This is a genomic window from Nocardia sp. NBC_01329 (assembly GCF_035956715.1).
Taxonomy (GTDB): domain Bacteria; phylum Actinomycetota; class Actinomycetes; order Mycobacteriales; family Mycobacteriaceae; genus Nocardia.
The window spans coordinates 4,894,735-4,952,405 of sequence record NZ_CP108381.1 but is presented as its reverse complement, the minus strand read 5'-3'; the positions used below and the strand labels follow the sequence as shown (position 1 = coordinate 4,952,405).

53 protein-coding genes and 1 pseudogene are annotated in these 57,671 nt (G+C 67.0%); 42 read left to right on the top strand and 12 right to left on the bottom strand.

Features of this window, described 5'->3' with window-relative positions; genetic code table 11:
* Window positions 1-175: 175 nt before the first annotated feature.
* From rpsJ to OG405_RS22380, 14 genes are all read left to right on the top strand, one after another.
* Entirely contained in the window at window positions 176-481 is a 306-nt protein-coding gene (rpsJ, locus tag OG405_RS22445; RefSeq protein ID WP_003938093.1) for a 30S ribosomal protein S10, read from the top strand.
* 14 nt (window positions 482-495) lie between these two features.
* On the top strand, window positions 496-1,191 hold the full coding sequence (gene rplC / locus OG405_RS22440) for a 50S ribosomal protein L3 (RefSeq protein ID WP_327148432.1): 696 nt from the start codon (window positions 496-498) through the stop codon (window positions 1,189-1,191).
* Window positions 1,188-1,892: a 50S ribosomal protein L4 gene (gene rplD, locus OG405_RS22435; protein ID WP_327148431.1), complete on the top strand. Its 705-nt coding sequence runs from the start codon at window positions 1,188-1,190 to the stop codon at window positions 1,890-1,892. The genes rplC and rplD overlap by 4 nt, the downstream gene beginning before the upstream one ends.
* On the top strand, window positions 1,889-2,194 hold the full coding sequence (gene rplW, locus OG405_RS22430; protein ID WP_019045018.1) for a 50S ribosomal protein L23: 306 nt from the start codon (window positions 1,889-1,891) through the stop codon (window positions 2,192-2,194). Before rplD ends, rplW begins: the two co-directional genes overlap by 4 nt.
* A gap of 33 nt (window positions 2,195-2,227) precedes the next feature.
* On the top strand, window positions 2,228-3,067 hold the full coding sequence (gene rplB, locus OG405_RS22425) for a 50S ribosomal protein L2 (protein ID WP_327148430.1): 840 nt from the start codon (window positions 2,228-2,230) through the stop codon (window positions 3,065-3,067).
* 14 nt (window positions 3,068-3,081) lie between these two features.
* Window positions 3,082-3,363: a 30S ribosomal protein S19 gene (rpsS, locus tag OG405_RS22420; RefSeq protein ID WP_062999056.1), complete on the top strand. Its 282-nt coding sequence runs from the start codon at window positions 3,082-3,084 to the stop codon at window positions 3,361-3,363.
* Window positions 3,360-3,785, top strand: a complete 426-nt coding sequence (gene rplV / locus OG405_RS22415; protein ID WP_442790592.1) for a 50S ribosomal protein L22 — start codon at window positions 3,360-3,362, stop codon at window positions 3,783-3,785. Before rpsS ends, rplV begins: the two co-directional genes overlap by 4 nt.
* Entirely contained in the window at window positions 3,786-4,613 is an 828-nt protein-coding gene (rpsC, locus tag OG405_RS22410) for a 30S ribosomal protein S3 (RefSeq protein WP_327148429.1), read from the top strand.
* A 3-nt stretch (window positions 4,614-4,616) separates the two neighbouring features.
* Entirely contained in the window at window positions 4,617-5,033 is a 417-nt protein-coding gene (gene rplP / locus OG405_RS22405) for a 50S ribosomal protein L16 (RefSeq protein WP_327148428.1), read from the top strand.
* Complete coding sequence (gene rpmC / locus OG405_RS22400; RefSeq protein WP_327148427.1) at window positions 5,033-5,272, top strand: 50S ribosomal protein L29; 240 nt, start codon at window positions 5,033-5,035, stop codon at window positions 5,270-5,272. The genes rplP and rpmC overlap by 1 nt, the downstream gene beginning before the upstream one ends.
* Before the next feature lie 70 nt (window positions 5,273-5,342).
* A complete protein-coding gene (gene rpsQ / locus OG405_RS22395) occupies window positions 5,343-5,615 on the top strand; it encodes a 30S ribosomal protein S17 (RefSeq protein WP_327148426.1) in 273 nt (90 codons plus the stop codon).
* Window positions 5,616-5,757: 142 nt separating this feature from the next.
* Window positions 5,758-6,000: a CopG family transcriptional regulator gene (locus tag OG405_RS22390; RefSeq protein WP_327148425.1), complete on the top strand. Its 243-nt coding sequence runs from the start codon at window positions 5,758-5,760 to the stop codon at window positions 5,998-6,000.
* The gene (locus tag OG405_RS22385; protein ID WP_327148424.1) at window positions 5,997-6,431 is read left to right on the top strand and encodes a type II toxin-antitoxin system VapC family toxin; all 435 of its coding nucleotides are present in this window, start codon (window positions 5,997-5,999) and stop codon (window positions 6,429-6,431) included. The genes OG405_RS22390 and OG405_RS22385 overlap by 4 nt, the downstream gene beginning before the upstream one ends.
* A 207-nt stretch (window positions 6,432-6,638) precedes the next feature.
* The gene (locus tag OG405_RS22380) at window positions 6,639-7,226 is read left to right on the top strand and encodes a hypothetical protein (RefSeq protein WP_327148423.1); all 588 of its coding nucleotides are present in this window, start codon (window positions 6,639-6,641) and stop codon (window positions 7,224-7,226) included.
* A 60-nt stretch (window positions 7,227-7,286) separates the two neighbouring features.
* On the opposite strand, the gene OG405_RS22375 is transcribed toward OG405_RS22380, so the two are convergent.
* Both OG405_RS22375 and OG405_RS22370 read right to left on the bottom strand, forming a co-directional pair.
* Window positions 7,287-8,030: a CPBP family intramembrane glutamic endopeptidase gene (locus OG405_RS22375; RefSeq protein WP_327148422.1), complete on the bottom strand. Its 744-nt coding sequence runs from the start codon at window positions 8,028-8,030 to the stop codon at window positions 7,287-7,289.
* A 64-nt stretch (window positions 8,031-8,094) separates the two neighbouring features.
* Complete coding sequence (locus OG405_RS22370; RefSeq protein ID WP_327148421.1) at window positions 8,095-9,048, bottom strand: RluA family pseudouridine synthase; 954 nt, start codon at window positions 9,046-9,048, stop codon at window positions 8,095-8,097.
* Window positions 9,049-9,403: 355 nt separating this feature from the next.
* On the opposite strand from OG405_RS22370, the gene OG405_RS22365 reads away from it, so the two are divergent.
* The 10 genes from OG405_RS22365 (at window position 9,404) to OG405_RS22315 (ending at window position 26,759) form a co-directional block, all read left to right on the top strand.
* Entirely contained in the window at window positions 9,404-13,474 is a 4,071-nt protein-coding gene (locus OG405_RS22365) for an amino acid adenylation domain-containing protein (RefSeq protein ID WP_442790591.1), read from the top strand.
* Entirely contained in the window at window positions 13,471-15,288 is a 1,818-nt protein-coding gene (locus tag OG405_RS22355) for an IucA/IucC family protein (RefSeq protein ID WP_327148420.1), read from the top strand. Before OG405_RS22365 ends, OG405_RS22355 begins: the two co-directional genes overlap by 4 nt.
* Window positions 15,285-17,672, top strand: a complete 2,388-nt coding sequence (locus OG405_RS22350) for a penicillin acylase family protein (RefSeq protein WP_327148419.1) — start codon at window positions 15,285-15,287, stop codon at window positions 17,670-17,672. Before OG405_RS22355 ends, OG405_RS22350 begins: the two co-directional genes overlap by 4 nt.
* Window positions 17,669-19,156: a condensation domain-containing protein gene (locus OG405_RS22345; RefSeq protein WP_327148418.1), complete on the top strand. Its 1,488-nt coding sequence runs from the start codon at window positions 17,669-17,671 to the stop codon at window positions 19,154-19,156. The genes OG405_RS22350 and OG405_RS22345 overlap by 4 nt, the downstream gene beginning before the upstream one ends.
* Before the next feature lie 242 nt (window positions 19,157-19,398).
* Window positions 19,399-20,940 (top strand): pyridoxal phosphate-dependent decarboxylase family protein, encoded by a 1,542-nt coding sequence (locus OG405_RS22340; RefSeq protein ID WP_327148417.1) that lies wholly within the window; start codon window positions 19,399-19,401, stop codon window positions 20,938-20,940.
* Window positions 20,933-22,246, top strand: coding sequence for a lysine N(6)-hydroxylase/L-ornithine N(5)-oxygenase family protein (locus OG405_RS22335; protein WP_327148416.1), 1,314 nt, complete (start codon window positions 20,933-20,935; stop codon window positions 22,244-22,246). The genes OG405_RS22340 and OG405_RS22335 overlap by 8 nt, the downstream gene beginning before the upstream one ends.
* Before the next feature lie 115 nt (window positions 22,247-22,361).
* Window positions 22,362-22,613, top strand: a complete 252-nt coding sequence (locus OG405_RS22330; RefSeq protein WP_327148415.1) for an acyl carrier protein — start codon at window positions 22,362-22,364, stop codon at window positions 22,611-22,613.
* Window positions 22,610-23,776 (top strand): acyl-CoA dehydrogenase family protein, encoded by a 1,167-nt coding sequence (locus OG405_RS22325; protein WP_327148414.1) that lies wholly within the window; start codon window positions 22,610-22,612, stop codon window positions 23,774-23,776. Before OG405_RS22330 ends, OG405_RS22325 begins: the two co-directional genes overlap by 4 nt.
* Window positions 23,773-25,113, top strand: coding sequence for a wax ester/triacylglycerol synthase domain-containing protein (locus OG405_RS22320; RefSeq protein WP_327148413.1), 1,341 nt, complete (start codon window positions 23,773-23,775; stop codon window positions 25,111-25,113). The genes OG405_RS22325 and OG405_RS22320 overlap by 4 nt, the downstream gene beginning before the upstream one ends.
* An 8-nt stretch (window positions 25,114-25,121) precedes the next feature.
* Entirely contained in the window at window positions 25,122-26,759 is a 1,638-nt protein-coding gene (locus tag OG405_RS22315) for a long-chain-fatty-acid--CoA ligase (RefSeq protein ID WP_327148412.1), read from the top strand.
* A 58-nt stretch (window positions 26,760-26,817) separates the two neighbouring features.
* On the opposite strand, the gene OG405_RS22310 is transcribed toward OG405_RS22315, so the two are convergent.
* The 4 genes from OG405_RS22310 to OG405_RS22295 form a co-directional block, all read right to left on the bottom strand.
* Complete coding sequence (locus tag OG405_RS22310) at window positions 26,818-27,630, bottom strand: ABC transporter permease (protein ID WP_327148411.1); 813 nt, start codon at window positions 27,628-27,630, stop codon at window positions 26,818-26,820.
* The gene (locus OG405_RS22305; protein WP_327148410.1) at window positions 27,627-28,457 is read right to left on the bottom strand and encodes an ABC transporter permease; all 831 of its coding nucleotides are present in this window, start codon (window positions 28,455-28,457) and stop codon (window positions 27,627-27,629) included. The genes OG405_RS22310 and OG405_RS22305 overlap by 4 nt, the downstream gene beginning before the upstream one ends.
* Window positions 28,454-29,440 (bottom strand): ATP-binding cassette domain-containing protein, encoded by a 987-nt coding sequence (locus tag OG405_RS22300; protein ID WP_327148409.1) that lies wholly within the window; start codon window positions 29,438-29,440, stop codon window positions 28,454-28,456. Before OG405_RS22300 ends, OG405_RS22305 begins: the two co-directional genes overlap by 4 nt.
* A 285-nt stretch (window positions 29,441-29,725) precedes the next feature.
* Window positions 29,726-30,433, bottom strand: a complete 708-nt coding sequence (locus tag OG405_RS22295) for a siderophore-interacting protein (protein ID WP_327148408.1) — start codon at window positions 30,431-30,433, stop codon at window positions 29,726-29,728.
* A gap of 161 nt (window positions 30,434-30,594) precedes the next feature.
* Between OG405_RS22295 and OG405_RS22290 the strand changes: the two genes are divergently transcribed.
* The 6 genes from OG405_RS22290 (at window position 30,595) to OG405_RS22265 (ending at window position 42,611) form a co-directional block, all read left to right on the top strand.
* Entirely contained in the window at window positions 30,595-32,451 is a 1,857-nt protein-coding gene (locus tag OG405_RS22290) for an ABC transporter ATP-binding protein (RefSeq protein WP_327148407.1), read from the top strand.
* A complete protein-coding gene (locus tag OG405_RS22285) occupies window positions 32,448-34,184 on the top strand; it encodes an ABC transporter ATP-binding protein (RefSeq protein WP_327148406.1) in 1,737 nt (578 codons plus the stop codon). Before OG405_RS22290 ends, OG405_RS22285 begins: the two co-directional genes overlap by 4 nt.
* Before the next feature lie 301 nt (window positions 34,185-34,485).
* Window positions 34,486-35,538, top strand: a complete 1,053-nt coding sequence (locus OG405_RS22280; RefSeq protein ID WP_327148405.1) for a hypothetical protein — start codon at window positions 34,486-34,488, stop codon at window positions 35,536-35,538.
* A gap of 270 nt (window positions 35,539-35,808) precedes the next feature.
* The gene (locus OG405_RS22275) at window positions 35,809-37,074 is read left to right on the top strand and encodes a SidA/IucD/PvdA family monooxygenase (RefSeq protein ID WP_442790779.1); all 1,266 of its coding nucleotides are present in this window, start codon (window positions 35,809-35,811) and stop codon (window positions 37,072-37,074) included.
* Window positions 37,075-37,139: 65 nt separating this feature from the next.
* Window positions 37,140-38,081 carry a methionyl-tRNA formyltransferase gene (locus tag OG405_RS22270; RefSeq protein ID WP_327148403.1) on the top strand — a complete coding sequence of 314 codons (942 nt, stop codon included), beginning with the start codon at window positions 37,140-37,142 and terminating at the stop codon, window positions 38,079-38,081.
* Window positions 38,082-38,147: 66 nt separating this feature from the next.
* Complete coding sequence (locus tag OG405_RS22265) at window positions 38,148-42,611, top strand: amino acid adenylation domain-containing protein (RefSeq protein ID WP_327148402.1); 4,464 nt, start codon at window positions 38,148-38,150, stop codon at window positions 42,609-42,611.
* A 44-nt stretch (window positions 42,612-42,655) separates the two neighbouring features.
* Here OG405_RS22265 and OG405_RS22260 read toward each other — a convergent pair whose 3' ends face one another.
* On the bottom strand, window positions 42,656-44,671 hold the full coding sequence (locus OG405_RS22260) for a M13 family metallopeptidase (protein WP_327148401.1): 2,016 nt from the start codon (window positions 44,669-44,671) through the stop codon (window positions 42,656-42,658).
* Window positions 44,672-45,012: 341 nt separating this feature from the next.
* On the opposite strand from OG405_RS22260, the gene rplN reads away from it, so the two are divergent.
* From rplN to OG405_RS22235, 5 genes are all read left to right on the top strand, one after another.
* Window positions 45,013-45,381, top strand: coding sequence for a 50S ribosomal protein L14 (rplN, locus tag OG405_RS22255; RefSeq protein WP_058857048.1), 369 nt, complete (start codon window positions 45,013-45,015; stop codon window positions 45,379-45,381).
* 1 nt (window position 45,382) lies between these two features.
* Entirely contained in the window at window positions 45,383-45,700 is a 318-nt protein-coding gene (gene rplX / locus OG405_RS22250; RefSeq protein WP_327148400.1) for a 50S ribosomal protein L24, read from the top strand.
* A 1-nt stretch (window position 45,701) separates the two neighbouring features.
* A complete protein-coding gene (rplE, locus tag OG405_RS22245; protein WP_327148399.1) occupies window positions 45,702-46,265 on the top strand; it encodes a 50S ribosomal protein L5 in 564 nt (187 codons plus the stop codon).
* A gap of 3 nt (window positions 46,266-46,268) precedes the next feature.
* Window positions 46,269-46,454: a type Z 30S ribosomal protein S14 gene (locus OG405_RS22240; RefSeq protein WP_014349101.1), complete on the top strand. Its 186-nt coding sequence runs from the start codon at window positions 46,269-46,271 to the stop codon at window positions 46,452-46,454.
* Window positions 46,455-46,728: 274 nt separating this feature from the next.
* The gene (locus OG405_RS22235; RefSeq protein ID WP_327148398.1) at window positions 46,729-46,956 is read left to right on the top strand and encodes a hypothetical protein; all 228 of its coding nucleotides are present in this window, start codon (window positions 46,729-46,731) and stop codon (window positions 46,954-46,956) included.
* A 3-nt stretch (window positions 46,957-46,959) separates the two neighbouring features.
* Here the strand turns inward: OG405_RS22235 and OG405_RS22230 are convergent, their stop codons facing one another.
* Window positions 46,960-47,268 (bottom strand): putative quinol monooxygenase, encoded by a 309-nt coding sequence (locus tag OG405_RS22230; RefSeq protein WP_327148397.1) that lies wholly within the window; start codon window positions 47,266-47,268, stop codon window positions 46,960-46,962.
* 53 nt (window positions 47,269-47,321) lie between these two features.
* Here OG405_RS22230 and OG405_RS22225 point away from each other — a divergent pair.
* A pseudogene (locus tag OG405_RS22225) lies at window positions 47,322-47,405 on the top strand (50S ribosomal protein L5); the annotation flags it as partial.
* A 23-nt stretch (window positions 47,406-47,428) separates the two neighbouring features.
* Here OG405_RS22225 and OG405_RS22220 read toward each other — a convergent pair.
* Window positions 47,429-48,058 carry an NAD(P)H-dependent oxidoreductase gene (locus tag OG405_RS22220; RefSeq protein WP_327148396.1) on the bottom strand — a complete coding sequence of 210 codons (630 nt, stop codon included), beginning with the start codon at window positions 48,056-48,058 and terminating at the stop codon, window positions 47,429-47,431.
* Between the two features lie 53 nt (window positions 48,059-48,111).
* Here OG405_RS22220 and OG405_RS22215 point away from each other — a divergent pair, with 53 nt between their 5' ends.
* From OG405_RS22215 to OG405_RS22200, 4 genes are all read left to right on the top strand, one after another.
* A complete protein-coding gene (locus OG405_RS22215) occupies window positions 48,112-48,489 on the top strand; it encodes a MerR family transcriptional regulator (protein ID WP_327148395.1) in 378 nt (125 codons plus the stop codon).
* 222 nt (window positions 48,490-48,711) lie between these two features.
* Window positions 48,712-49,131, top strand: a complete 420-nt coding sequence (locus OG405_RS22210; RefSeq protein WP_327148394.1) for a hypothetical protein — start codon at window positions 48,712-48,714, stop codon at window positions 49,129-49,131.
* A gap of 233 nt (window positions 49,132-49,364) precedes the next feature.
* Complete coding sequence (locus tag OG405_RS22205; RefSeq protein WP_327148393.1) at window positions 49,365-49,700, top strand: hypothetical protein; 336 nt, start codon at window positions 49,365-49,367, stop codon at window positions 49,698-49,700.
* Between the two features lie 284 nt (window positions 49,701-49,984).
* A complete protein-coding gene (locus OG405_RS22200) occupies window positions 49,985-50,341 on the top strand; it encodes a hypothetical protein (protein WP_327148392.1) in 357 nt (118 codons plus the stop codon).
* A gap of 606 nt (window positions 50,342-50,947) precedes the next feature.
* On the opposite strand, the gene OG405_RS22195 is transcribed toward OG405_RS22200, so the two are convergent.
* Both OG405_RS22195 and OG405_RS22190 read right to left on the bottom strand, forming a co-directional pair.
* Entirely contained in the window at window positions 50,948-51,889 is a 942-nt protein-coding gene (locus OG405_RS22195) for a sigma-70 family RNA polymerase sigma factor (RefSeq protein WP_327148391.1), read from the bottom strand.
* Window positions 51,890-51,899: 10 nt separating this feature from the next.
* Window positions 51,900-53,105: an NAD(P)/FAD-dependent oxidoreductase gene (locus OG405_RS22190; RefSeq protein WP_327148390.1), complete on the bottom strand. Its 1,206-nt coding sequence runs from the start codon at window positions 53,103-53,105 to the stop codon at window positions 51,900-51,902.
* 81 nt (window positions 53,106-53,186) lie between these two features.
* Between OG405_RS22190 and OG405_RS22185 the strand changes: the two genes are divergently transcribed.
* Complete coding sequence (locus OG405_RS22185; protein ID WP_327148389.1) at window positions 53,187-55,163, top strand: TPM domain-containing protein; 1,977 nt, start codon at window positions 53,187-53,189, stop codon at window positions 55,161-55,163.
* Between the two features lie 65 nt (window positions 55,164-55,228).
* Complete coding sequence (locus OG405_RS22180; protein ID WP_327148388.1) at window positions 55,229-56,479, top strand: MFS transporter; 1,251 nt, start codon at window positions 55,229-55,231, stop codon at window positions 56,477-56,479.
* A gap of 54 nt (window positions 56,480-56,533) precedes the next feature.
* On the opposite strand, the gene OG405_RS22175 is transcribed toward OG405_RS22180, so the two are convergent.
* Complete coding sequence (locus OG405_RS22175; RefSeq protein WP_327148387.1) at window positions 56,534-57,664, bottom strand: alkaline phosphatase family protein; 1,131 nt, start codon at window positions 57,662-57,664, stop codon at window positions 56,534-56,536.
* Between the last annotated feature and the right edge of the window lie 7 nt (window positions 57,665-57,671).

The following is a 57,671-nucleotide window of genomic DNA, read 5'->3' as shown; positions in this document are numbered from 1 at the left end:
TGTGCCGGATTTTGCCCGGGCGAAGGCCCTGCGTAGTTACGCGGGCTGCCTCCTCCGGGCCTGATTCGCCCAGGCTGAGACGTCATCGTGTGTTCGGGCTGTGCAAATGAAGGTGGTACGGACGCCCTAGCCGGTATCCGGATCACGGACGAAAGCGGAGAAAAGGACACTTAGCGTGGCGGGACAGAAGATCCGCATCAGGCTCAAGGCCTATGACCACGAGGCGATCGATGCGTCTGCGCGCAAGATCGTCGAAACGGTGACCCGCACCGGGGCCCGGGTCGTCGGGCCGGTGCCGTTGCCGACCGAGAAGAACGTGTACTGCGTCATCCGTTCGCCGCACAAGTACAAGGACTCGCGCGAGCACTTCGAGATGCGTACGCACAAGCGGCTTATCGACATCCTCGACCCGACGCCGAAGACGGTGGATGCGCTCATGCGCATCGACCTGCCGGCCAGCGTCGACGTCAATATCCAGTGACGGGGACTCGAGCTATGACTGACAACAAGAATCAGCGGACGGCCGGCAGCGATGCCAAGAGCCGGCCTGCGGCCGGCATCCTGGGCACCAAACTGGGCATGACCCAGGTGTTCGACGACAAGAACCGGGTCGTCCCGGTCACCGTCGTCAAGGCCGGACCGAATGTGGTCACCCAGATCCGCACCGTCGAGCGCGACGGCTACAGCGCCGTACAGGTCGCCTTCGGTGCCATCGACCCCCGCAAGGTGAACAAGCCGGAGTCCGGTCAGTTCGCCAAAGCTGGTGTCACCCCGCGCCGGCACGTCGCGGAGATCCGCATCGCCGACGCGTCGACCTTCGAGGTCGGCCAGGAGATCTCGGCGGAGGCCTTCGAAGAGGGCGCCTACGTCGATGTGACCGGCACCAGCAAGGGCAAGGGCTTCGCGGGCACCATGAAGCGTCACGGCTTCAGTGGCCAGGGCGCCTCCCACGGTGCGCAGGCTGTGCACCGTCGCCCGGGTTCCATCGGTGGCTGCGCCACCCCCGGCCGCGTGTTCAAGGGCATGCGCATGTCGGGCCGGATGGGTAACGACCGCGTCACCACGCAGAACCTGTCGGTTCACAAGGTGGACGCCGAGAACGGCCTGCTGCTGATCAAGGGTGCGATCCCGGGTCGCAAGGGCGGCGTCGTGATCGTCAAGAGCGCCGTGAAGGGTGGTGCGCACGCATGAGCAGCTCCGCTGTGAGTACGAAAAAGGCGAGTACCGAGAAGGAATCCGCCGTCCTCACCGTGCCGGTGAAGGAACTGGGTGGTAAGACCAACGGCACCGTCGATCTCCCCGCCGAGATCTTCGACGTGACCGCCAATATCGCGCTGATGCACCAGGTGGTCGTGGCCCAGCAGGCCGCCGCTCGCCAGGGCACGCATTCCACCAAGACCCGCGGTGAAGTCCGCGGCGGTGGTAAGAAGCCGTACCGGCAGAAGGGCACCGGCCGCGCCCGCCAGGGATCGACCCGCGCCCCGCAGTTCGCCGGTGGTGGCATCGTGCACGGCCCCAAGCCGCGCGACTACAGCCAGCGCACCCCCAAGAAGATGATCCAGGCCGCCCTGCGTGGTGCGCTGTCGGATCGGGCGCGTAACGAGCGGATCCACGTGATCAGCGAACTCGTCGCGGGCCAGGACCCCTCGACCAAGACCGCGAAGACCTTCCTGTCCGAGCTCTCGGATCGTAAGAAGTTCCTCCTGGTCGTCGGCCGCGACGACGTCGCCGCCTGGAAGAGTGCCCGCAACCTGGAATACGTGCACACCATCGCACCGGACCAGCTGAACACCTACGACGTTCTGGACAGCGACGAAGTCGTGTTCAGCGTCGAGGCGCTCAACGCCTTCGTGCACGGCCCGGCAGAGGCTGCACAGGAGGAGAGCAAGTGAGCACCATCGCCGATCCGCGCGACATCCTGCTGGCGCCGGTCATCTCGGAGAAGTCCTACGGCCTGATCGAGGAAGGCACCTACACCTTCCTGGTTCACCCGGACTCCAACAAGACCCAGATCAAGATCGCGGTCGAGAAGGTCTTCGGGGTGAAGGTCACCAGCGTCAATACCGCCAACCGTCAGGGCAAGCGCAAGCGGACCCGCTTCGGTTACGGCAAGCGCAAGGACACCAAGCGCGCGCTCGTGACCATCTCGGCCGACAGCAAGCCCATCGAGATCTTCGGAGGCCCGGTCGCGTAGGCGGCGGGGAATCCAGAAAGCAGAGAAGAACTCATGGCAATCCGTAAGTACAAGCCGACTACCCCGGGCCGCCGCGGGTCGTCCGTCTCGGACTTCGCCGAGATCACCCGGACGACCCCCGAGAAGTCGCTCGTCCGCCCGCTGACCAAGAGCGGTGGCCGTAACGGCCACGGCCGGATCACCACCCGGCATCGCGGTGGCGGTCACAAGCGCGCCTACCGGCTGATCGATTTCCGCCGGCTGGACAAGGACGGCGTGCCGGCCAAGGTCGCTCATATCGAGTACGACCCCAACCGCACCGCCAATATCGCACTGCTGCACTACCTGGACGGCGAGAAGCGCTACATCATCGCGCCCAAGGGCATCGCCCAGGGCACGAAGATCGAGTCCGGTCCGACCGCGGATATCAAGCCCGGCAACAACCTGCCGCTGCGCAATATCCCGACCGGTACCACCATCCACGCGGTGGAGCTGCGCCCCGGTGGCGGGGCCAAGATGGCTCGCTCGGCCGGTGCCAGCATTCAGCTGCTGGGTAAGGAAGGCCCCTACGCCACGCTGCGTATGCCCTCCGGTGAGATCCGCCGCGTCGACGTGCGCTGCCGCGCCACCGTCGGCGAGGTCGGCAATGCCGAACAGTCGAACATCAACTGGGGCAAGGCCGGTCGTATGCGCTGGAAGGGTCGCCGTCCCACGGTCCGTGGTGTCGTCATGAACCCGGTCGACCACCCGCACGGCGGTGGTGAGGGCAAGACCTCCGGTGGTCGCCACCCGGTCTCGCCGTGGGGCCAGCCGGAAGGCCGTACCCGTAAGCCGAACCGTCCGAGTGACAAGCTCATCGTCCGTCGCCGTCGCACCGGCAAGAACAAGCGCTAAGGAGGAGGTAAGAAATGCCACGCAGCCTCAAGAAGGGCCCGTTCGTCGACGACCACCTCCAGGCGAAGGTGGACGTGCAGAACGAGAAGGGCAGCAAGCAGGTCATCAAGACCTGGTCGCGTCGTTCGACCATCACCCCCGATTTCATCGGCCACACCTTCGCCGTCCACGACGGTCGCAAGCACGTGCCGGTGTTCGTCTCGGAGAACATGGTCGGGCACAAGCTCGGTGAGTTCGCGCCGACGAGGACGTTCCGCAGCCACGTCAAGGAAGATCGGAAGAGCAAGCGGCGATGAGCGAAGCGAAGAGCCAACAAGCACTGTTGAGCGCCGAATCGAATCCGACCGCGCGCGCGACCGCCAAGCACGTGCGCGTGACCCCGATGAAGGCCCGCCGAGTGGTGGACCTGGTCCGCGGTAAGCGCGTCTCCGACGCGCTCGACCTGCTGCGCTTCGCCCCGCAGGCCGCCAGCGAACCGGTCGCCAAGGTCGTGGCCAGTGCCGCGGCGAACGCCGAGAACAACCTCGGCCTCAACCCCGACACCTTGGTCATCTCGACGGCGTATGTCGACGAGGGCGCGACCATGAAGCGTTTCCAGCCGCGGGCCCAGGGTCGCGCGTTCCGGATCCGCAAGCGCACCAGCCACATCACCATCGAGGTCGAGAGCGTCCCCACCGTCGGTGGCACTCGTGGCCGCCGGAAGGGAGGGGCAAAGTAAATGGGACAGAAAATCAACCCCCACGGCTTCCGCCTCGGTATCACCACCGACTGGAAGTCCCGTTGGTACGCCGATAAGCAGTACGCGGAGTACGTCAAGGAAGACGTCGCCATCCGCAAATTGCTGGCGAGTCCGATCCCGGTGCCGAAGGAACGTCCGGTCGAGTTGGACCGGGCCGGTATCGCGAAAGTGGAGATCGAGCGTACTCGTGACCGGGTCCGGGTCGATATCTTCACCGCGCGTCCGGGCATCGTCATCGGTCGTCGCGGCGCTTCGGCCGACCGTATTCGCTCGGAGCTGGAGAAGCTCACCGGCAAGCAGGTCCAGCTGAACATCCTCGAGGTCAAGAACCCCGAATCGGATGCCCAGCTGGTCGCCCAGGGTGTGGCCGAGCAGCTGTCCAACCGGGTGGCGTTCCGTCGTGCGATGCGTAAGGCCATCCAGTCGGCCATGCGTTCGCCGAACGTCAAGGGCATCCGCGTGCAGTGCTCGGGCCGCCTCGGTGGCGCCGAGATGTCGCGCTCGGAGTTCTACCGCGAGGGCCGTGTCCCGCTGCACACCCTGCGTGCCGATATCGATTACGGCCTGTACGAGGCCAAGACCACCTTCGGTCGTATCGGTGTCAAGGTCTGGATCTACAAGGGCGATATCGTCGGTGGCAAGCGTGAGCTGGCCGCCCCGAGCGCGCCGGCCGGGGATCGCCCGCGCCGGGAGCGCCCGAACCGCCCGCGTCGTTCCGGTTCCTCCGGCACCACCGCGACCAGCACCGAGGCCGGGCGCGCCGCTACCGCGGTGGCCGAGCCCCCGGCAGAAAAGCAGGAGGGCTGACCAATGCTGATGCCCCGCAAGGTCAAGTTCCGCAAGCAGCATCACCCGAGCCGCAGCGGTCTCGCCAAGGGCGGCACCTCGGTGACGTTCGGTGAGTTCGGTCTCCAGGCGCTGGAGCCGGCGTACGTGACCAACCGGCAGATCGAGTCGGCGCGTATCGCGATGACCCGCCACATCAAGCGTGGCGGCAAGATCTGGATCAACATCTACCCGGATCGCCCGCTCACCAAGAAGCCGGCCGAAACCCGCATGGGTTCCGGTAAGGGTTCGCCCGAGTGGTGGATCGCGAACGTCAAGCCGGGCCGCGTGATGTTCGAGATGAGTTACCCGAACGAGGAGATCGCTCGCGAGGCCCTGCGCCGCGCGATGCACAAGCTCCCGATGAAGTGCAGGATCGTGACGAGGGAGGAGCAGTTCTGATGGCAACCGGTACCCCTGCCGCAGAGCTCCGCGAGCTGACCGAAGAGGAGCTCGTCTCCCGTCTGCGCGAATCGAAGGAAGAGCTGTTCAACCTGCGCTTCCAGATGGCGACCGGTCAGCTGACCAACAATCGCCGGCTGCGTGTGGTGCGTCACGAGATCGCGCGTGTCTACACGGTCATGCGTGAGCGCGAGCTCGGTTTGGCCACCGCCCCCGCTGACAAAGGGGACGCGGCGTGATCGGTCAGCGCCTGGAGGCGGCAGCTTGCGTAACCACGGAAGGCGCCCGAGCACGCCTTAAGGAGACAGCATGAGTGAAAAGGTGGAGGAGCAGCGCAGCACCCGCAAGGTGCGGACCGGCTACGTTGTTTCCGACAAGATGCAGAAGACGATCGTCGTCGAGCTGGAAGACCGTCACCGGCACAAGCTCTACGGCAAGATCATCCGCACCACCTCCAAGGTGAAGGCGCACGACGAGAACGAGACCGCCGGTGTCGGCGATCGCGTGCAGCTGATGGAGACCCGGCCCACGTCGGCCACCAAGCGGTGGCGGCTGGTCGAGGTCCTGGAGAAGGCCAAGTAAGGTCGCTCTTCGGCTGCGAAGGTCGTAAACGTAAGGCCCGCTTCCCGGTTCGGGAAGCGGGCCTTCGTCGTTTCGGGGTTCGTTCGGTGGAGGGGTTGTTCGAGCAGCGATCCGAGCACACGTGGCTGGTACCATATATGGCATGATAAAGACGACCGTCTACCTCCCCGAGGAATTGGAGGTCCGGCTCGATGCGGAGGCCGCGGCCACCGGGGTGAGCAAGGCGGAACTCATCCGCCGCAGTATCGCGATGCTGCTGGACGCCTCCGAACGTCCACGCGACAGCGCACCACTGCCGGTCTTTCACAGCGGGCGTTCACGTGGCGTCGACGAGATGCGCGACGATATCTACCGCCAGATCAAGCAGCGGTCGGCGCGTCGGTGATCATCGTCGCCGACACCTCGGCACTGTTCGCCGCATTCGATGCCGACCAGGAGGAACACCAGCAAGCACTGTCGGTGATGGAGCACGAGACGCTGATCATCTCGCCGCTGGTGCTGACCGAGCTGGACCACCTGACTCGTCGCGATCTCGGCTTCCCCGCGGCGATGAAGATTACCGATGCGTTGCTGGCGCGAACGATCGACGGAAGTTACCGGCTCGCCGAACTGAAACACGTCGATCTGTCCACGGCGCAATCGGTCCGCGCCAAATATGAAGGGTTGCAGCTCGACCTTGCCGATGCGGTGGGTGTCGCGCTCGCCGACAAGTACAGAACCGACTGCGTCTTCACCCTCGACCAACGCGATTTCCGTGCGATCGAACCACTGACACCTGGTCTCCGCTCATTCCGGATCCTGCCCGCTGACAAGTAGTGCGCTACGTCCAGAAGTCGCGTGTGGTCGCCTTTGGGCCCGCGTCGGCCACTGAGCGATGGCGGTCAACGGTGGATCGGTCACTACCTTCTCGGCTGCCCAGCCACTCTTTCGTCCGATCTTCGTGGTGTGTCGGGGTACCCGAAATGTGATATACGGGAGGGCGGTTGACCGACCGGGGGGTACCGACGCTACGGTGTACGAGCTATGAGCGACGCTGCGACAACGATTTCGGGGGCCTGGCAGATCGAGGACGGCACAGCGGTAACCTTCCGCGATGCCGCGGTGGCCTGGGCAATGGCTGCTTACGAGGTGCTGGGCGAGACCGCGACCGAGTACGGATATTACGTCACCGTGCAGGAATTGGCCGAACGGGTGCAGGAGATGTCGGGGGTGCGTACCGACGCCCCGACCCGCACCTGGATGGACGCGATTCTGCGTAAGGTGGCGCGGCGCTGCCACAATGCGGGTGAGCCGCCGCTGACGGCGCTGTGCGTCAAACGCAATCTGAAGGTCGGCGACAGCTACAGATATGTGCTCGAACTGGCCGCGTTGCCGATTCCGGCCGATATCGAGACCCACGCCGCCTACGCCCGATGGGCCTGCTACGCGGCCTATGGCGCGGATGTCCCGGCCGACGGCGGCACGCCGCCGTTGATTCCGCGTGGCGGGAGCGCTCGGCAGGCAGCGGCCGCCCGGCAGGCAGCGGCCGAATCAAATCCCGGGGCGCGCACCGTGGTGTGTTCCAGTTGTTTCATCCAGTTGCCGGCTACCGGGGTCTGCGAGCACTGCTGACCTCGGGCCGCGTGCTCGGGCCCGTGTGGCCGGCCCGAGTACGCCGCTCACCCACCTGCTTCACGCCAGCGTCGTATGCCAGAGCAGCGCGGCGGTGAGCGCGCCGGCCCCGTTGACCGCCCAATGCAGGGCGATGGGAGCCAGCAGGCTGCCGCTGCGGTGGCGCAGCCAGGTGAATACGACGGCTGCGGCCGCGGTGGCGGCGACAGCGATCAGCACGCCGATGAACTGCCCGAGCGTCCCGCCACCGATCAGGCCGGACAGGCCGCGGTTCCCGGCGGTGAGTCCCAGGGACGAAGCGATATGCCAGAGTCCGAACAGCAGTGACCCGGCTACGAATACGCCCCGGGCGCCCCACGCCCGGTCCAGGGTGCCGTGCAGAACCCCGCGGAACGCGAGTTCCTCCGGGATCACGGTCTGCAGCGGGATCACGATCATCGAGGCGATGAGTGCGCCGGAGACGGTGGCGTAGCGGTCGGCCAGGAAGAACGGGCGGGTCAGCGGTAGCGCGGCTCCGATTATCACCGCTGCGAGCACTACCCCGATCGCGGCGAGGGCGTATTTGGTTCCGGTCCGCCAGTGCCGTGGCGAGAGGCCCAGCTCCGACCAGTGCAGGCCGCGCCGGCGCATGAGCCCGAGCAGCACCAGGGCGGCGATCGGCACGCTCACGATATTCGCCCACACGGTGGTGAAGTGGGCGATCAGGTTGGTGCAGGTGAGCACGAGTACCACGACCGCCACATCGGCGTAGGCGTGGACTCGGGGTCGCGGAGCAGCTGTTTCCTCGGTAACCGGGTAGAGCATTCGGCCCAGTGTACGGATGGGTCGAGTGGCTTCCGGACGAGCACGGAGCCGGCCCGCGGGTGTCTCAGCGAGCCGGCGCGGGCTCCCGGCCGGCGGCCCAGCCACCCGGGTCGGTCCATGCCTGGAGGGTGCGAGTGCTGTCGAAGCGCCTGTTCGCACCGGTCACCGGGTCGGTGAACTCGAGGGCGGCGGCCAGTAGTTGCAGCGGGCGGGTGAAGTCGTGGACGGACTTATCGGTGATCACCGGATAGAAATCGTCGCCGAGAATGGGGATACCCAGCGAGTTCATATGTAGTCGCAACTGGTGGGTGCGGCCGGTCGTGGGATACAGCCGGTAGCGGCCGATGTCGCCGCGCCGCTCGACCAGTTCCATCCGGGTGCGGGCGTTGGGCGGGCCGGGCACCTCCTGGGCGGCCAGGATGTTCTTCTCCTTGATGATGCGGCTCTCGAGTGCGAGCGGGAAGAGCAGGCCGCTTCGGTAACCGGCGACGGCTTCGTATTCCTTGCGCACGAGCTGCCGCTGGAACAGGGTCTGGTAGGCGCCGCGGCGGGCCGGGTCGACGATGAACAGAACCAGTCCGGCGGTGGCGCGGTCGAGGCGATGCGCGGGGACCAGGTCCGGCAGGTCGAGCTCACGCCGCAACCGCACCAGTGCGGTCTGCAGGATATGACTGCCGCGGGGAATGGTGGCCAGGAAGTGTGGTTTGTCGACGACCAGGATGGTGTCGTCGCGGTAGACGACCGGCAGGTCGAAGGGCACCGGTTTCTCGTCGGGCAGATCGCGATGGAACCAGATCGCGCCGCCGGGAACATAGGGAGCGTCCGGTGTGAGCGGTCCGTCGAGGTCGACGATCTCACCCGCGCGCAGCATTTCGTCGATCCGCGCGGGCGCGACGCGGGGAAGCCGGTGGACCAGATGGTCGCGTACGGTCGCCCAGTCGCCTTCCTCGGGCAGCCGCAATCGGGCCGGGTCCAGCCCGAACCGTTTCGGCAGCGGAGGCTGCTGCCTTCTTCTCACCGGTCGAAGCATAGTCCGCGTGCTGCGGGTGATCCGAGTGCGCGGGTGGATGCGCGGGGACGGATCGGCAGTGCGGACGTCACTGTCAGGGCTGGGAACACGCCGCCGATCGGATTTTCGCGCCGCGGCAATTCTGTTGCCGCTGCGATGAACTGCGCGTCGTCCGGCAGTGCCGGACCGACTACCTCGGTTTTCAGTTAGAGCGGATCTGTGAAGAAGCGGCGTTTCTCACAGTCCGTCCCGCTGGTCCTCGTCTCTGTGGCGGCTACGCTCTTCTTGACTTAGCCTAGCCTAAATTAACTTTGGTTAGAGTACCCTAAGTCGTCGAGGGTCCCGGTTTGCGAGAGGCGTTCTCATGGTGGTTACTCGTCCAGAGGCGAGTACTGAAATCGATGTCCGAGCGGAGGTCGGATCGGTACTGGGGATCTCACCGGAGGCTCTCGAACCCGATGCCGACCTGGTCGGACACGGCCTCGATTCGCTGCGGATGATGCGGCTGGCGGGTCAGTGGCGTAAACGAGGACGTGACGTCGACTTCGCCCGGCTCACCGCCGCGCCCACGATCCGCGCCTGGAGGGCGCTCGTCGCCGGGCCGGTCGCCGCCGCGTCCGGGGAACAAGCGCCCGGTTCCGAAACTGCCGGTGATGAAGCGATATTCGATCTCGGTACCGAGTTTCCGCTCGCGCCGATGCAGCACGCCTATTGGATCGGGCGGTCGAACAGTCACGCGTTCGGCGGTGTGGCGGCACACCTGTACATCGAATTCGACGGCGGGGAGATCGACCCGCACCGCTTCCGGTCGGCCGTGGCCGCTCTGCTGCGACGTCATCCGATGCTGCGGGTCCGGATCCTGCCCGACGGGACACAGCTCATCGGTGCCCCGCACTCGGAGGCCATCGCGGTTCACGATCTGCGTCACGAATCCCCTGATGCGGCAGCGGCGATCCTGGAGCGGAGCCGGGAGCAGGGCACACACCGCGCCCTGCCGATCGAAGACGGCGCCGTGTTGCGCGCGGAGCTGACCCTGCTGCCCGCGGGTGGTAGCCGAGTCCACCTGGATGTGGACATGATCGCGGCCGACGCGATGAGCTACCGGGTGCTCGTGGACGATCTGGCGCGAATCTATCGAGGCGAGGAACTACCGGAACTGGCGGTGACGTTCCCGGCGCTGTCGGCCCGGCGCACCGGTCGTCCCGCACGAGAAGCGGATATCGCGTGGTGGCGGGAACGGATACCGGATCTGCCCGGCCCACCGGAACTTCCGGTGAACACAGCGGCGCGCAGCGGAGACGCCGGACCCGCGACGGTCCGGTTGCACCACGCGATCGACGCGGTCGACCGCAAGCGCCTCGAGGAGCACGCGCACCGGCGTGGCGTCACGCCCGCGGCAGCGGTGGCCGCCGTGTTCGCCGAGGCGGTCGGCACACATTCGAGCAGTCCGCGTTTCCTGCTGACGGTGCCGTTGTTCGACCGCGACCCGGTACATCCCGATGTCGACCGGGTGGTAGGGGATTTCACCTCCTCGCTCATCGTCGATGTGGACCTGCGTGAACCGCAGACGTTGGCCGAACGCGCCACCAGCATGCGAACGGCCCTGCACGAGGCGGCCGCCCATGGCACTTTCGGCGGTCTCGACGTACTGCGCGAACTCAGCCGGGAGCGTGGGGAACCGGTGGTGTCGCCGGTGGTGTTCACCAGCGCGCTCGGCCTCGGCGAGCTCTTCTCCGAGGCAACGACCGAGATCCTCGGCGAGCCTTCCTGGATCGTCTCCCAAGGGCCGCAGGTACTACTGGACGCGCAGGTCACCGAGATCTCGGGGGGCCTGCTTCTCAACTGGGATGTACGGGCCTCCGACCTCGAGCTCGGAACCGCGCGGTCGATGTTCGACTACTACATCCGGCTGCTGGACCTCCTGATCGCCGGCGAATGGGACGAGCCCGCACCGGATCCGGTCTCCGACGAGGTGCGCACGCAGCGGCAATCGGTCGAAAAGCCGCTGCCCGTCACCGATTTCTCCGACGGAACCCTGCACGGTCGTATCCTCGCCGACGCGCCCCGGCGCCCCGATGCGCCGGCGATCATCGGCGAACGGCGGAGCTGGACGCACGCCGAACTCGCCGCCGAAGCCCGGCGGGTCGCCGGAGCTCTGCGAACGAGCGGGGTCACACCCGGTGACACCGTGATCATCGACCTGCCCAAGGGCGGCGACCAGATCGTGGCCGCGCTCGGAACGCTCACCGCGGGCGCCACCTATGTGCCGGTATCGCCGGTACAACCGCAGCTGCGCCGTGACCGGATCGCCGCTGTGGCAGCGCCCGCCGCGATCCTCACCGATTGCCTCGAGCGCTGGCCGGACTCGTCGAGCCACGTACTGGACATCGACGGCGCGCGCACCGCGGAACCGATCGAACCGTCGGCAGTGGACACCGGCGCACCGGCCTATGTGCTCTTCACCTCCGGATCGACCGGACTGCCGAAGGGTGTGGAAGTGCCACACCGCGCCGCGGTCGCCACGCTCACCGATCTGGCGCACCGCTACCGGTTGGGCCCGGCCGACCGGAGCCTCATGGTGTCGTCGCTGGAGTTCGATCTGTCGGTATTCGATATCTTCGGCCTGCTCGCGGTCGGCGGGGCCGTCGTGGTGCCCGGCGACGACGAGAGCACCAAGGTCGACAGCTGGGCCCGGTTGCTGCGGGAACACGCGGTGACCGTCCTCAACTGTGTGCCGTCGATCCTGGGCATGATCCTCGATATCGCGCCACTCCCGCCGAGTCTGCGGGTCGTGCTGATGGGTGGCGACAAGGTCGATGTCTCGCTGCTGCACCGGGTCGCCGAACAGCTTCCCGCCTGCCGGGTCGCCGGACTCGGCGGAACCACCGAGACCGCGATCCACTCGACGGTGTGCGAAGCGTCGGATGTTCCCGGCGGCGCGACATTCGTGCCCTACGGCGTACCACTCGACGGCGTCCGCTGCCGGGTCGTCGACGTGCTCGGCCGGGATCGCCCCGACTTCGTGCCCGGTGAACTGTGGATCGGCGGGGCCGGAGTAGCCGCCGGGTACCGGGGCGACCCGGCACGTACGGCCGATCGGTTCGTCCGGCACGACGGCCTCCGCTGGTATCGCACCGGCGATGTCGTGCGGTATCTGCCCGGCGGATTCCTGGACTTCCTGGGCCGCGCCGACCATTTGGTCAAGATCAGGGGCTACCGGATCGAACTGGGCGAGGTCGAAGCGGGTCTGCTGGGTCTGGACGCGGTGACCGGTGCGGTGGCCTGGTCGGACGGTCGCGATCTTCGGGCAGCGGTCAGCGCGACCGGTGCGGCCACGGGCGAGCGGATCCGCGAGTCACTCGCGGAAGTTCTGCCGCCGCACATGATTCCCCGGTCGGTGACGGTGCTCGACGAACTACCGCTGACATCGAACGGCAAGTACGACCGCAGAAAAGTACGCGACCTGGTCACGCCCGATCAGCGGTCCGAGTCCGTGGCGCCTCGAACCGCGCTGGAATCGGCGCTGGTCGCGCTGCTCGGGCAGATCCTGAGCACGCGTCCGCTGGGCGTCACCGATGATTTCATCGCCCTCGGCGGTGACTCCGTGCAGGCGACGGCGTTCGTCGCGCAGGTGCGGCAGTGGCTCGACGCACCGAATCTGACCGTGGCCGATATCTTCCTGCGGCGGACGATCGCGGGACTGGCGGACCGGCTGGTCGAATTGGAAGGCGCCCGGACGACCCAGGTGGCCGAAACCTTCCTCGAGGTGATGCGGCTGACCGACGAACAGGTCGAGGCGGAGGTCACCGCGGCCGCCACTCCCACCGCCCCATCGTGGCAACACCAGCTCCACTCTCGACCGATCGATATCGGCAGGGATACCGAGATCGTGCATCGCTGGCTCGTCGCGCCGAAGGCCAAATACTGGGAGATGCTGAACAGCACGCCCGCCGAGGTGGAAAAGATGATCCGGGACAGCGCGGGCCCCGGCGGATCGCAATTCGGTATGCGGATCGGCTATCTCGACGGCGAACCACAATTCCTCTTCGAGCTCTACGACCCTTCGGCGAGCGAACTGGCCGCCCCCGGCACCGGCTATACGCCCGAGGACGGCGATCTCGGAATGCATCTGCTGGTCGCCAGCAGTGAACGCCGCATTCCCGGGTTCACCGCGAACGTGATGCTGCACATCATGCGGACCGCGTTCTTCGAAGCCGGCGCGCAGCGGGTGGTCGTGGAGCCCGATGTCAGGAATCTGGAAGTACAGCGGCTCAATGCCGCAGTCGGCTTCGTGGTCGCCGGCGACTATCCGGTGGCCGGGAAAGTGGCACGACTCAGTTACTGCACCCGTGCCGATTTCGTCCGGGTGACCGATAACGGGCGGTTCGTCGCCGCCGCCGATCAGCTTCCGATTCCTGAGAAAGCAGCGCTTTGAGCAGTTCAGACTTATCCGAACACAGAGCTACCTACCGGCAGATCTACAGCACCAGGATCGCGAAGAAGATCCTGTCCGAATTCTGTCACGAACGTTTCGTACGACCGGTCGAATCGTCCCCCGGTGAGTACCTGGTCCGATCCGATGATCAGCAGACGGAGTACCGGTTCCGCGCCGAACTGTTGTCACTGGACAGTTGGAACATCGATGAGACCTCGCTGCGGCGGATCCGCGAGGGTGCGCAGTTGCCCATCGACCCGGTGCGCCTGATCGTCGACCTGAGCGGTTCGCTCGGCATTTCCCAGGACGCGCTGCCGGAGTATCTGGAGGAGTTCGTCAACACGCTCTCGATCAGCGCCGGACGCCCGGATTCCCGGCGGATCGCGGCGGTGGAACTGGCCGCCGCCGACTTCCAGACGATCGAAGCGACGATGACCGAGGGGCATCCCTGCATCGTCGCCAACGCGGGCCGGCTCGGATTCAGCGTCGACGATATCGAGCGCTACGCACCGGAATCGGGCCGGCGTTTCCGCCTGACGTGGGTGGCCGTGCTGCGAGACCACTGTGATTTCGCCGCGGTCACCGGTGTCGACTACCAGCGCCTGGTAGAAGGCGAGCTCGGGAACGAGACACTCACGCGGTTCGGCGGCGTGCTCACCGGCCTCGGCCTGGACCCGGCCGCCTACTACTACATGCCGGTGCATCCGTGGCAATGGGCGGCGAAGATCGCGCGGATCTACGCGATCGATATCGCCGAGCACAAGATCGTGAGGGTGGGCGAGGCACCGGATCTGTACCAGCCCCAGCAGTCCATCCGGACCTTGTTCAACATCACCCATCCGTCCCGGCACTACGTGAAGCTGGCGCTCTCGATCGTCAATATGGGCTTCACCAGGGGAATGTCGGCCGATTACATGCGCACCACCCCGCTGATCAACGACTGGGTCCGTGAGCTGGTGGACTCCGACGAATACCTGAGGTCGGTCGGGTTCCGGATGCTGTACGAAGTCGCGGCGATCGGCTACCGGAACCCGGAATACGCGACGATCACCCGTCCCGGTTCGGAATATCGGAAACTGCTCTCGGCGCTGTGGCGCGAGAGCCCGATCCGGCTGGTGAACGAGCGCGAACAGCTCACCACGATGGCCGCTCTCCTGCATATCGACCATCACGGTGTGCCGCTGATCGAAGCCATCATGGGCCGCGCCGATATTCCGGCGCAGGATTGGCTGCGCCGCTACCTGCGTGCCTATCTGCACCCGATCATCTATCTGCTCTACCGATACGAGCTCAAGTTCTCGCCGCACGGTGAGAACCTGATCCTCGTTCTCGACTCCGGGATCCCGGTGCGCGCCGTCCTGAAGGATATCGGCGAAGAGGTCTCCATTTTCGGTGCCGCCGAGGACGTTCCGGATTCCTGCCGCCGGGCGGTGTCCGAGGAGGCCGACGATATCCGGAACATGGGTGTGCTCTCGGATGTCTTCGACGATTTCCTGCGCCATCTCGCGGCCGTTCTCCATTCGAGTGGGCTGATCGCGGACGGGACTTTCTGGAACATCGTGGCCGAGAGCGTCGTCGAATTCCGGGACCAGCACCCGGATCTGGAAGAACGGTTCCGCAGATGGGATCTCTTCGCGCCGACCTTCCGGGCGATCCATATGAACCGGCTCCAGCTGTCGAACAATCGCCGCATGGTGAACCTGGGGGATTCGTATTCGACATTGGTCGACGCGGAACACGAACTGGTGAACCCGATCGCCGCTCATCGGCCGACCGTGGCGGGACAGCCGATCGAGGAGGTGGCGGTCTCGTGACTGCCGGCAGTGACGACGCGTTGACCATGGAGATCATCCGGGATGCCCAGGGTATTCCGCATATCGTGGCCGATTCGGCCGCGGGTGCGCTGTTCGGCCAGGGTTACGCGTGCGGTGTCGATCGGGCCTGGCAGATCGAATTCCTGCGCCTGCGCGCCGAAGGCCGCACCGCGGAGGTGTTCGGCGCCGCGGCGCTCGGCTGGGACGAGTTCGCGCGGCGCGCCCGCATCGAGGCCGCCGCCCGGCGGATCTACGAGGTTTCCTCCGCGCGTACCCGGGGCCTGATCCGGGCCTATGCCGACGGCATCAACAGCACGCTGGACACGGCTGACGCGATCGAACTGACGGAATTCGACCACCGCCCCGAGCCCTGGCAGCCGTGGACCCCCATCGCGGTGTTCATCGTGCACCACATCCTGTTCGGGCGATTCCTCACCAAGCTCTGGCGGCTGCATGCGTGCCGGTCGCTGGGCGGTGAGGCGCTGGCGCTGTTCGATTGCGAAGGTGTGGACGAGCACAGCACGGCCGTGCCCGATCGACCGGACGACGCGTTCATCGCGGAAGTACTGGCACTGACCCGCGAGCCCGCCGCGCGGCAGGGCGAAACGGCCGGTGAGTCTTTCGGCGATGCCATCTCGGGCAGTAACGCGTGGGGTGTCGCCGCCGCGCGGACCGCGACGGGAGCGCCGCTGATCGCGGGGGATCCGCATCGTTTCCTGGAGCTCCCCGGCATCTATCAGCAGTTCCAGCTGGCCGCACCGGAGTTCGACGTGGTCGGCTTCGCCTTCGCGGGTGTGCCCGGAGTTCCCCACTTCTGCCATTCCGGCACGGTGGCCTGGGGCATCACCAACGCCATGGGCGACTATCAGGACCTCTATCTCGAAAAGCTCGAACGGGTGGGGGGCGAGATCCACGCCGAGACGGTCGCGGGTACGCGACCGGCCCGGTCGTGGACCGAGGAGATCCGGGTGCGCGGTGGTGCGCCGGTCACCGTGGAGATCATCACCACCGATAACGGCTCGGTGGTGTTCGGCGGGCCGGAATCGACCTTTTCGCTGAGTTTGCGCAGCCCGCTGCTGAGCGATCCCGAGGCGACCTTCGACGCCGCGATGGACCTGCTGTTCGCGAAATCGGCAGACGATGTCGAACAGGCGCTGCGGGGGTGGACCGAACCGGCCAACCGGATCGTCATCGCCGATTCGTCCGGGCGGCTGACCCACCACGTCGTAGGGATGATGCCCGTCCGCGCGGCGGAGAACTACTGGCTGCCGGTGCCGGGCTGGGACGAGCGCTATCAGTGGCGCGGTTACGCGACCAGTTCGGTGCGCGACGAAGAGTTCGATGCCGCCGTACCCGATTTCTCGGTGATCGCCAATCAGCGGATCTCTGACGCGTTTCCGCTCCAGCCGGTCACCACCGAGTGCGCGGCGCCGTTCCGCGCAGATCGGATAGGGGCCCTGCTCGGCGACAATTCGGCGGTATCGGCCGCCGACTGCGGGCGGATCCACACGGATGTCGTGCTGGATCAGGCGGAGATGATCCAGCGCCTGCTCGATCCGCTGACGGGGTTGGGCGCCGGTGCCGCTCGTATCCGGGAGCGTCTGCTCGAATGGGATCGCGAGATGCGGGCCGACAGTACCGACGCCTATATCTACGCGGAGGTGCGTGCGCGGCTGGTCGCGGCGGTAACCCGGCACGAGGCGCTGGCCGGACTCGCCGAACCGCATCCTTTCCCGCGGGTGTTCGACCCCTGGTTCGTCGCGCGAACACGGATCGCGGCGGCGCTGGATACCGTGCTGACCCGGGCGCCGGGTCTGGGCGTGGATATCGGTGGGCTGCTCGCCGAGGCGGTAGCGGCCGTCGCGGTGCACCTCGACGAGCTCGACGCCGAGCCGACCTGGGGGAGTGCGCACGTGCTGGCTCCTATTCACGGAATGGATCTCGTCGGCGCGACTCCCGCACACCTGGAAATGTCCGCGCGGATCAGGCCGCGCCCGCAGCCGCTGGGCGGTGATGCCGAATGCGTTTTCGCCAACGGCAGTGCGGTGGGGTTCTCCCACGCGTGCAGTGTGGGTTCGGCTGCCCGCTACGTCTGGGATCTCGCCGACCGCGACAGCGGTCGATGGGTCGTACCGCTGGGTGTCAGCGGGGATCCACGTTCACCGAACTTCGAGGATCAGGCGCCGCTGTGGGCACGCGGTGAACTGATCGACATCGTCAGCGACTGGTCGGTGTTGCGGGATACCGCGTGCCGGCACGAGGTCTTCCGCCGTATCGCGGGAGCGGTCGACGATTCCGGTAGTACCGGCACGTACCGGCATATGCGAACGGTGTGCCCGGCGCCCGCGCAGTCCCCGAACGGCTCGATGCTGGGAGAAGCATGAACGAATTGACCGACACCCGGCTGGAACTGCTGAGACAGCGGCTGGCTGCCGCCGGGCACCGCACCGGAACTGCCACCGCGGATGCGCCCGCCGGCTCCCCGGCACCTACGGGCCGGCTCGGTATCGCCGAACGCCGGATGTGGAAGATCTACGAGCTCGACCCGGAATCCATCTCGCACAACATCGGGCTGATCCTGGACTTCGCCGGCCCCTACACCCCGGACACGGTGATCGCGTCCTTCGACTCGATGATCCGCGACGCCGAGGTGCTCGGTTCGGTGATCACCGTCGACGAGGACGGTTCCCCGCGCCGGGTACCGGCCCGCTGGGACGGTCGCTGGGTGGAGCCCGGGGTGGTCTGGGAGTGGGGTGCCACGCCCGAACCCGAGCACGCTCCGGCCGACGTGCCCGCACCGGGCCGCCGGGTGGGCCGGGACGAGATCCGGGCGGACGCGGCGGCTTTCGCGACCGCGCCGTTCCGGCTGGCGAAGGAACCGCCGCTGCGCGCGCGCATCTACGCGGGTGCCGATGGCGGGGTGACCGTTGTCCTGGTCGTCCACCATCTCGCCGTGGACGATACGTCCTGGTCCTTGCTGTTGGGGACCCTGGTTTCCGGCGCTCGGCCCGGAGCCTCCGCCGAGGCGAACCGCTCGCTGCCGGCGGTGGCCGCTGCCCGGCCGGAAGCGGTGGACCGTGCGGTGCGGCACGCGCTCGCGACCTGGGCTGCCGACGATATCCGGTTTCCGCTGTCCGGATCGCTACCGGAGCTCAGTGCCGCGGACAGCTGGCTCTCGCCCCTGGCCGACAGTCGCGGTGAGCGCCTGGAACACCCGATCGAACCGGCCGATATCGCGGCACTCGAAGACGTCGCGCGAGAGGTGGGCGCCACCCCGAACGCGCTGTACATCGCGGTGTGCGCGTTGAGCGTGTACGCGATCACCGGCGCCGCGGATCATGTTTTGCTGGTCCCCGCCGACAATCGCCGTGCGGGGGAGGGCCAGGGCCGGGTCGGCTACAGCGGGAACATCGTGCCGATGCGCTTCACGTTCGTACCCGGCGTGAGTGTGAAGGACGCCCTGCGGGCCGCGGTCGCTTCGGTGTACGAATCCATGGAATTCTCCTCCATCGATTACGGCACCGTCCTCACCGCGCTACGCGCAGCCGGTGGGCGCTTCCCTGTGGCCGAGATCATGGCCTCGGTGCGAAATGCGCCGCTGCGCGATATTCCGATTCCCGACGGTGCGCGCGTCACCTGCGAATCGGTGTTCAACGGCGTCGGAAATTACCCGCTGACTCTCGCCTTCGAGATAGGTGAAGACGCTCGAATTCATTTGGAGGTCGATTATCAACCCGAAGTCGTAGACGATGCGCTCGCGCGCCGTGCCACCCAGGTGGTCGCCGCGCTGGTAAAGCGAGTACCGCTGGCACTGGACATCGCAGCGGACGAATTGGTCCGAGCGGTCGGCGCGCCGCGGATCGGGTGACCGGCGGCCGGCGCCCGAGTAATCGCAGACCGGGCGGCGCTTTTCGGCCGTCGGCATCCGTAACGGTTCCCGAAAACACGCGGCGATACAGCCGGAGTGCTCGAGAATATCTCTGATCGCAGCGAAGCGGCCTGTCCGCGCATACATCCCTGCGAAATTCGACCGGGTTCGCACGAAGAGTTTCGGCATGCTCGGTGGAAAATTAATCCGTTATCCATGTATTGACGTAAATGGGGCTTTTCGTGTCACCTGAATCAGTAACCTCATGGGGGAGATCGTCCAGATTCGCCCGCCCGGGCGCGGGCTGGTCGGAAGTCGGTAGCGGACTGGCACAGCTCGCGACGGCGGTCGAAGGGAGCCACCATCACTCCCCGCTGCCGTCCGGGGCGCCGGCCGAAATGCTCACGGCGGTCGCCGAAGCGCTCGGACCGGAGCGGATTCCGGAGACCGGAACCGGCGAACCCGCCGCGCTGGCACATCTGGCCCGGCTGATCGCGGGCTACGGGCTGGATCTGACGCACAAGGCATGTGCCGCGCATCTGCAGCCGCCGCCGCTGACAGTCGCTGTCGTCGCGGACGCGCTGGCGAGCGCCACCAACGCCTCGCTGGACACCTACGACTCCGGCCCCGCGACGCTCGCGATCGAGAAGTGGACGATCAACGCGCTGGCGCGACTGGCCGGCTTCACCGAATCATCGGGCGGCGTCTTCGGTCCGGGCGGGTCCTATTCCAATCTTCTCGCCCTGCTCATCGCCAGGGATTACGGTGCCGCGCAGCGCGGAATCGATATCCGGTACAACGGGGTGGGGGCGCTACCGCGTCCGGTGGTGTTGTGTTCACGGGTCGCGCACTTCTCCGTGCACCGCGCATGTGCCGCGCTGGGTCTGGGTGAAGCCGCCGTGATCCCCATCGAGGTCGACGCCGACCACCGGATGGTGCCGGAGGCCCTGGAGGCGGCGCTGGCCGGCCTCGGTGAGAGCCACACGCCGGTCGCCATCGTGGCTACGGCGGGTACCACCGACTTCGGCACCATCGATCCCCTTCCCGCGGTGGCCGATATCGCGGCGCGTTACGGGGTGTGGCTGCACGTCGACGCCGCCTACGGCTTCGGATCGTTGTTCTCCGACAAACTCTCGGCGCTGCTGGCCGGGATCGAACGTGCCGATTCGGTAACCCTGGACCTGCACAAGGTCGGCTGGCAGCCGGCTGCGGCGAGTGTGCTGCTGCTCGCCGACGCCCGGCGATTCGCGTCGTTGAACCGGTCTGTGGCCTACCTCAACCCGGACGACGATGTCGAGGCGGGCTACGGGGGTCTGCTGGGGCAGACCTTGCAGACCACGCGGCGCCCGGACGTGCTCAAGGTCGCGGCGACGTTCCTGGCCTACGGTCGCCGGGAACTGGGGGCGATGCTCGACACCTGTCACGAACTGGCCTCCCATGCCGAACGTCGTATCGTCGCGGAGTTGCAGCTCGAGCTGGTCGCGCCGGTCACCCTGACCACGGTGGTGTTCCGGTATCGCTGTGAGGATCTGGATCTGGATCAGGTGAACGCGGAGGTGCGCCGCCGTCTGATCAGCTCCGGCAAAGCTCTCATCGGACGGACACAGGTGCGGGTCAACGGCGAAGGCGAGCCGCGGACCTGTCTCAAATTGACGCTGCTGAACCCGGAATCGAGTGTCGCGGACATCGACGCGTTGTTCGACGAATTGCTGCGTGTGGCACTGGAAGTCGAATCGGAAGGTCTGTCGAGCAGTGTCGGGGAAATGGTGAAGGCCCATGAGTGACATCGAATCGGTCGATATCCTGGCGATAGGCTGCGGCCCGTTCAATCTCGGACTGGCGGCGCTGGCCTCGACCGTCGACGATATCGAGGTCGTGGTGGTCGACTCCGTCGCGGAGTTCCGCTGGCATCCCGGCCTGATGTTCGAGGAAGCGAAACTCCAGGTCAGTTTTCTCTCCGATCTCGTCTCGCTCGTCGATCCGACGCATCCGATGTCGTTTCTCGCCTACCTGGCCGATGTCGATCGGTTGTACCCGTTCCTGGTCCGGGAACAGTTCTTCCCGACCCGGCGCGAGTACGAGGCATACCTGCTCTGGGTGGTGGAACGGCTGCCGTCGTTGCGCTTCGGGACGACTGTCGACGAGATCCGCTGGGACGACGGGCTGGGACTGTTCGAGGTCACGGTGACCACTGCGGGCGGGTCGGCGATGATGCACGCCGGTCACGTGGTGGTGGGGGTCGGCACCGAACCGGCGATACCGCGTGAACTCTCGACGACCGCACCGGCGCTGGTACACAGCTCCGAGTACCTCTACCACCGGGACGAAGCACACGCGGCGAGCGCGGTGACCGTGATCGGGTCGGGCCAGTCCGGCGCCGAGATCGTGATCGATCTGCTCGAGGCGAACCTCGACGGCGGGCCCGCGGTGCGCTGGTGGACCCGCACTCCGTGGTTCGCACCGCTGGACTTCACGAAACTCTCGTTGGAGATGACGACCCCGGCCTATATGGAGTACTTCCACCAACTACCGGAAGCCACCCGGGACCAGGTGCGGGCCGGTCATTGGCAGTTCCACAAGGGGATCTCGGCGGAGACCCTGGATCGGCTGCACGACCTCCTCTACCGTCGTGAACTGCGCGAGAAGGTCGAGCCGGTACAGCTGCGCAACGGAGTCGCGGTCGAGGGTCTCGACACCTTGCCCGATGGACGGCTGCGGATCCGCGGCCGGCACCTGGACACCGGATCGCCGCTGTCCCATACCGCCGATCTGGTCATCGCGGCCACCGGGTACCGCTATCGTAAGCAGGATTTCCTGGCCCCGATCGACGAGCGGCTGCGTCGCGATTCCCGCGGGCGGTTGGTCGTGGACCCGAATCACGCGGTGGCTGCCGACGACGAACTGGCCGGGCGCCTGTTCGTCGCCAACGCCGAGGAGCACACGCACGGTGTTTCCGCACCGAATCTGGATATCGGCGCGGTGCGCAACGCCAAGATCCTCAACACCGTCCGGGGCCGGGAGGTCTACCGCCTGCCTCGACATACAGCATTCACCAGTTTCGCTGTGACGCAGGAGGACATGGACGAGTAGCCCCTCTCCTCGTGGTGCCACATCCGCATTGTTCGCTTTCCCATTTGCCCCGGCCGACTGTGGTCCGAATCCCGGCCCGGCCGAAATTCTCGATTCGTTTCCCTAGGAGTTCCCGATGTCCGACCGTATCCACGCAGCACTGAACAGTATTCTGGAAGAAGATCTCGACCTGGCGCTCGCCGACGTGACCCGATCATCGCTGCTCATCGAGGATCTCGGGCTCGATTCGGTATCCTTTGCCATCGGTGTGGTCGCCATCGAGGAGCGGCTCGGTGTCCAGCTGACCGACCGGGAGATGGCGGACGCCGCGTCGGTGGGCGATCTGGAAGACCTCATCCGGTCGAAAGCCGAGGGCGTCACCCAGTGAGTATCGGTACGCAGGCCGAGTCGTACGACGAGCTGCTCGCCCGAGCGTTCGACGATCGTGTTGTCGCGTGGACCGAACAGGCCGAGACCGAGAAGAAGTTCCCTCGGGCCCTACTGGAGCATCTGGGCGCGGCCGGCGTCTTCGAACGCAAATGGGCGGATCGCAAACTCACCGACCTCGGTGAGCATTTCGCCCTCGCCTTCCAGCTCGGCGCCCTCAATTCGGCGGGTATCGGTGTGGGAGTGAGCCTGCACGATTCCGCGATCGCGATCCTGCGCCGCTTCGCGCGCAACGATTTCCTCCGAGACCTCGCCGACCGGGCCATCCGTACCGAGGCGGTGCTGTGCATCGCGGCCTCCGAGGAGTCCGGAGGCTCGGATCTGCAGAACGCCCGGACCACCATCGAACCGGAGGACGGCGGCTACCGGGTGGTGGGACGTAAGAAATTCGTCTCGCTCTCCCCGATAGCCGATCACATCCTCGTCGTCGGCAGAGGCGCTGCCGGCGGGTCGACCGCCGACCCCGGCAATGTGGCGCTCGTCGCCGTGCCCGCCGCCCAGGCGACGATCGGCACTCCGTACGAGAAGCTGGGTGCCGGGCCGCTGGATACCGCTCCGGTGGCCTTCGACACCTGGGTTCCGGCGGATGCCCTCGTCGCCCGCGCGGGCACGGGATTGGCGGTGATCAGCTGGGGTCTGGCCCATGAGCGTCTATCGGTGGCCGGCCAGATCGCCGCGGCCAGCGACGTGATGCTCGGCGTGACGCTGGCCCGCATGATGGATCGAACCCAGTTCGGTCAGCGGCTCTACGACCACCAGGCGCTGCGGTTACGGGTGGCCGATCTGCAGTCCCGGGTCGATCTGCTGCGCTACGCGCTGGCGGGTGTCGCCGGCGCCGGAAAGATCAATCTGCGCACCGCCGCCGCGTTGAAGGTCACGGCCGCGAATCTGGGCGAGGAGGTGGCCTCGGAATGTCTGCACATCTTCGGCGGTATCGGCTACCTCGAGAGTGAAACCCCGATCGGGCGCTGGTGGCGGGATATGAAACTCGCACGCGTGGGCGGTGGCGCCGACGAAGTGCTGTGGGAGCTGGTGGCGGCGGCGATGAAACCTGATCGGGAGCGCTACCAGAAGATTATGAAGAATCAGGTGGATCACTCATGAACAGTCCTGCCGGCACGGGCGCCGCGACCGCGTCCACTGTCACCGAGCTCGCACCACCGGACCACACCTACCTGCATCTGGACACGAAGAGTCGTCCGATGCACTGGGCGATGGTCCTGGAACTGGATACCGGCGGCCCGCACCTGACCGTCGAGGAGGTGCGTGCGCGGGTGCGTGAGCGCGGCGCGCTATTCGATATCTTCCGCTCGGGGGTCCGCGACGGCCGGTGGCGGAAACCGCAAGTGGTGCTGGCCGACAGTGTGGACGTCGACCGGCACGTCGCGTACGCCGAGTACGCCGATCCCGCGGACCTGCGACAGCGCCTGGCGGCCCTGCACGAGACACATCTACCGCGTTCCGCGCCGTTCTGGGATATCACCCTGTTCACGCCGCGCGGTTCCGGCGCCCAGTTCGTCGTGCTCCGTGTTCATCACAGCCTGTCCGACGGTATCGCCGGCGCGGCGTTCGCCGCTCTGCTGGCTGACGGAACAGCCGATGAACTCGCGGAGTTCGAGCGATTCGCGACGAGCCCGCGCTATCGGATCAGCGAGATCGAGCCGGCGATGCGGAAGGAAGCGAAGACCGCCTTCGACGAGCAGTGGAAGGCGGGGCGTAACGGCCGCGGCTGGCCCGAGCTGACCGGTACGGGCCGGCGCGAGGTCGCGCTGCACAGTGTTCCCACCCGGACGCTGCGGCGGATCGCGAAGCACAACGGCGCCACTGTCCACGAGTTCCTGTTGGCCGCGGTCGGACGCACCGTCAGTCTCGCTCCGCCGAACACGGGAAAGCCACAGGCCGAAACCATTCGGGTCACGCTTCCGGTCACTCACGACGCCGCATTCCGGCACACCGGGAACGCGGTTCTGGTCTCCTTGCTGAACTTGCCCGGAAACGAGGCCGACCTCACTCGGCAGATCGAGCGGTGTCGATCGGAGCTGGCCCTCGTCGAGGCCCGGCGGCCGGAACTGGCACTGGCCGCCACCGATGATCTGCCGAAATTGCCGTGGCCGCTGGCTCGCGCGTTCGCCAACGCCTCTATGGCGCGGATGAGCCCGGATATCCATATCGGGATCAATCCGGGCTTCTCGCGGATTCGTTCCGTGCTCGGGAAGAAGATCACCGAACTGACCCCGATCTCGCCTCTGGTGGGCTACTCGTTCTCGGTGACCGTCCTGATCCTGGGGAACAAGACATCGTTCGGCATCGTCACCGACCCGGCGGCCCTCCCCGGCAGCTACGCCGAAACCTTCGTGGCGCAGTTCGACCGGGTGTTGAACGAGGCCGCGAAACCGGAGGACTCTTCGCTCCGGGTAACCGCTCTGCAGGAAGAAAAGTGAACGTACCGATGAGCAGAATCACCCAATTGCTGTTCGAACAGCCCGTTTCCGAGACGACCGGTCTCTGGAGCGGTGACGATCCGGCGGATCTGACCTTCCGCTCATGGGCGCAAGTGCGCTCGACGGCCGCGAAAGCAGCCGCGGGGCTGGCCCGGGCCGGCGTCGACCACGGGAGTTCCGTCGCCATTCTCGCCGGCGGCGCCGCCGATGTCGCAGTGCTCGTCCAGGCGACCTGGATGCGGGGCGCGGCGTTCACGATGCTCCATCAGCCCACGCCGCGCACCAACCTGGAAACCTGGGTCGAGGACACCCGCGCGGTGATCCGGATGCTGGACGCCCGGGTGCTGGTGGTCGCGGAGCCGTTCACCGATGCCGTGCGCGGTCTGGATCTGGGTGTCGTGATCGTGCCGGTCGACGAGATCTTGACCGCCGCGCCGGAACAGGCACCGGTGCCGACCGGTGAAGACGATATCGCCGTTCTGCAGCTGACCTCCGGGACTACGGGAGTACCGAAGGCGGTGGCCATCTCCTACCGGAATCTACACCGGAACCAGCAGGCCATGGTGAGTGCGGCCGGTTTCCGGCCCGATGATGTAGCCGTCAGCTGGCTGCCTCTTTACCACGATATGGGCATGGTGGGCCTGTTGATGACACCGATATTCGCGCAGGCGACCACGGTTGTCATCACACCGCTCGCCTTCCTGAAGAATCCGCTGTCCTGGGCCGAACTCATCACCCGGTTCCGTGGCACCTTCACCGCGGCACCGAATTTCGCCTATTCCGTGCTCGCGCGGCGGCTGCGGCGGGCTGCCGACGGTGCCTACGACCTGTCGTCGTTGCGTGTATGCGTCAACGGCGCGGAGGCTGTGGACGAGAGCACGCTGCGAGAATTCATCGATGAAGCGGCGCGGTTCGGGCTCCGACCGGAATCGCTGATGCCCGCGTACGGGATGGCCGAGACCACACTCGCGGTGTCGTTCACCGGGGCGGACGCCATGTACTCCGTGGATATCGTCGACGCGGACCTGGCCGAGCGCGACGGCATCATCGGGCGCGAGCCCGCCGCGCGATCACGGACTCTGATGCGACTCGGGGTTCCCGTTCCCGGGATCGAACTGAGGGTCGTCGACGAGTCCGGGGTCGCGCTGCCCGCCGACCGTATCGGCACGCTGTTGGTCCGTGGTGACGCGGTCACCACGCGCTACCTCGGACCGGACGGATACGTCTCGGCCGTGGACGCCGACGGCTGGTTGTCCACCGGCGATCTCGGATATCTCACCGAGAACGGTGAAGCCGTGGTGACCGGGCGCAAGAAGGACGTCATCATCGTCGCCGGCCGCAATATCTCACCGGTGGTCGTGGAGCGAGCCGCTGTCGGTATCGCCGGTGTACGCCCCGGAAGTGTGGCCGCGCTCGCGGTCCGGCTACCGAGTATGGCCCGGGAAGGTATCGCGGTCATCGCCGAATCCGATGCGGCCGATGATGTGGACGAATGTGAACGGATCCGGAAAGAGGTCGCCCGCGCGGTCTTCGACGATGTGGGTATCGCACCGGCCGTGGTCACCGTGGTGCGCAAGGGCGCGTTGCCGAAGACCCCGTCGGGGAAGCTACGGCGGGCCTCGGCCGCGAGCTTGATCCCGAGCTGACAATGCGGAAGGGACCCGCGCCGCTTCGTCTCGGCGTGGGTCCCTTTCCCGTTGCGAGTCAGCGGCGTTCGGCTGCCCGGCGGTAGCCGCGTACCGCCACCGGGCCGAATACCACGACCAGGCCGACCGTCCAGGCGACGGTGGTGGCCAGCGGTGCGGCCACCGGGCCGCCCTCGGTCAACCCGCGGACCGCATCGATGGCCGGGCTCATCGGCTGATGCCGGACCACCGGCTGCAACCAGCCGGGGTATTCGGAGACGGGTGCGAAGCCGCCGTTGAAGAACAGCAGCAGCAGGAAGAGTCCACCCAACTGCTGTACGGCCTGCCTGCCCGAGGCCACCGTCGCCATCGCGATAACGGGTACCGCGATACCGATCGCGAACACCATCGGGACGAGGACGGCGCCGATACCGGCGGCGATGCCGTGTTCGAGGCGGAATCCCAGCGGTACCGCGACGCAGAACAGGACCACGGTGGCGATCCCGGTGCGCAGGGCTTCGGCGATCAGGCGCCCGGCGATGAAGCCGGACCGGGGGACCGGCAGCGTCCACATCCGGGCCAGCAGGCCGGTATCACGTTCGTGGATCAGGCTGATCGCCGTGGCGAGGGTGCCGAACAGCGCGCCGACCAGAGCGACCAGCCCGGTATTGCCGTAGACGCTGTCGCCGCCGCCCATCGAGGTCACGGTCTTGCCGAGAACCAACTGGAACATCAGCAGCATGAAGGCGGGAAAGACCAGTGATTGCACCACGATTCCGGGATCGCGGGACCAGGTGCGCAGTAGCGCGCCCGCCTGGACGAAGGAGTGCCGCACTCCCGGCACGGTCTGTCGCGCCTGCCATATCCGGGGCGTCGTGATCGTCGTGTTCATCGTTTCACCTGTGCTCGGCCGGCTGTGATTATGGCCGCGCCTCCCGCGGCGAGGAGCCCGGCGGACCACGCCAGGGCTGCGGTGAGGTCGATGCCGGTCCCGGTCGCCAATTCGCGGAGGGTACCGGCGAAAACGGACAGTGGCTGGTTCCGGACGAAGGGTTGCGCCCAGTCCGGGAAACCCTCGGCGGGAACGAGACCGGTCGATGCCATCACCAGGATCAGTTGCGGGATCATCAGAATGCTCGCGATGGATACCGAGTTGCGGGCGACCGTGCCGATGGCGTCGGTGAGCATGCTCAGCGCCAGCCCGAACACGACGACGAGTGCCATGAAAACGAGCGTGTGCCACAGCGATCCCTCGAAGCGGAATCCCAGTGCGTAGCCGATGGCCAGACCACCGGCCAGGGCCAGCACCATGCGAACGACCACCCAGGCCATCCGGCCGAGGAACGGTGTGACCCGCGGGATGGGCAGCGACATCATGCGCTCGTGCACCCCGGCGCGCGCATCGTGCCCGGCCGACTCGGTAGCGGTGATCGCGGTGAACAGCCCGGCCTGCAACAGGATGATCGGGGTCAGGAACTGGGCGTAGTCGGCTCCGCCGAGTTCGAATTGGCGGTGTAGCGGCACGTAGAAGCAGAGGAAGAAGACCACCGGCCCGAGAACGGCGAAGACGACATCGCCGGATCGGAATGCCGCCAGCACTTTCTGGCGGGCCAGCGTGGCGGTGGCCGCGACCGGTCCCACCGAGGTCCGGGCCACCGCACCGCCCTGGCCGCCCTGGGAGCGGGTGCGGGGTGTGGTTTCGACGGTGGTCGTGGTCATCGTGGTGTCTCCGTCAACTGGAGCAACACCTCGTCCAGCGACGGCTGCCGGAGGCCGATATCGACGACTTCTATCCCCGCGTTCTCGAGCCGGGTGATCACACCGGAAACGGTGGACATACCGTTCGGGGCCCGCACCACGAGCCGCGGGTGCGCCTGAGCTCCGGAGGCGGTCCCTTCGCCGGGCGCCTCGACCAGTTCCAGACCGTCGAGCAGGGTGAGTACCCGGGCGGTGTCGTCGCGTTCGACCAGGGTCACTTCGCAGACGGCCGCGCCGACCTGCTGTTTGAGGCGGCCCGGCGTCCCGGCCGCGACGACCGAACCCTGGTTCAGCATCACGATGTGATCGGCGAGACGGTCCGCCTCCTCCAGGTACTGGGTCGTCAGCAGCACCGTGATCCCTTCACCGCGGAGCGCGGCGACGGTATCCCAGACCGCTGCGCGGCTGCGCGGGTCCAGGCCCGTGGTCGGCTCGTCGAGGAAGAGCACCTCGGGGCGGGTGACCAGCGCGCTCGCGATATCGACCCGCCGTTGCATACCCCCAGACAGCGCGCCGACCCGCCGGTCACGTGCCGAGCCCAGATCGAACTGTTCGACGAGTTCGTCGATCCGGATGTGCAGGGCGCGCCCACGCAGGCCGGTCAGCCGCCCGAACACCGACAGGTTCTCCACCGTGGTGAGTCCCTCGTCCAGCGAGGCGTATTGGCCGGTGAGTGAGACCAGTTCGCGCACTCGCGCCGCCTCGGTGACCACATCCCGGCCACAGATACGGGCGCTGCCCGAGGTCGGTCGTTGCAGCGTCGACAGGAGTGTGACGGTGGTGGTTTTACCACTGCCGTTGGGTCCGAGGAGGCCGAGCACCTCACCGCGGGCCACCTCGAACGAGATGCCCTTCAGGGCGGATACCGCGCCGTAGGTCTTGACCAGTTCGGTGACCTGGATCGCGGGTTCCGCCGACGCCTCTGCTCTTTCCCGGGTGGTCATGCCGCGAGCGCCGGGTGTTCGGGCCGGGGCGCGTGCCCGGATGTAGAACCCGCTGCGGGCCGCCGCGGCGGATATATCGAGCCGGACGGATCCGCGGCCGGTGAATCGGCGATCAACGACATGGCACTCGCTCCTCCCATCGGACGGGTGCCGCTTCCGCTCCCGCCGCTTTGTTAGGCAAGGCTATACTATCTTTCCTGAGTTCCGGTGATCGGAATTGCGCTGCTCACCAATGCCATTCGTGCCGAGTCCGGACCGGGCCGCCTCATTGGCAGCTGCCGGGGGCTACCGCCAGTAGCCCTGGGCCTTGATCTGCGTTTTCGGTAGGGCGTGGGTGGTGCGGAAGGTTTTCACCATGGCGCGGGTGGTGGCCGCGTCGCAGGCCGCCCAGGCGAACGCATCCGGGCCGACGCTGAGCTCCTCGGCCAGTTCGCGCATGGCGCGGCCGTCGTCGATGCGCTGTACCCAGGTCACCGAGTGGTGCGGTTTGTTGCGTACCGGCAGGGTGGGGTCGGAGTCGTACTGCCATTCCAGCCAGATCCGGGCCGGGGTATCGCCGATGGCGTCGAGCAGGGTGTTGATCGCGGGCAGGGAGGCGGGATCACCGAAGATCACATATTCGCTGGGCGTGACCGCGGGTAGCTGGAAATTCGAGCCGAGGACCGAGGTCTCGAGTTCGTCGCCGACCTGGGCGCGTTCGGCCCATTGTCCGGCCGGGCCGCTGTGAACGGCGAACTCGATGTAGAAGTGGTCGTTGCCGGGGTCCTGGTCGATCAGTGTGTAACCGCGCTGGTGCAGTTTGTCGCTGTCCGGCTCGGGGACCCACAGTCGGATGAACTGGGTGGGGTGGACCGGATGGTCTTCCATCAGGCCACCGGCGGTGAAGCCGATGCGGATGTATTCATCGGTGATCCGCTCGGTGGAGGTGACTTTCAGCCGATAGTCGTCGGCCCGCCACATCTTCATGATTACGCCGTTACTGCCTCTTCCCATGCAGGTTAGCTTAACCTAACTCCGCGTTGGGGGTGCTGTTCGGCGATCGATGTCGATCGCGCGGTCGGCGGCGCCCCGGGCAACTTAGCCTTACCTATCTTTTTCGGGGGTTGCTGTGTGAAGATGAGGGCCATTCAGGACGACGGCCGGAAGGCGAGGACATGACTGTGGAGGCCGCGCCGCTGCCTGCGGCGGAGACGGGGAACCGGCCCCCGCGCGCGCAGGTGAAGGCGCAGAAGAAGCGGGAAGCGCTGGCGCGCAAGGAGATTCTCGCGCCGGTGAACGGTGCGCTCCGGATCGCGAGCGTGCTCGTCGCGGTGGCCGCGATCGCTACCGTTGTACCGTTCGTGCTCATCGTGGAGGCCTGCCGCGAACTGCTCGACGAACAGATCGATACCGACCGCGTCTGGGCGCTGCTCTGGGCGGCCGCGATCGTACTGGCGGTGCGCGGCATCCTGCAGGCCGCGGCGTTGAGCTGGTCGCATTATGTGGACGGCGGATTCCAGTTGTCGGTGCGCCGGGCCCTCGCCGACAAATTGACCCGGGTTCCGCTCGGCTGGTTCACCGACCGCACCTCCGGTGACGTCAAGAAGTATCTGCAGGACGACGTCGAGGCGCTCCACTATCTCGTGGCGCACGCGCGTTTGGATTTCGTCGGCGGTGTGGTCGTCCCGGTGGTGACCCTGGTCTATCTGTTCGCCGTGGACTGGCGACTCGCCCTGGTCCTGCTGATTCCGCTGCTGGCCTACGGGATCTCGCTGAGCAAGATGATGGACCAGACCGGCCGGGACCGGCTCGCGGTGTACAACCGCTGGGAGCGTCGCGTCCAAGCGGCGACCATCGAGTTCGTGGACGGTATCCAGGTGGTCCGCGCGTTCGGTCAGGCCGGGAAGGCGCACCACGAGTTCCGGACCGCGGTGGACGGCCAGACCGCGGCGTTCACTCGCTGGAAGACCCCGCTCGTCCGACTGCAGGCGGTTTCCGATATCACGTTGTCGCCGGTTTTCGTGATGCTGGTGATCGTGATCGCGGGTCTCGGTGCGGTCGGCGCGGATTGGATACAGCCGCTCGATCTGCTGCCGTTCCTGCTGGTCGGGCTCGGGGTGGGCAGTTCCCTGCTGGGGCTCGGTTACGGCGGACAGGCATTGCGTGCGGCCGGCGCGGCCGCGGTGCGGTTACACGAACTCCAGCACACCCCGGAACTGCGCGCGGGCGCTCCGGCGGCGGCGGGCGATACGGCCTCCGGCACGGAACCCGGACTGGTCCGGTTCGAGGGGGTCGGGTTCGGCTATCGCGAAGACCATCGTGTTCTGCGCGATATCGAGTTCGAACTGCGTCCGGGCACTCTCACGGCCCTCGTCGGACCCAGCGGTGCGGGTAAATCCACACTGGCCGAACTGCTGCCCCGCTTCTACGACGTCGACAGCGGGCGGATCACCATCGGCGGCCGCGATATCCGCGATTTCGGCACCGAGGAGCTGTATCGCACGGTCGGGTTCGTGTTCCAGGATGTCCGGCTCATCCGCGGATCCATCCGGGAGAATCTGCGCCTGGCCCGCCCCGATGCCGACGACGCGGCGCTGGAGGTGGCGGCACGGGCGGCTCGGATCCACGATCGGATCCTCGCGCTTCCCCGCGGCTACGACTCGGAGATCGGGGTGGACGCCAGTCTCTCCGGGGGCGAGGCGCAGCGACTGTCCATCGCGCGAGTTCTGCTCGCCGATACCGCGGTGCTGGTCCTGGACGAGGCCACGGCCTTCGCCGATCCGGAATCGGAGGCCGCGGTACAGGACGCGCTGGCGGAATTGGTGGCCGGCCGCACTGTCCTGGTGATCGCGCATCGGCTGCACACCATCACGAATGTGGACCGGATCCTGGTGTTGGAGAACGGAACCCTGGTCGAACAAGGTGACCATGCCCAGTTGAGCGTGGCGGGCGGGACCTACCAGCGGCTGTGGGAGATCAACGAGGCCGCGCTCGGTGCGGTCGAGTCGGTGGAGAGCGGGGAAATCCGATGATCGAGAAGTTGCTCACGCTGGTCCCGCGCGAGTCCGCGCCGCTGACCCCGCGGATGTTCGCCGCGATCGTGGCGCAGGCATTGTTCCAGGCAATCGCCTACGTGCTACTGGTACCGCTGCTCGAAGCGCTGTTCGGTGACGATCTGCCGCGTGCGTGGTTCTGGGCGCTGTTGATGCTCGCGGCCGTCGCCGCCGTGGCGGTGTTCGGCTACCTGCAGTATGTTCTCGCGCTGCGAATCGCCGTGGGTATGCAGCGTGATCTGCAGACCCGGATCGGTGATCATCTGAACGCCCTGCCGCTGGGCTGGTTCGAGACCCGGGGCGCGGGGCCGCTGTCCCGTTTGACGGTCGAGAACGTGCGCGAGATCCAGCAGGCCTTCGCGTATCTGGTGGCCAAGGTGCTCAACAGCGTCGTGGTGCCGCTCGGCGTCGCGGTGGGGATGCTGTTCGTCGACTGGCGGATCTCATTGGCGATGCTGCTGGCCGCGCCGCTGCTCTTCCTGGTGAACAGCGTGGCGGCCCGCTCCTACGCCGCTGCGGATCGTCGGGCACATGCGGCCGCTGCCGAAGCCGATGCGCGCGTGGTCGAATTCGCGCAGGCGCAGCCGGTGCTCCGGTCGCTGGGCGCGGTCGGCGCCGGTAACCGGGCGCTGGATACGGCGCTGTCGGAGCAGAAGGCAGCGTCGACTCGGCTGGTGTTCGCGTCGGTACCCGGATTGATGGTGTTCTCGCTGTGCGTGCAGGCGGTGTTCATGGTGCTCGCCTATATCGTGGTCAACCGGGTGACCGGCGGGTCTATATCGGTCCCGGTGGCGATCGCGCTCATCGCGGTCAGCGCACGCTTCATCGAGCCGCTGAACCAGGCCGCGCAGCTGGGCACCGGGCTCCGGGGTGCGGCGGCATCGGTCGATCGGGTGACCGAATTGCTGGCGGAACCGACACTGCCGGAGGCGGATGAACCGGTGACGCCGGGTGCGCCGAATATCGAGTTCGAGAACGTGAGCTTCGGATATCCCGCGGGCGAATCGGTACTGTCCGAATTGACCTTCAGCGTGCCGGCGGGTACCACCACGGCGGTGGTCGGGCCCAGCGGTGCGGGTAAGACCACGCTGCTGCGGCTGGTGGCCCGCTACTACGACGTGGATTCCGGTCGAGTGGTGGTGGGTGGCCACGATGTGCGGAAGCAGCCGTCGGCAACGCTGCTGAGCCAGCTGTCGCTGGTGTTCCAGAACGTGTATCTGTTCAACCGCTCGGTCGCCGAGAACATCCGGATCGGCCGGCCCACGGCCACCGACGAAGAGGTGCGCCGGGCGGCGGAGACGGCCCGGGTGGACGAGATCGCCGAACGGCTGCCCGACGGTTACGGATCCGCGGTCGGTGAGGGCGGAGCGTTGCTCTCCGGCGGTGAGCGGCAGCGGGTTTCGATCGCCCGCGCGCTGCTCAAGGACGCACCGATCGTGCTGTTGGACGAGGCAACCAGCGCGCTGGATCCGCACAACGAGGCGGTGGTGGTGCGTGGTGTCCACGAGGTGACCCGGGACAAGACCGTGGTCGTCGTGGCGCACCGGTTGGCCACCGTCGCGCACGCCGATCAGATTCTGTTCCTCGACGGTGGCCGGATCGTGGAACGTGGTACCCATGCCGAACTGCTGGAACTCGGCGGGCGCTATGCCGATTTCTGGAACGAGCGGGCTCGGGCCGGTGGCTGGCGTCTGGAACATATTACGGTGTAACGGGATTCGACCGGCCGGGATCCGTCGTGGGCGGCGGGCCCGGCTGCGGCATCGGATACTCCCGGTTCGGCGTGCTCGAATTTCGGGGGTATGCGTCGCTCCCGGCGCAGACGTGTTAGCTTAGCCTAAGCGAATCTCGAGAAGAGAATATCCGGTGGCGGTATAAAGAATCGGATTCTTGAGATGTAAGGTAAGCCTAATTCGAAGGGGTTGGAGGTGCGGTGGCGACCGAGCCGACGACCAGTGCGGCGGGAGCGACGGTGGACGAAACCGGGCTCGCTGCGGTGCCAGGAGGTGACTGATGACCGTCGTCGACGAAATCAGGGGTATCGACTCGTTCGTCGTGCCGAGTCCGACGACCGTCGAGCGGGAACGGATACTCGGGGAATGGGCGACGGGTGTCGAACCCTACGATGTCTCCGCGCTGGTTACCGTCATAAGGCACGGCCATATGGTGCCCGGTACCCGGGTGGCGGCTCGCTGCGCCGGTGACGTCGTCACCTACGGCGATCTGTTTGACGGCCGCGGTGTCGCCGGGGGAGTGCGTGAATCGTCCGTGCGGCCCACTCCGGGCGGAATCGCCGCATTGCTGGCCGAATTCGTCACCGCGTCCCGGGTGGGCGCCGGTCGATTCGGTACCGGTGGCCTGCTGCTGAGCGCCGATGCGCTCGCGGTCGCCGTCGCCGATCGGCGCAATATCGCCGCCGACCGGCGGCCGCGCCGGGTGGATCCGGCGATGCGACCCGCCGATGTCCGGTTGCTGGCGCTGCCCTGGGGAGACCCGCAGAACACCGTCGACCTGCTGGCGGCCTGGTCCTCGGGTGCCTCGGTGGTGGTGCCGACCGACGCGCAGCGCCGGGATCCGGCCGCGCTGGCCGGCCTCATCGATACCTACGGGGTGACTCAGGTGGTGGCCGAGGCCGGACTGCCGATTCGATTCGTCGAGGACGGCGTGGATCGGTTGCCGACAGTGGCACGTTGGGACCTGGCCGGTACCGGCGGCGGGTCGATGCTGCCGGAAGCGGTGCGCTGTTTGTCGCCGGATGCCGTGGCGACAGTCGCGTTCCATGCCCCGGCATACCTGGGTGCGGTGTCGCGCGGTCCGCTGGCGCCGACCGCCTGGACTCGGCCGGTGCCCGGCGCCAAGGTGCTGCTACTCGACGAGGGCCGCCTGGTGGCGCCCGGAGTGGTCGGTGATGTCCATGTGGGCGGGCGGGCGCTGGGGGCCGAGTTCGCGCTGAGTCGCGATCGCGACAGGTTCGTCGACGATCCCTACGATCCGCCCGCCGGTCTGTTCCGGACAGGTCATCGGGGCTGGTGGACCTCTGAGGGTCGTCTCATCATCGAATCGTGACTCCGGGCGGGCTCGAGCGAAGCCCGGTGGCGGAAGGTGATCCGACGGTTGCTCGGCCGACGTTGTTGCGGCGCGGGGGAATCGGGCCGCGTCGATTTCGAGGATGAGGCCGCCCCCTGTTGTAAGGTAAGCCTATGCGAACCTGAGTGGATCGAGTGGCCCGGTGCGGTGATCGCCATCGCGCGACGTGCGGGCGACGCCGACGAACTGCCGGGAAAGTTGGGAGAACCAGTGGACAGACTTCTGGTGGTCGGTGCGGGCCCCAAGGCCATGGCCGTAGCGGCCAAAGCGTACGTACTGCGCGAACTGGGACTGCCCGCGCCGCAGGTCACCGTGGTGGAACCGAATGCGGTGGGCGGGAACTGGCTGCCCAGCGGTGGCTGGACCGACGGCAGGCACCGGCTCGGGACGAGTCCGGAGAAGGATATCGGCTTCCCGTATCACTCGACCTGGGCCCGCGGTCACAATCACGCCGTCGACCAGGCCATGATGGCCTTCGGCTGGACGGCCTTCCTGGTCGATCGCGGTACGTATGCCGAATGGGTGGATCGGGGGAGGCCGAGCCCGGAGCACACCCTGTGGGCGAAATACCTACAGTGGGTCGCGCGCAGATCGGGGGTCGAGGTGATCCGCGGCCGGGTTCGATCCATCCGCGCCGAGGGGGCCGGCTGGCAGGTCACCGTCGCCGATGCCGCGGGTGCGGCGGTCGAGACCGGCGCGGATCGGTTGATGATCACCGGCCCGGGCGACAGCGGGCGAGCGCTCGCCGACCATCCGAAGCTCCTGAGTATCGCGGATTTCTGGGATCTGGCCGGTCGGCGGCAGTTGCCGGTCTCCTCGCGGGCGGCCGTGATCGGTGGCGGTGAGACGGCGGGCTCGGCCATGGACGAACTCGTGCGCCACGATGTGCTGACCGTTTCGGTGATCTCGCCCGCGGCCACCATCTACACCCGGGGTGAGAGTTATTTCGAGAACTCGCTGTTCAGCGATCCCGCCAAATGGCGGGCGCTCAGCATTGCCGAACGCCGCGACGTGGTGCGGCGGACCGACCGGGGTGTCTTCTCGGTCCGGGTGCAGGAAACCCTGCTCGCGGACAACCGGGTTCATCACCTGCAGGGTCGGGTCGTGCGGGTCGCCGACGAGGGTGACGGGGTCGCGCTCACACTGCGAAACGAATCGCGGCTCGACCAGGCGCATGCCTTCGATCTCGTCGTGGATGCGACCGGCGGGCAGCCGCTGTGGTTCCTCGATCTGTTCGACGAGGAGGCGGCCGATCTGTTCGAGTTGGCTGTCGGTGGTCCGGTGACGCAGGCCAGGATCGAAGGTTCGATCGGATACGACCTGGCGGTCGACGGATTGCCCGCGAAGCTGTACCTGCCGAATGTGGCGGGCCTCGCCCAGGGCCCCGGTTTCCCGAATCTCAGTTGTCTGGGCGAACTCTCGGACCGGATTCTGGCGAGCGCCCCCGCGGCGCCCGCCGCCTCCGGTGTACAGGGGGCGGTTTCCGTGGTGCCGGAGCGGGTCGCCAGCCACTGAAGTTCAATGAAGAAGGGTAGCCTGCCCTTACTTCTATCCGTATCGCCTATAGATGAGGTTCGTTGATGCGTATCGTGTCGTTCGGGTTCCAGACCTGGGGACGAAAGACTCTGCAAGCGCTGATCGATTCCGAGCACGAGGTGGTGCTCGCGGTAACCCACCCCGCCAGCGAGGATTCCTATAAGGGGATCTGGTCGGATTCGGTGGAGGAGCTGGCACGGGAGTGCGGAATCCCGGTCCACCTGACCGAACGCGCCGACGCCGAGACGATCGATCTGGTCAAGCGGACCGAACCGGATGTCATCGTGGTCAACAGCTGGTACACCTGGATGCCGCCGGAGTTGTACGACATGCCCACCTACGGCACGCTCAACCTGCACGATTCGCTGCTCCCGAAGTTCACCGGGTTCTCTCCGGTGCTGTGGGCGCTGATCAGCGGCGCCTCCGAGTTCGGCCTGACGGTGCATCGGATGGACGAACAACTCGACACCGGCGATATCCTCGTGCAGCATTCGCTGCCGATCGGGCCGCGGGCCACCGGCACCGAATTGGTCCTCGCCGGTATGGAACTCATTCCCGGCGCGGTTCACGAAGCCCTGGACGCACTCGCTTCCGGGACCGCGCAGTGGCGGCCGCAGGACAAAGCCGCACGTACCTACTTCCACAAGCGTTCCGATCGGGACAGCCGCATCGACTGGAATCGGTCGGCCACGGAGCTGGAGCGCTTCGTCCGGGCACTGTCGGCGCCGTACCCGCGCGCGTTCAGCCACTACCGCGGCGAACGGATCGAGGTGCTCGAGTCGAGTGTGTCATCGGCCCGGTACGGCGGCACTCCCGGACGGGTCATCGTGCAGGAGGGCGGTGGCGTGGTGGTGAGCGGGCCGGACGCCTATCGCGGTGACAACCACGGATTGCTCGTCACCCGGGTACGTACCGTCGACGGCGCCGAACACAGCGGCGCCGAATTCTTCCGGCGTGGCGGGTATCTGACCGACGCGGCGGAATGATCCGGCCGCGGCCGGTGCTCGCGGGCCGGCCGGATCGAAATGGATCATCAGGGGCCGAAGGGAATCATGTCGATCATCGTCAACGACGCGAACCAGGAGGCCGCGGGGGACGTGCCGACGACGCCGGGCCCGGTGCCGGATCGGTCGCTGTCCGACGGGCAGCGGCGCGCGTGGTTCTGGCAGAACCGTGATCCCGACGACACCGCCCTCAATATTCCTCTCGTCTATCGGCTCCGAGGCCCGCTCGATGTCGAACGACTCCGCACGGCAGTCGAAGCGATCGTCGATCGGCACGAGATCCTGCGCACGACCTACGGGCTGGGCGCCGACGGCGAGCCGTACCAGCTGGTCCGCACGGATCTGACCTTCGTCCGGCACGAGCACGATCTGTCCGCGCTGGCCGCCGCACCCGCGGGCCGTCGAGTCGAAGTGCTGATCCGGCGCGAACTGGCGCGCCCCTTTGATCTGGCCGGTGAGTCCCCACTGCGAACTACGCTCATCCGGTGCGGTGCCGAGGAGAACGTGCTGCTGCTGGTGGTACATGCGATCGGCTGGGACGATGAATCGGCGTCGATATTCGCCGCGGAGTTGACGGCGGGTTACAACGACACCGTTCGTAACGAGACACCGGTCCGGTTCGCCGACCTTCTCGACGACAGCGATGCCGAGAGCGCGGGGCTCGAGTACTGGCGCCGGACGCTGTCCCCGTTGCCAGAAGCATTGGAGCTTCCGGGCAGACCCGCTCAGCGCACGTACGAGACGACGACCGTCGCGCAGTCGTCGGCACCGCTTCCCGGCTCGCTGCCGGAGCGGGTCCGTGATATCGCGGCCGCCCACGGGGTCGACGAGACGGCCGTTCTGCTCGCCGCGTTCGCCGCGCTGGTCCACCGCTATACGGCCACCGGCGACTTCCTGGTGGCAGTACCTGTCGACATTCGGGGGCCGCGGGCGGCCGCGGCGATCGGCTATTTCGGCAATACGCTGCTGATCCGGGCCGTGCCGGACCCGGCAACCACCTTCACGGAGTTCCTCACCGGGGTCGCGGGCACCTTCACCGAGGGTCTCGCGCATCGGCGTATCGGAATCGACCGGGTGGTCCACGCGGTGAACCCCGACCGCACCGGCGCCCGGGACGGGCTGGAACGTATGGCGCGCATCGGTTTCGGGGTGCGCGCACCGGCCGCGGTCCCCGAGTTGGGCGGTATCACCGCGACCCTGGAGACCTTCGGCTCGCCGGTCGCGCCGGTGCCGCTACGGGTCACCGTGGTGCTCGACCCGGACGCACCGCGGCTGGAGGCCGACTACCGGCTCGATCACCTGGACCGGTGGCTGGTCGAGCAGTTGCTCGAGCACTACCTGTGGTTGCTCGACAGCGCACTGTCGGATCCGGGTTCGCGGCTGGACGAACTGGATCTCTTCGGCGACCGTGGCCGGGCCGGACTGCTCGCCCGGTCGCACGGTGAACTCGTGCCCGAGACACCCACGACACTTGTCGCGTTGGTCGAGGAGCGAGTCGTCGGCGCTGCCGACGCCGCGGCCCTGGTCGCTCCCGACGCCGGCCTCGAATTGAGCTACGCCGAACTGAACAGGCGGGCCAACCGGCTGGCTCGGTGGCTGGCCGGACAGGGAATCGGGACAGAGGATCTCGTCGCGCTGCGAATCGGCAACTCCGTGGAGTTCGTCGTCGCCGCGCTGGCGGTCCTGAAAGCAGGCGCCGCCTATCTGCCGATCGACCCGTCCTATCCGGACAAACGCATCGACTTCTTGGACAGCGACGCCCGCCCGCGCCTGCTGCTCGGCTGTGTCGAACTGGCCGCTGCCGAAGAGACCGCTGCCGAGCTGTCCGGCCACGATCTCCGCGACGAAGAGCGGGTCCGGCCGCTGCGTCCGGAGAACTCGGCCTACGTCATCTACACGTCGGGTTCGACGGGTACCCCCAAGGGTGTCGGGGTACCGCACGCGGCGATAGCCGATCACCTGCGTGGATTCTCCGCGGAATGGGATATGACCGCGGCGGACCGGCTACTGCAGTCCTCCTCGGTGAGTTTCGACGCGTCGCTGCTCGATATCTTCGTCACGCTGACCCTCGGTGCCTGTCTGGTGATTCCGAAACCGGACGCACTGCGCGATATTCCGTACGTCTCGGATCTGATCGCCCGGCACGGGGTGACCGTGCTGCACATGGTGCCGTCGCTGCTGAGCACCTTCCTGATGCTGCCCGAAGTGACGGAATGGCGGGCGTTGCGCCGGGTCCCGGTGGGTGGGGAAGCCCTGCTCGGTGAAGTGGCCGACCGCTTCGCCGGCGTATTCGACGCGGAACTTCGCAATCATTACGGGCCCACCGAGGCCGTGGTCTCGGCCACCCATCTGGCTGTGCGCGGACCTCAGGGCACCCGCGTCGTACCGGTCGGCATTCCCAACCGCAATGTGTACGTCTACCTGCTGGACGACCGTTTACAGCTCGTCGCGGATGGTGTAATCGGCGAGATCTACCTCGGCGGTGAGCAATTGGCCCGAGGTTATCTGCACCGGTACGGGCCTACCGCCGAACGGTTCGTCGCGGACCCCTTCCACCCGGGGCGGCGGCTGTACCGCACCGGTGATCTGGCCCGGCGCAACGGTTCCGGTGAACTCGAGTTCGTCGGGCGTGCCGACGAACAGGTCAAGGTGCGGGGATACCGGATCGAAACGGGTGAGGTGGCGGCGGCGCTGTCCGCGCATCCGGGCGTCGGCGCATGCGCGGTCGTCGCGTTCCAGGATCCGGCCACCGGAACAGGTCTGGCCGCCTATCTGGTGCCGGCCTCCGGCACCGTGGATGTGGCCGAGGTCAGGGCTTACGCGGCGAAATCGCTGCCGGACTACATGTTGCCCACAGCCTGGTCGGTGATCGAGGAGATCCCGCTCACCGAACACGGGAAACTCGACCGGCGGGCGCTTCCCGAGGCGCGCCGGTTCGATACCGGCGCGGTACGGCCGCCGAGCACCTCCACCGAAGTACGGCTGGCCGGGTTGTTCGGCGAGATCTTCGGCTGCGAAAGTATCGGCGCCGACAATTCGTTCTTCGAACTCGGCGGGCACTCGCTGCTGGCAAACCGATTGGTGTTGCTGATCCGCGCGGAGTTCGGCGTCGAGGTCGATGTGCGGGTTGTCTTCGACACCCCGACAGTGGCGGGTCTGGCGGCGCTGGTGGACGCGACACCGGTTATCGGAACGGGACGGCCCGAGCTGGGCCGCGGTCCGCGGCCCGCACGGATCCCGCTGTCGTTCAACCAGCGTGCGGTTCCGTCGGCCGGCTCCGACAGCGTGGCCCGGCTGACGGTGCGCTTGGACGGCCCGCTCGACCGCACGGCGCTCACCGGCGCTCTCGCCGATGTGTACGCCCGGCACGAGATTCTACGGACGGTCGTCGCCGGCCTGGGCGAGTCGCGGCAGCAGGTGGTCCTTCCCGAACTCCGGCCCGATATTCCGGCCGACCCGATCGCGGAAGGCGACCTGGCCGAAGCGCTGTCGGCACCACCGGCCCCGTTCGACCGGGCGGCGGGACCGCTGCTGCGCCCACGACTGTTCGTTCTCGGCGCGGACCGGCACGTACTCGAATTGACGTCCGACCGATCGGTGGCCGACGAGTGGTCGCTGCGGATCGTCCTCGCCGATCTGGCCACGGCCTATCGGAGCCGGGCCGCGACCGGCGCCGCGCCGCAGTGGACCAGGCCGGCGATCGATTACGCCGACTACACACTGTGGCAGCTCGCGACCGCCGCGTCGTCCGGGCCGCAATTGGCGCAATGGCGCACCGCGCTCACCGGGTTGCCGGAATCCGCGGTACCGGCCGATGCCGCCTCCGACGCTGTCCGTTCGAACGAGTTCACGGTGTCCACCGCGTTCCGACGCCGGCTGCGCGCCCACGCCGAGACCGTGGGGGCCTCGGAGTACATGCTGTACCAGGCTGTGGTGGCGGCACTGTTGCACGCACTGGGAGCGGGCGCCGATATCGCGCTCGGAGCACCGGTTTCCGGTCGGGCCGACCGCGCGGTAGCCGATGTGGTGGGGCCCCTGTCCGCAGCCGTCGTGCTGCGCCACGACCTGTCCGGCGATCCGACGCTGCGTACGGTGCTCGATCGCGCGCGCGGCACGGCGCTGGGGGTCTACGGCAGCCAGGACATGCTGATCGATGGTATCGCCGCCGCGGTGTGTCCGGGCCGTTCACCGTACGACCTGTGCCGGGCGGTGGTGGATTTCGGTGATCGCGTGCGGCCCGCGCAGTTCTGGCTCGGCGACGAGGTGTCGGTGCGCGTGCTGGAAATAACGCGCGATACCGCACACCGGCTCGTATTCGCCTTCACACCCGAGCCCGAGGGAGGTCTGCGGGTGGGCGTATCCGCTGATGCCGAGCGGCACGACCAGGACTCGGTGGATGGATTCGCGCGGTATCTTCGGCAGATGCTGACGGCGTTCGTCGAAGCTCCGGACGTGCCGGTGTCGGAGTCGGTCTCGCTGCTGCCCGGGTCGGCCGAGGCCCTCATGCCCTGAGTCAGGGGTGTGCTGCGGGGAGCGGACGGACCGCTCCCCGGCGCTCACAGCTCGATGCGCTGGTCCTCGGGCAGGAAGAGCTTGTCCGATTCCACGACTTCGAACGTCCGGTAGAACTCCGCGATATTGCGGACCACCTGGTTCACCCGGAACTCGTCGGGGGAATGGGTATCACCGGCGAGCAGTCGTTCGGTGACCTCGGGCGTCGATTTGGATCGCCAGATCCGTGCGTACGAGTTGAACATGGTGCGGTAGTCGGGGGCGGTGACCCCTTGCCGCTGCTCGGCGATCCGGTACGCGGTCAGCGCGATCTGCAGGCCGCGCAGATCGGCCAGGTTCTCGCCGACGGTGAGCGCGCCGTTCACATGCTGCTCCGGGGGCAGTCCTTCGGGGACCAGCGCGTTGTACTGCTCGATGAGCTGCTGGGATTTCGCGTCGAACGCGGCCCGGTCGGCCTGGGTCCACCAGTCGCGCTGGTTGCCGTCACCGTCGAATTTCGAGCCCTGGTCGTCGAAACCGTGGCCGATCTCGTGCCCGATCACCGCGCCGACCCCGCCGTAGTTCACCGCGATCTCGGCATCCTTGTCGAAGAACGGCGGCTGGAGGAACGCGGCGGGGAACACGATTTCGTTGTTGGTGGCGGAGTAGTAGGCGTTCACCGTCTGCGGGGAGGCGCCCCACTCGGTTTTGTCCACCGGCTCGCCCAGTCGATCGAACGACCGTTTCACCTCGAAATCGTTGATGGCACGCAGGGATTCGATCAGTTTGCCGCGAGTCACCTTCAGACCGGAATAGTCGACCCATTTATCCGGGTATCCGAGTTTGGCGACGATCTTGTCCAGCTTCTCGATGGAGGCCTTCCGCGTTTCCGGCGACATCCAGCTCGAGTTGGTGAAATTCTCCCGGTAGGCGGCCATCAGATCGTCGACCATCGCCTTGACCCGTTCCTTGGCCTCGGGCGGGAAATGTTTGTCCACGTAGAGCTTGCCCAGCTGTTCGCTCAGGTTGCTGTCCACCGAACCGACCGCTGATTTCCACAGTTCCGGCCGCTGTTTCAATCCCGACATGAGCCGGCCGTTGAAATCGAAATTGGCGTCGGAGATCTCCTTCGGCAAGACATTGGCATAGGTCTTGAGCACCGCGAGTTTCAGATAGTCCCGCCAGATGGCGATATCGGTCGCGGCCCAGATCTTGCCGGCCTCGGTGACGAAGGACGGCTGGTTCACCACGACCTTCGCGAACAGATCCTGGGGACGGTCGGTGATACCGCGCAGCCACGGCTCCCAGTCGTATTCCGGGGCCAGGGCGGTGGCTTTCTTCCATTCGAAGACGTTGTAGGTGGCCTCGGCGTCGCGATTGCGCACATTGTCCCAGTGCCCGGCGGCGATCCGGGTCTCCAGATCGAGCAGCCGCCCGGCGATGCCGGCCGGGTCGGGCATATCCGCGCCCTTGGCGAGGCGTTCCAGGTAGGTCCGGTAGCCGGCGAGTTCCTCCGCGAACTGCGGGTCGCGGTAGTACTGCTCGTCCAGCCCCAGACCGGACTGACCGATCGAGGGGATGTACGCCGTGGAGTTCTTCTGATCGATGCTGACCCCGATACCGATCAATCCGCCGATCGGCAACCGGCCCATCACCTCGGCCAGCGCCGGTTTGTCCTTCGCGTCCTCGATCTCGGCGAACATCGAATCGAGCGGAGTCAGGCCGAGCCGTTCGATCTCGTCCAGATTCATCCGGGCGTCGAAGAGATCGCGGATCTGCTGGGCCTCGGTCCCGTCCGCCGGGTCGCTGATGCCCTCGATGATCTCCCGCAGCTGCTGTTGGGTGCGCTCAGCCGCCTCGCTGAACGCACCGTAGGAGGTCTTGTCCGGCGGCAGCTGGTACTCGCTCAGCCATTTCCCGTTGACGTGCCGGTACAGATCGTCCTGCGGCCGGATCGCCGGATCGGAGCCGCTCATGTCGACGGATACCAGCTCGACGGGTCGGGCCTCCGAACATGAGGCCAGCCACGCGGCCGCGGGGGCCAGCCCCAAGGCGACCAGGAACCCACGTCGATCGAGCACCAACCGACGATCCGATGATTTCAACGAAACCTCTCCCCGATGCGGGACCCGCACCTCTTCATAGGCGAACCGGCCCCATGAGGCTACCGGCGCCCCACCCCGGCGTCGCGCCGGGAGACACGGACCGATAAGCACCTCCCCGATTTCGGTCCGAGCTGCGGATTCGCTATCCTTGATCGGTTGCCTGCGGGCTCAGTGCCCGCGATTCGGCCGCGAACCCCCGGTGGTTGATCGTCGAGATCGTAGAAGAACCGCTGGTAGGCGCGCGTTCGAATGGTGACAGACCATGCCCGTCGGGTCGGCAATCCGGCGTGCTTTACGTCCAGGTCGAGGAGGCTGAAGTGATTCAGCAGGAGTCGCGGCTGCGCGTCGCCGACAACACGGGTGCCAAGGAGATTCTCTGCATCCGCGTTCTCGGTGGTTCGTCGCGCCGCTATGCCGGTATCGGCGATGTCATCGTCGCCACTGTGAAAGAAGCCATCCCGGGCGGCAACGTCAAACGGGGTGACGTCGTGAAGGCCGTCGTGGTGCGCACCACCAAGGAGCGGCGCCGTCCGGATGGTTCCTACATCCGTTTCGACGAGAACGCCGCCGTGCTCATCAAGCCGGACAACGATCCGCGCGGCACCCGCATCTTCGGCCCGGTCGGGCGCGAGCTGCGTGACAAGAAGTTCATGAAGATCGTTTCGCTGGCCCCGGAGGTGCTCTGACATGAAGGTGCACAAGGGCGATACCGTGCTCGTCGTCTCGGGCAAGGACAAGGGCGCCAAGGGCAAGGTCATCCAGGCTTTCCCGAAGGACAACCGGATCCTGGTCGAGGGCGTCAACCGGATCAAGAAGCATGTCGCGAACTCCGCGAACCTGCGTGGCGCCTCCTCGGGCGGCATCGTGACCCAGGAAGCGCCCATCCACGTGTCCAACGTGATGGTCGTCGACTCGGACGGTAATCCGACGCGGATCGGCTTCCGCACCGACGAAGAAACCGGCAAGCGGGTTCGGATCTCCCGTAAGAACGGGAAGGACATCTGATATGACCACCACCGAGAAGATCCAGCCTCGGCTGAAGCAGCGCTACCGTGCGGAGATCAAGGACGCGCTGAACACCGAGTTCTCCTACCCGAACGTCATGCAGATCCCCGGCGTGGTCAAGGTCGTGGTGAACATGGGTGTCGGTGACGCCGCCCGCGACGCGAAGCTGATCAACGGCGCGATCGAGGACCTGGCCCTGATCACCGGCCAGAAGCCGCAGATCCGCAAGGCCACCAAGTCCATCGCGCAGTTCAAGCTGCGTGAGGGTATGCCGATCGGCGCCAAGGTCACCTTGCGCGGCGACCGGATGTGGGAGTTCCTGGACCGTCTGGTCTCGATCGCCCTGCCCCGTATCCGCGACTTCCGCGGCCTGTCGCCCAAACAGTTCGACGGCAACGGCAACTACACGTTCGGTCTGAGCGAGCAGTCGATGTTCCACGAGATCGACGTGGACAAGATCGATCGCCCGCGTGGTATGGATATCACCGTTGTCACCACCGCGACCAACAACGAAGAAGGCCGTGCCCTGCTGAAGCACCTCGGCTTCCCGTTCAAGGAGAACTGAGACATGGCCAAGAAAGCACTGGTCAACAAGGCCAACCGTAAGCCGAAGTTCGCTGTGCGCGCCTACACCCGCTGCCAGCGCTGCGGCCGGCCGCACGCGGTGTACCGCAAGTTCGGCCTGTGCCGTGTGTGCCTGCGGGAAATGGCGCACCGCGGCGAGCTGCCGGGCGTGCACAAGAGCTCCTGGTGAGCTGAGCCCGGCGGGTTCGCCCGGCGGCTGATCATAAATATCGCGAAGGACCCGAGCTGCGGCTCGGGTCCTTCGCGTGCTTCACGCCGCCGCAGAAAGGAGAGCGAGCTGATTCACCTAGCGATCCTGGCACGCGGTCGCATACGGGTGCAGAGGGTCGTCGGGGCCAAAGTCGGAAAGGTGGGTCAGCACCAGGAACGAACCGGGCGGCAGCATCTCCCCCCAGCCCCGGACGAACCCTGCGGTGTCGAGACCGTCGGCGAGGTGGTGCAGGATGCCGCACGGACACCATCACATGGACTTGGCCCGCGCGTGGCTGCTGTTCGGGGACCGGCCGAGGGCGCTGGCTGCACTGCAGGAAGCGAGACGGGTTGCGCCAGCACAGACCCGCTACAACCCGATGGTCCACGAGACGGTGCGCGCGCTGGTTCGCGCTGAGGCCCGGAAGGTGGATACGGTGACCGGCTTCGCTGTGTGGTGCGGGATTACCGACCGGCTGTGACGTTCAGTCCGGCAGCCCTTCGGCCGCTACGGGTGTGAGGAATTCGACCCGGAAATCGGAGGTGTAATTGCCGCGCTCGGCCAGGAATCGGCGGGTGTGTGGCTGCCGCTCGTGTTCCTCGAAAGCCTCCCGATCCCGATACACCTCGTAGAAAACGCGGGACAAGGGCGCGTCGGCCACGGTGTGGGTTGCGTAGACGAGTGTCCCCGGTTCCAGCTCGCGGATTCCCTTGGCGGTCTCTTCCACCAGCCGGTCGAAACTCGTGGCTGCCTCGGCATCCATTAGGTCGAACCTGACTACGAGCGCGAACATCGAGCCCTCCTGTGGCATTGGATCCTTCGCGAAGCCAGTGTCTCACGCTCGGCAAGGCAACCGAGTCCATCGCGCAGTTCGAACTGCTCGAGGGTATGCCGATCGGCGCCGAGGTCACCCTGCGTGGCGACCGGATGAGGTCGTTGTGACGTTCGATCACTCAGGCCGCGACCGGGTCGTGCGCATTGTGCGCACGCTGGGCCATCGCGACGCCGATTCTGTATCCGTGAGCGATCAGTTGTTCGTGGACTGCCGAGTCCTTGGACTCGGTGTCGTAGAGAAATTCGATGGATGAGGCGCCGATCTGCGAGTAGTCGGCGATGCCGTGCATCGTCTGAGTCGTCAGCGCCGTCTTGTATCCGTGCCGGGCGAACGTACCTTCACCGAGACCAGCACTTGCGACGAGATGTAGTTGCTTCACCACGCTCGGACTACCGTGCGAAACATCGTCGTAGGCCCCGAATACTCGGTCGAACCAGCCTTTGGCGAGGGCCGGCATTGACCACCAGTAGACCGGAAAGAGGACGACGGTCACATCGGCCGATTCGAGCAGTTCCTGCTCCCGTCCGACGTCGGCCGGAAGTTCCGAAAGCCCTCGGTGATGCGCCAGATCTGCCTTTCGGTAGACCGGGTCGAAACCGGATGTCACCAAGTCATGGGTTATGGCGGTGATGTTTCCATCGGACTCGATGCCCTGCTCGATGGCCCGTGCAATGGCCCAGGTAGCCGAGTCGTGGTCCGGATGCGCAACTACGAGCATCACCTTCGGTCGACTGCTTTTGTTCGTCATGCAGGCCAAACTAGAGTATGACACTGACGTCAATGTCAAGGAGAGGCAGCTGGATGCGGATACGCGATTTGAGCCATGCCACCGGGGCGAGCCCGCGAATGCTCCGGCACTACGAGGGCGCCGGGATTCTCTCGCCCGAACGTGACTCCAACGGGTACCGGAACTACCGCCCCGACGATGTTCAGATCGTGGACCACATACGTTGCTTGTTGGCATCCGGTCTGTCGCTGTCCGAGGCATCCGCGATACTGCAGGTCGCATGCATCGATCCCGCCGGCGCCTCCGATGCTGATCGGAAAGCCGCGTTGGCGCAACTCGACGAGCGGGCAAGCCAATTGGACGCTGGAATCGCCCGCCTCCGGGCTCAGGAAGCCGAGATCCTCGGACTCCGCGCGAGCATCGAGGCCGGGGCCGGTCCGGCATCGGATTGATTCGGTATGGAAACGGCGAGCGCACTCACGCGCGAACACCTTGGTGAGATCGCGAGCTGGGGCCTACGCGCCGTGGATGAGAGTTCTCCGCCTCGAAGACGGCGACGAACCCGGCCGAATAGTTAACGCCGGTACTTTGTTGGGGCATAGACTAATTCGTTCCCCGAGTCGAAGAGAACCGGATAAACCGGGCGCATTGGCAGTCGGCTAGTATCGGCGACTGTGAGGCATATCGCGCGGGCGCCGAGGCTGCTGCGGGTGCTCGTGCTCATACTCACCGCTGTGGTGCTGACGCTGGAGGTCCGCGACGGCCGGATGGTCGATCCGCGTGAGACCACCTATGTTTCGCACGCTTCTTCCCTTGTTGCGGAAATCGATTCGGCCGAATCCGAACCCGAACCCGAAACCGACCGGCAGGGCGAGACCGGCGGGCAGTCCGTGCATTGCCGGTACGCCTGCCTGCGCGCCGCCGTACCGCGGCCGCGGCTCGATGACCTGTGGCCGACCGCACTGCTCGTCATGGGTCTCGGTGTGGGACTGCCGGGTTCGGTGCGTGGTGGGTCGCCGAGGGCGCATCCGACGGCCGATGCGGCCGTGACCGGGGGAGAAATTCTGCTACGCCTCTGCGTTTGCCGCAGGTGACAGACCGTCGCCGGGTCGGCGCGTCGTTGCCCGCCGACCGGTAGAAGCCGGCCCGACAAAAAGGCTGTGCGATCGCGGAGACAGCGGGGGTGCTGACGTGATGCGCGGAAACAGTCTTCTCATCCCGCTCGACCTGTTGCCCTGTCCAGCGGGCGAGGGGGCTGCCATCCGCTGCTCGGGGCGACGAAAGAGCAGAGCGGACAATCCGATCGACACACATTCAGGAGTTCATCGTGCGATTCCATCTTCCATTGTTCGTCCTCGCGGCCTCGGCCGGCTGCCTCGTCCTCGGTAGCGGCCCGGCTTCGGCATTGTCGATCGATCGATCCGACGACGCCGTCACCGTGAATCTCACCGATACCGAGGCGCGAATGATCGACACTCTGAACCTCGGCCCGGTGTTGGGCGCACTACCGCCCAACTTCACCGCGGAGGCGAAGCAGCGGCTCGGCGAGAACATCGGCGAATACGCCGGTCGTGCCGCGCAGGAGCCGGGATCGACGCTGTCGATCATCATCGATCAGCCGATCGCGGCACCGCCGGGTGTCGGTGTGACCGTCACCCGCTGATCCAGCGTCCCGGCCATCGCTCGACCGGTAGATCCCATCGCAGGTCGAGCGATGGCTGTCGGCGGGGACGCCCGTCCGGACTACATCCATGTTCGTTCTCATCGAACCTGACGCAGATTCTCACGTATCTGACGTAACGTGCCGAGTTCGGGAGTACGGCGTCTCGGCGGTTGGACCACCAAGAGCCGTACCTCGAGTACCAGGAAGGGATGGATCTCGATCGAAGGCAACCCGGCTCTGGGCGATCAGAGCATTGGGTGGCGGGCAAGGCGGAGCGACTCACGGTGGATTGGCTCACAGACGAAGAAGAGTGCGTGCGGATCAATGCCAGGGAGATGTCTCATCTGTGGTCGGTCCTGGCGGACTGGACGGAGAGCGAGGACGAGGAGATCTGGAAGCAGCACGTTCCTGTCTTCTCCGAGATCATCGCCCGCTGGGACGCACAGGGGTACGTCGAGGTGTACAGCGGCCCCGAATGGCCGGCGCACGAGCGCGGCCACCGGGTGGCCGGAGCGGAACTCACTGCACTGCTGGCCGACCCCGACACCTGGACCTACCACGAAGACCCCGACCGGGTGACGACGCTGCTCTCCACGATGGCGAGCCTCCAGATCAGCCTGCCACCGGAGGCCAGGGGTTGACATGGTGGCTGTGGTCGGTTCTGGCGGACGGCGTTCCTGCCCGGGCCGCCATAGAGTTTGTGGACGTCCGCGCCGTGCTGTAGGACGTCATCGCCCTCGGTTCCGGTGTCCTGTGTCAGTTATTCGTCCTGCGGAGCGAGTGGCTTGGCCTGGGGTGAGGAATCTCGAGTGGCGAACTGGCCACTGGTCATGGCTGCTGCTGGGCTCGGATCCGAGGTGTTTCGCCATTGGATCTTGCTGGACCGAGCGTGAACCAGCCTCTGACCGGCTCGCGCTTCAATGCGGCCACAGCGCTCACCTGGTCAGCTCGCCCAGCAGTTCCTCATCGACCAGCAGCGGTGCGAATAGGTCATGCACGTAGGCTTCGCGCTTGGTGACTGGCGCAGCCGCCCACCACTCATCCAACCGAGCCACATGCCGCCGAACCTTTTCCACGTGATCAAACAACGATCTGCGACAACTACATGAGAAACATTCCGGCCCAGACTTTCTCACCTACGTGACGCACTCCAGCTCAGCTGCGTCAGCTTCGATGAGAACGAACAATCCAGAAGGAATTCCCGCCCGTGCGGTCGTGCGGACGTGGGTGGTCGCGGGGTCTGCCGGTCACCATGATTCGATCAGCGGGTCGTCGTGCTCCTGCCGCTGCCATTGCGCGGTGAGGCGCCCGAGCCGGTCGGTGGCGGCGATACCGCGCACGCCGGCGATCTTGTCGTCGCGCATCTCCAGGATCACGATGCCCAGGACCCGGTCGTCGAGCGTGGCGAGCATGGCCGGGCAGCCGTTGACCAGGACGGCATGGATCGAGGGCGAGCCCCCCGCCAGTCTGCGTTTGGCCGGAGACGGAATGAAGCCGGCCCGAAACGCGCGGGCGATCCGCTCGGGGGTCGCATACCGGATCAGCTTCGCGGCCGTTCCCAGCCCGGCGCCGTCGGAGATACCGGTCGCGTCGTCGGTCAGCAGCGCCACCAGCTGTTCGGTCCGGCCCGAGGAGGCGGCGTCCACGAACGCCTCGACAATTCGCCGCGCGGCGGCACGGTCGATGCCGGTGCGGCTGCCGGCGGCGGCGATTCTGTGCCTGGCCCGGTGGGTGTGTTGCTGACTTCCCGACGCGGTGATGCCGAGAATCTCGGCTATTTCGGCGTGGCTGTATGCGAAGGCCTCGCGCAGCACGTAGACCGCCCGCTCGACCGGCGACAGCCGCTCCATGAGCGTCAGCACCGCCAAGGTCACCGATTCGCGCTGTTCTACGGTGTCGGCCGGGCCCAGCATCGGGTCGCCGTCGAGAAGTGGCTCGGGTATCCAGGTACCGACCGCCCGTTCGCGCCGCACCTGCGCCGACCGGAGTCGGTCGAGCGCCAGATTGGTGACGATCTTGGTCAGCCATGCCTCGGGTACCTCGATGTACCCCTGATCGGCCGCCTGCCACCGCAGAAAAGCGTCCTGCACGGTGTCCTCGGCATCGGCTGCCGAGCCGAGTAGACGGTAGGCGAGCGAGGCCAGCCGATTCCGACTGGCCTCGAAACGTGCGACGGTGGCAGTGTCCACGAGCGTGACTCTAGGCGGCGACCACGTCGGTCGAGTGCTCTCGAGCGGTGGTCGCGCGGTATTTGTGACTCGGCTTTCCGAAGGTCGGGTGGCGCAGAGTCCAGACGGCAGTGTCCAGGATCGCCGACTTGACCCGGGCCGCCGTCCGGCCACGTAGGGCCCACGACTTCGGTCGCGCCGCACCGTCGACCAACTGGAAGATCCCGTCTTTCCGGCCGAGGCTGATGTGGTTGCCGACATACGACAGCGAGGTCGTCGAGATCCTGCGTCCGGTGCGGTCCCCGATGATCGCGGCGGTCGCCTGCATGCTGGTGTATCCCGCGGAAGCGCAGGACATCGGCAACGGGCGGCCGTTGTCGCCGATGACGAAGGCGCTGTCCCCGGCGACGTACACATCCGGGTGCGATACCGACCGCATCTGACGGTCGACTCTGATCTGGCCGTTGGACACCACTTCGAGACCGCCGGTGGCGGCGATCGGTGCCACCGCGAACCCGGCGGTCCACACAGTCGCGTCGGAGACGAAAACGGTGCCGTCGGCGGCGACGGCCGCCGACGGCTCGACGCGCTCGATGGTGGTGTGCTCGTGGACCGTGATACCGAACCGGTCGAAGGCACGCAGCAGGTGCCGGCGGGCCTCAGTGCCCAGCAGGCCGCCCACTTCGCCGCTGGTGGCGAGGTCCACCCGGAGTCCCGGACGGGATTCGGCGATCTCGGTGGCAGCCTCGATCGCGGTCAGGTTGCCACCGACTACCAGTACCCTCCCGTCCTCACCCAGTTCGTTCTCACCCAGTTCATCGAGGCGGGTGCGCAGGCGCAGCGCGGACGGCCGCCCGGCCACGTGGAATGCGTGCTCATCGACGCCGGGAACGCCGTGGTCGGCGGCGGTGCTGCCGAGCGTGTAGAGGAGGGTGTCGTATCCGAGCCGGTCGACGCCCGCGTCGTCGGCGACTGTGATGGTTCGGTGCTCGGCGTCGACGGCGGTCACCCGCGCCAGTCGTAGCCGGATGCCGGTGCCCGCGAATACCTCCGCGAGTCGCCGGTGGCGCAGCTCCTGCCCGGCAGCGAGCTGATGCAGACGCAGCCGCTCGACGAAATCGGGCTCGGCGTTGACGACAGTGATCTCGAAGTCGCCGGGGTGGAGTCGGCGGGCCAGGTATCCGGCGGAGAAAGCTCCGGCGTATCCGGCCCCGAGGACGACGATGTGGTGCTGCATGGTTCGCTCCTGTCTGGTTCGCGTACTCCCTGAACGAGGCAGCCCCCGAATTCCTGACAGCGGGCACGCTACATTCGTGGCATGCCGACCTCGCACAATCCGCTCCGCCGGATCACGTGGTTCGTGCTCGTGCTCCTTCTGGCACTCGCCGGCGCGGTGGCCGCGCCCGGCGCCGTGGCGGAGCCGCCCACCCGGATGGACACCTACGTCACCGATTCCGCCGGCGCGCTCGGCAGCGGTGACGCCGAGCGGGTGCGTGCGGCGGTCGACACCCTCTACGTGGATCACACAGTGCGTCTCTGGGTCGCCTATGTCGGTGATTTCGCCGGTGCCGGCCCGCGGGAATGGGCCGCGCAGACCGCCCGGCAATCCGGGTTCGGCGACCGGGATCTGCTACTCGCCGTGGCCACACGGGATCGCGCCTACGCCTTCGACGGCGAACTTCCCGGCGGTATACGGGAATCCGAGGTCGACCGGATCCTCATAGACCAGGTCGAACCCGCACTGCGGGAGGACCGCTGGGCCGATGCGGGTGTGGCCGCGGCCGAGGGAATCGACTCGGCGATGAGCGGGGGCGGGGTGAGTCCGGGCCCGGTCCTGTTCATCGGCGCGCTGATCCTGCTCGCGCTGGCGGGGCTGCTGTTGTATCAGCGTTACCGGCGGCGGGCACGCGACCGGGCCGAACTCGAGCAGGCGCGGGAGACCGACCCGACCGATCCCGCCGCGCTCGCGGCTCTGCCCCTCGAGGCGCTGCACGCGCGGTCGCGGGAGGTTCTCGTCGAACTCGACAACGCCGTGCGGACCAGCGCGGAGGAACTGGAGCTGGCCGCGGGGGAGTTCGGTGATCCGGCGGTGCTGACCTTCCGCACCGCGCTGGCGAACGCGCGTGCCGCCACGGCGAAAGCGTTCGCGATCCGGCAACGTCTCGACGACGCCGTCCCGGAGACACCGGACGAACAGCGCGCACTGCTGATCGATCTGATCGGCACCGCCGGCCACGCGGACCGTGAGCTCGACGCCCGCGTCGCCGAGTTCGACGCGATGCGCGATCTGCTCATCGATGCCGAGGCTCGGCTGGATGCGCTGACCCGGGATATCGTCGACCTCACCGGCCGGATCCCGGCCGCGGAGGCCGAACTGACCCGGCTCGCGGGCGCTTATCCGGCCAGTGTGCTCGCTGCTGTCGCCGACAACGTCGGCATGGCTCGGGAACGTATCGCCTTCGCCGACGAATGCGTCGGTGCGGGGCGCCGGGAAATCGCCCGGCCGGTCGGCGAACAGGGTGGCGCGGTCGCCGATATCCGCGCAGCCGAAGGCGCGATCGGACAGGCCCGCACCCTGCTCGACGCCGTGGCCGGCGCCGCGACCGATATCGAGCAGGCGCGGGCCGGTCTGCCTGCCGCCCTGAACGAGTTGCGTGGCGATCTAGATGCCGCCGCCGAACTCACCGAACACGGCGGCAAAGAGCTGGACGCTGCCGTCGCCGCCGCGCGCAGTGTGCTGGAGAACGCGAATACCGCCGCCGCGGCCGACCCGCTGGGCGTTTATCACGACGCGGTCGGCGCCGACGGGGCCCTGGACCGCGCACTGGCCGCGGCGGGCGACCGGAAAACGGCCGTCGAAGATCTGGCGCGACGACTGGACCGGGCTCTCGGCGACGCCGCCACTCAGGTCCGGATGGCTACCGACTTCATCTCCACCCGCCGGGGCGCGATGGACGCGATGCCCCGTACTCGGCTGTCGGAAGCCCAGCGCCATCTCGACGAGGCGCAGCGGCTGCGTACCGCGGACCCGGCCGCCGCGCTCGACCATGCGCGCACGGCCGCTGATCTCGGCGGTCGCGCATTGCAGGAAGCACAGGCCGGAGTGCAGACCTGGGAGATCGGGCGGCCGCCTTCGGGTTCGGCTCGGACCGGCGCGATCCTGGGCGGCATCCTGATCGACAGCATGCTGCGCGGCGGAATGACCGGTGGCCCGGGGCGCCACGGCGGCTATCGGGCGGGGTCCTTCGGCGGGTCGGGTGGTTCGCGGCGGATCAGCCGCGGCGGGCGTTTCTGAGCGGAGCGACGGTGAGGTCCGGTTTCCGCCGGAGTCGGGATCACGGAGTACCTAGCGTCTGAAACATGGAAAACGTTCCGATTCCCGCCGTTCGAGCTCCGGTGCTGCGAACGCCCGTCGTATGGTTCACGGCACTCGCGGCCGCGCTCGGCACCGCGACAACCTATCCCCTGCAACCCGCTGTCGCGGAGGTGGCCGGATCACTGCACACCTCGCTCGGCGCGATGGGTGTGGTGCTCGCGTGCGGGCCGGTCGGATATCTGGTGGGACTCGTGCTCCTGGTGCCACTGGTCGACCGGTACCGGTCGAGGACGGTCGTCGCGGTCCAGTTCGCGGTGCTGGCAGCCGCTCTGGTCGCGGGAGCCGCCGCGGATTCGCCCTGGCAACTCGGTGTGCTGCTGACGCTCATCGGGGCGGGCTCCGCGGTCGGCGCGCAATTGAGTTCGGTGGCCGGGCGGTTCGCCGAACCCGGGCGGCGTGCCACGGTGCTGGGCGCCGTGACCGCGGGTATCTCGGCCGGAATCCTGCTGGGACGCATAATCGGCGGTTGGTTGACGGACGCAATCGGCTGGCGGGCAATGCTTTTGGTCTTCGCGGCGGCGTGTGCCGCGGTGGCGATCGCCGCCCGGTTCGCGCTGCCCGCCGCCGCGGGTCGGGCGAGCGCGGGTTATCTGGCGACGGTGCGTGGAATTCCCGGGCTCCTCATCGGGTTCGCCGTACTGCGCTGGGCGGCACTGCGGGGCGCCCTGTGGTTCTTCGCGTTCTGTGCGATCTGGGCGGGGCTGGCGGTCGCGTTGTCCGAGCCGCCGTACTCGTACACACCCGAGCGGATCGGCTGGTACGCGTGCGCGGGCCTGCTCGGCGTCGTCGCGACTCGGATCGCGGGAGCGTGGACCGATCGGGTCGGGCCACGGCGAGTGATCCTGGCCGGCCTCGCGCTCGCCTGCCTCGCGGCGGCAGCACTGGGCTTCGGCCTGTCGAATGTTGTGGTGACGCTGATCTGTCTCGGCTTGTTCGATGCCGGCCTGTTCGCGGCTCAGGTGGCCAACCAGAGTGCGGTATTGGCCATCGAACCCGCCGCGCCGGCCCGGTTCAACAGCGCCTATATGGCCGTGTACTTCGTCGGCGGCAGTCTGGGCACCGCGTTCGGCGCCGCCGCGGTCGGGTGGTTCGGCTGGCCCGGACTCGTGGCGTTCGCCGTGGCGGCTACGGCCGTGGCGGGGGTGGTCACCTTGGTTGTTTCGCCGAGCGCCGGTCCCGGGCCCGATCCGGACGCTGTCGGTGCGATATCGGTGCGCGCCGGTCGCGGGGAGTGAGCCCCGGGCGCTGCCGGGGTCGTGGTCCTTCGCCGTCAGTACGGGGAGATGTCGTCAGTGCGAGGAGATGAGGGGCACCAGTTGTTCGTCCGGGGTCCGGGCGCCGTGATGGCCGACCATCGCCGATTCCAGTGGCTCGCTGTCCGGGCGTACCAGCACCGTGCGGCCCTCGGCGACCGCGAGGAGATCTCCGATTCGGTGCGTGATCACCGGATTCGGCGGGGTGCGGCCGAACCAGTGCTCGTCCAGCGCCTGTTCGCGGCTCGCCACGCAGGCGTGTACCGACAGTTCGGCCCGCCAGGTGTCGAGTGCGTCGGCGGATGCCGCGGGGTCTTCGAGGTAGATGTGGCGGACCCGTGCCTCGCCCGCGACGAGGCGTACGCCGCGGTGGAGTGCTTCGCGCGCGTCGATATCGATAACGTTGTCGGCGTGGATCATTCCGTGATCACCGGTGATCAACAGGGTGCAGGTGCCCGGCAGATCGGTGAGCAGATCGGCCACGAACGCGTCGATCTCCCGTAGCACCGCCAGTGCCTCCGTCGATTCCGGCCCGTGCAGGTGCCCGGTCGAATCGAGATCCGGGAAATAGGCGTAGGCGAACCGCGACCGGGTGTCCGGATGGCCGGCGACCGCGAGGATTCCGGCCCGCACCTCGGCGAGAGTGGTGGCGGGATGCAGGATGCCCGGGGCGCGGAAGGAGGCCCGGGTCAGGCCGGAGCGACTCTGGTACTCGGGGATCACGTAGTGCACCTCCACCCCGTGTGCGGCGAGGTCTTGTACGCGGCTCGTCCTCGGCTGTGCTGTTTCGGGGGGATACGGGTCGCGGGCGTCGTCGCCGGTGGCGGAGTCGAACCGCCAGCGCAGCGAGTTGAACAACCGGACGCCGCCCTCATCTGGAACGGCGAAGCTGTAGCCGACGATGCCGTGCGCGGAGCAGGGAGCGCCGAGAGCCAGGCTGGTGATGCTGGACGCGGTGGTCGCCGGGAATCCGGCGGTGAGCGTGGTGGAGATATGGGCTGCCAGGGTGGGCGCGATCTCGTGGTGCCGGGTGAGGAGTTCGGCACCCAACCCGTCGATCAGCAACACCACAACGTCGCGGTTGGGTGGGAGGGGCAGCGGGCCGGGTGTTTGCACCCCGAACGACGCGGCGACGGACGGTAGGAGATCGGCGAGCGTGTACTGCATCACCCCA

Bases quoted from the DNA above. Each gene is read 5' to 3' on its own strand.
- rplB (WP_327148430.1), top strand. From the start codon at position 2,228: ATGGCAATCCGTAAGTACAAGCCGACTACCCCGGGCCGCCGCGGGTCG.
- rplE (WP_327148399.1), top strand. From the start codon at position 45,702: ATGACCACCACCGAGAAGATCCAGCCTCGGCTGAAGCAGCGCTACCGT.
- OG405_RS22190 (WP_327148390.1), bottom strand. From the start codon at position 53,105: ATGCAGCACCACATCGTCGTCCTCGGGGCCGGATACGCCGGAGCTTTC.
- OG405_RS22270 (WP_327148403.1), top strand. From the start codon at position 37,140: ATGCGTATCGTGTCGTTCGGGTTCCAGACCTGGGGACGAAAGACTCTG.
- rpsC (WP_327148429.1), top strand. From the start codon at position 3,786: ATGGGACAGAAAATCAACCCCCACGGCTTCCGCCTCGGTATCACCACC.
- OG405_RS22280 (WP_327148405.1), top strand. From the start codon at position 34,486: ATGACCGTCGTCGACGAAATCAGGGGTATCGACTCGTTCGTCGTGCCG.
- OG405_RS22305 (WP_327148410.1), bottom strand. From the start codon at position 28,457: ATGACCACGACCACCGTCGAAACCACACCCCGCACCCGCTCCCAGGGC.
- OG405_RS22175 (WP_327148387.1), bottom strand. From the start codon at position 57,664: ATGCAGTACACGCTCGCCGATCTCCTACCGTCCGTCGCCGCGTCGTTC.
- OG405_RS22285 (WP_327148406.1), top strand. From the start codon at position 32,448: ATGATCGAGAAGTTGCTCACGCTGGTCCCGCGCGAGTCCGCGCCGCTG.
- OG405_RS22240 (WP_014349101.1), top strand. From the start codon at position 46,269: ATGGCCAAGAAAGCACTGGTCAACAAGGCCAACCGTAAGCCGAAGTTC.
- OG405_RS22275 (WP_442790779.1), top strand. From the start codon at position 35,809: ATGGCCGTAGCGGCCAAAGCGTACGTACTGCGCGAACTGGGACTGCCC.
- OG405_RS22295 (WP_327148408.1), bottom strand. From the start codon at position 30,433: ATGGGAAGAGGCAGTAACGGCGTAATCATGAAGATGTGGCGGGCCGAC.
- OG405_RS22390 (WP_327148425.1), top strand. From the start codon at position 5,758: ATGATAAAGACGACCGTCTACCTCCCCGAGGAATTGGAGGTCCGGCTC.
- rplD (WP_327148431.1), top strand. From the start codon at position 1,188: ATGAGCAGCTCCGCTGTGAGTACGAAAAAGGCGAGTACCGAGAAGGAA.
- OG405_RS22230 (WP_327148397.1), bottom strand. From the start codon at position 47,268: ATGTTCGCGCTCGTAGTCAGGTTCGACCTAATGGATGCCGAGGCAGCC.
- OG405_RS22335 (WP_327148416.1), top strand. From the start codon at position 20,933: ATGAGTGACATCGAATCGGTCGATATCCTGGCGATAGGCTGCGGCCCG.
- rplC (WP_327148432.1), top strand. From the start codon at position 496: ATGACTGACAACAAGAATCAGCGGACGGCCGGCAGCGATGCCAAGAGC.
- OG405_RS22310 (WP_327148411.1), bottom strand. From the start codon at position 27,630: ATGAACACGACGATCACGACGCCCCGGATATGGCAGGCGCGACAGACC.
- OG405_RS22375 (WP_327148422.1), bottom strand. From the start codon at position 8,030: ATGCTCTACCCGGTTACCGAGGAAACAGCTGCTCCGCGACCCCGAGTC.
- OG405_RS22180 (WP_327148388.1), top strand. From the start codon at position 55,229: ATGGAAAACGTTCCGATTCCCGCCGTTCGAGCTCCGGTGCTGCGAACG.
- rpsQ (WP_327148426.1), top strand. From the start codon at position 5,343: ATGAGTGAAAAGGTGGAGGAGCAGCGCAGCACCCGCAAGGTGCGGACC.
- OG405_RS22265 (WP_327148402.1), top strand. From the start codon at position 38,148: ATGTCGATCATCGTCAACGACGCGAACCAGGAGGCCGCGGGGGACGTG.
- OG405_RS22220 (WP_327148396.1), bottom strand. From the start codon at position 48,058: ATGACGAACAAAAGCAGTCGACCGAAGGTGATGCTCGTAGTTGCGCAT.
- rpsS (WP_062999056.1), top strand. From the start codon at position 3,082: ATGCCACGCAGCCTCAAGAAGGGCCCGTTCGTCGACGACCACCTCCAG.
- OG405_RS22320 (WP_327148413.1), top strand. From the start codon at position 23,773: ATGAACAGTCCTGCCGGCACGGGCGCCGCGACCGCGTCCACTGTCACC.
- OG405_RS22290 (WP_327148407.1), top strand. From the start codon at position 30,595: ATGACTGTGGAGGCCGCGCCGCTGCCTGCGGCGGAGACGGGGAACCGG.
- OG405_RS22365 (WP_442790591.1), top strand. From the start codon at position 9,404: ATGGTGGTTACTCGTCCAGAGGCGAGTACTGAAATCGATGTCCGAGCG.
- OG405_RS22330 (WP_327148415.1), top strand. From the start codon at position 22,362: ATGTCCGACCGTATCCACGCAGCACTGAACAGTATTCTGGAAGAAGAT.
- rplX (WP_327148400.1), top strand. From the start codon at position 45,383: ATGAAGGTGCACAAGGGCGATACCGTGCTCGTCGTCTCGGGCAAGGAC.
- OG405_RS22300 (WP_327148409.1), bottom strand. From the start codon at position 29,440: ATGACCACCCGGGAAAGAGCAGAGGCGTCGGCGGAACCCGCGATCCAG.
- OG405_RS22380 (WP_327148423.1), top strand. From the start codon at position 6,639: ATGAGCGACGCTGCGACAACGATTTCGGGGGCCTGGCAGATCGAGGAC.
- OG405_RS22235 (WP_327148398.1), top strand. From the start codon at position 46,729: ATGCCGCACGGACACCATCACATGGACTTGGCCCGCGCGTGGCTGCTG.
- rplV (WP_442790592.1), top strand. From the start codon at position 3,360: ATGAGCGAAGCGAAGAGCCAACAAGCACTGTTGAGCGCCGAATCGAAT.
- OG405_RS22315 (WP_327148412.1), top strand. From the start codon at position 25,122: ATGAGCAGAATCACCCAATTGCTGTTCGAACAGCCCGTTTCCGAGACG.
- rpmC (WP_327148427.1), top strand. From the start codon at position 5,033: ATGGCAACCGGTACCCCTGCCGCAGAGCTCCGCGAGCTGACCGAAGAG.
- OG405_RS22185 (WP_327148389.1), top strand. From the start codon at position 53,187: ATGCCGACCTCGCACAATCCGCTCCGCCGGATCACGTGGTTCGTGCTC.
- OG405_RS22215 (WP_327148395.1), top strand. From the start codon at position 48,112: ATGCGGATACGCGATTTGAGCCATGCCACCGGGGCGAGCCCGCGAATG.
- OG405_RS22345 (WP_327148418.1), top strand. From the start codon at position 17,669: ATGAACGAATTGACCGACACCCGGCTGGAACTGCTGAGACAGCGGCTG.
- rplP (WP_327148428.1), top strand. From the start codon at position 4,617: ATGCTGATGCCCCGCAAGGTCAAGTTCCGCAAGCAGCATCACCCGAGC.